Origin of the sequence: Nitratiruptor sp. YY08-26 (assembly GCF_016593215.1) — a bacterium.
GTDB classification, from domain to species: Bacteria; Campylobacterota; Campylobacteria; order Campylobacterales; family Nitratiruptoraceae; genus Nitratiruptor; species Nitratiruptor tergarcus.
Genome location: NZ_AP023063.1, coordinates 1780284 through 1837671 on the forward strand (window position 1 = coordinate 1780284; position 57388 = coordinate 1837671).

63 protein-coding genes (2 of these 63 only partly in view) are annotated in these 57388 nt (G+C 39.0%); 14 read left to right on the top strand and 49 right to left on the bottom strand.

Annotated elements, in window-relative coordinates:
* The 3 genes in view from amrS (JG738_RS09565) to JG738_RS09575 are tightly spaced (each overlapping or abutting the next) and all read left to right on the top strand, a layout consistent with a single transcriptional unit that may run on beyond the window.
* Positions 1–376, top strand: the 3' portion of a protein-coding gene (amrS, locus tag JG738_RS09565; protein WP_201337670.1) for an AmmeMemoRadiSam system radical SAM enzyme. Its footprint begins 647 nt before the window's first position; the window shows 376 of its 1023 coding nt (coding positions 648–1023); the start codon falls outside the window, past its left edge; it ends in the stop codon at positions 374–376.
* On the top strand, positions 373–1395 hold the full coding sequence (gene amrS / locus JG738_RS09570; RefSeq protein ID WP_201337671.1) for an AmmeMemoRadiSam system radical SAM enzyme: 1023 nt from the start codon (positions 373–375) through the stop codon (positions 1393–1395). The genes amrS (JG738_RS09565) and amrS (JG738_RS09570) overlap by 4 nt, the downstream gene beginning before the upstream one ends.
* Positions 1362–3125 (top strand): Na/Pi cotransporter family protein, encoded by a 1764-nt coding sequence (locus JG738_RS09575; RefSeq protein WP_236593247.1) that lies wholly within the window; start codon positions 1362–1364, stop codon positions 3123–3125. The genes amrS (JG738_RS09570) and JG738_RS09575 overlap by 34 nt, the downstream gene beginning before the upstream one ends.
* Here the strand turns inward: JG738_RS09575 and JG738_RS09580 are convergent.
* Positions 3070–3525: a heme-binding domain-containing protein gene (locus tag JG738_RS09580; protein WP_201337672.1), complete on the bottom strand. Its 456-nt coding sequence runs from the start codon at positions 3523–3525 to the stop codon at positions 3070–3072. The two genes, JG738_RS09575 and JG738_RS09580, sit on opposite strands and share 56 nt — an antisense overlap.
* A gap of 67 nt (positions 3526–3592) precedes the next feature.
* Here JG738_RS09580 and JG738_RS09585 point away from each other — a divergent pair, with 67 nt between their 5' ends.
* Positions 3593–4678, top strand: a complete 1086-nt coding sequence (locus tag JG738_RS09585) for a PilZ domain-containing protein (RefSeq protein WP_201337673.1) — start codon at positions 3593–3595, stop codon at positions 4676–4678.
* On the opposite strand, the gene JG738_RS09590 is transcribed toward JG738_RS09585, so the two are convergent.
* The 5 genes from JG738_RS09590 to JG738_RS09610 form a co-directional block, all read right to left on the bottom strand.
* Positions 4679–5365 (bottom strand): SDR family NAD(P)-dependent oxidoreductase, encoded by a 687-nt coding sequence (locus tag JG738_RS09590; protein ID WP_201337674.1) that lies wholly within the window; start codon positions 5363–5365, stop codon positions 4679–4681.
* A gap of 9 nt (positions 5366–5374) precedes the next feature.
* Entirely contained in the window at positions 5375–6283 is a 909-nt protein-coding gene (gene ppk2 / locus JG738_RS09595) for a polyphosphate kinase 2 (RefSeq protein ID WP_201337675.1), read from the bottom strand.
* A gap of 212 nt (positions 6284–6495) precedes the next feature.
* Complete coding sequence (gene rgy / locus JG738_RS09600) at positions 6496–9897, bottom strand: reverse gyrase (RefSeq protein ID WP_201337676.1); 3402 nt, start codon at positions 9895–9897, stop codon at positions 6496–6498.
* Entirely contained in the window at positions 9898–10560 is a 663-nt protein-coding gene (locus JG738_RS09605; RefSeq protein ID WP_201337677.1) for a bacterio-opsin activator, read from the bottom strand.
* A 14-nt stretch (positions 10561–10574) separates the two neighbouring features.
* Positions 10575–11465: a KaiC domain-containing protein gene (locus JG738_RS09610; RefSeq protein ID WP_201337678.1), complete on the bottom strand. Its 891-nt coding sequence runs from the start codon at positions 11463–11465 to the stop codon at positions 10575–10577.
* A 112-nt stretch (positions 11466–11577) separates the two neighbouring features.
* Between JG738_RS09610 and JG738_RS09615 the strand changes: the two genes are divergently transcribed.
* The 3 genes from JG738_RS09615 to upp are packed head-to-tail and all read left to right on the top strand — an operon-like array spanning position 11578 to position 12777.
* A complete protein-coding gene (locus JG738_RS09615; protein WP_201337679.1) occupies positions 11578–11820 on the top strand; it encodes a ribbon-helix-helix domain-containing protein in 243 nt (80 codons plus the stop codon).
* Entirely contained in the window at positions 11813–12166 is a 354-nt protein-coding gene (locus JG738_RS09620; RefSeq protein ID WP_201337680.1) for a type II toxin-antitoxin system PemK/MazF family toxin, read from the top strand. The genes JG738_RS09615 and JG738_RS09620 overlap by 8 nt, the downstream gene beginning before the upstream one ends.
* Positions 12163–12777 (top strand): uracil phosphoribosyltransferase, encoded by a 615-nt coding sequence (upp, locus tag JG738_RS09625; RefSeq protein WP_201337681.1) that lies wholly within the window; start codon positions 12163–12165, stop codon positions 12775–12777. Before JG738_RS09620 ends, upp begins: the two co-directional genes overlap by 4 nt.
* Here the strand turns inward: upp and JG738_RS09630 are convergent.
* The 4 genes from JG738_RS09630 to JG738_RS09645 are packed head-to-tail and all read right to left on the bottom strand — an operon-like array spanning position 12774 to position 19166.
* Positions 12774–13457 (bottom strand): anaerobic ribonucleoside-triphosphate reductase activating protein, encoded by a 684-nt coding sequence (locus JG738_RS09630; protein WP_201337682.1) that lies wholly within the window; start codon positions 13455–13457, stop codon positions 12774–12776. The two genes, upp and JG738_RS09630, sit on opposite strands and share 4 nt — an antisense overlap.
* Positions 13439–13609, bottom strand: coding sequence for an anaerobic ribonucleoside-triphosphate reductase (gene nrdD / locus JG738_RS09635; protein WP_201337683.1), 171 nt, complete (start codon positions 13607–13609; stop codon positions 13439–13441). The genes JG738_RS09630 and nrdD overlap by 19 nt, the downstream gene beginning before the upstream one ends.
* Complete coding sequence (locus tag JG738_RS09640; RefSeq protein WP_201337684.1) at positions 13602–15728, bottom strand: ribonucleoside triphosphate reductase; 2127 nt, start codon at positions 15726–15728, stop codon at positions 13602–13604. Before JG738_RS09640 ends, nrdD begins: the two co-directional genes overlap by 8 nt.
* A 60-nt stretch (positions 15729–15788) precedes the next feature.
* Entirely contained in the window at positions 15789–19166 is a 3378-nt protein-coding gene (locus tag JG738_RS09645) for a hydantoinase B/oxoprolinase family protein (RefSeq protein WP_201337685.1), read from the bottom strand.
* A gap of 53 nt (positions 19167–19219) precedes the next feature.
* Here JG738_RS09645 and pyk point away from each other — a divergent pair, with 53 nt between their 5' ends.
* Positions 19220–20596 (top strand): pyruvate kinase, encoded by a 1377-nt coding sequence (gene pyk, locus JG738_RS09650; RefSeq protein WP_201337686.1) that lies wholly within the window; start codon positions 19220–19222, stop codon positions 20594–20596.
* Between the two features lie 21 nt (positions 20597–20617).
* Positions 20618–21046 carry a hypothetical protein gene (locus JG738_RS09655; protein ID WP_201337687.1) on the top strand — a complete coding sequence of 143 codons (429 nt, stop codon included), beginning with the start codon at positions 20618–20620 and terminating at the stop codon, positions 21044–21046.
* Here JG738_RS09655 and JG738_RS09660 read toward each other — a convergent pair.
* The 5 genes from JG738_RS09660 to JG738_RS09680 form a co-directional block, all read right to left on the bottom strand.
* On the bottom strand, positions 21026–21196 hold the full coding sequence (locus JG738_RS09660) for a hypothetical protein (RefSeq protein WP_201337688.1): 171 nt from the start codon (positions 21194–21196) through the stop codon (positions 21026–21028). The two genes, JG738_RS09655 and JG738_RS09660, sit on opposite strands and share 21 nt — an antisense overlap.
* A 2-nt stretch (positions 21197–21198) precedes the next feature.
* Positions 21199–21555: a hypothetical protein gene (locus tag JG738_RS09665; RefSeq protein WP_084274853.1), complete on the bottom strand. Its 357-nt coding sequence runs from the start codon at positions 21553–21555 to the stop codon at positions 21199–21201.
* Positions 21545–22537, bottom strand: a complete 993-nt coding sequence (locus JG738_RS09670; protein WP_201337689.1) for an Lrp/AsnC family transcriptional regulator — start codon at positions 22535–22537, stop codon at positions 21545–21547. The genes JG738_RS09665 and JG738_RS09670 overlap by 11 nt, the downstream gene beginning before the upstream one ends.
* Positions 22538–22653: 116 nt before the next feature.
* Complete coding sequence (locus JG738_RS09675) at positions 22654–22914, bottom strand: Txe/YoeB family addiction module toxin (protein ID WP_201337690.1); 261 nt, start codon at positions 22912–22914, stop codon at positions 22654–22656.
* Positions 22914–23159 carry a type II toxin-antitoxin system Phd/YefM family antitoxin gene (locus tag JG738_RS09680; RefSeq protein WP_201337691.1) on the bottom strand — a complete coding sequence of 82 codons (246 nt, stop codon included), beginning with the start codon at positions 23157–23159 and terminating at the stop codon, positions 22914–22916. The genes JG738_RS09675 and JG738_RS09680 overlap by 1 nt, the downstream gene beginning before the upstream one ends.
* A 132-nt stretch (positions 23160–23291) precedes the next feature.
* On the opposite strand from JG738_RS09680, the gene JG738_RS09685 reads away from it, so the two are divergent.
* From JG738_RS09685 to JG738_RS09695, 3 genes are read left to right on the top strand one after another with little or no spacing between them, the layout of a single operon-like run.
* The gene (locus tag JG738_RS09685) at positions 23292–23861 is read left to right on the top strand and encodes a bifunctional precorrin-2 dehydrogenase/sirohydrochlorin ferrochelatase (RefSeq protein ID WP_201337692.1); all 570 of its coding nucleotides are present in this window, start codon (positions 23292–23294) and stop codon (positions 23859–23861) included.
* A 2-nt stretch (positions 23862–23863) separates the two neighbouring features.
* Positions 23864–24235 carry a hypothetical protein gene (locus JG738_RS09690; RefSeq protein WP_201337693.1) on the top strand — a complete coding sequence of 124 codons (372 nt, stop codon included), beginning with the start codon at positions 23864–23866 and terminating at the stop codon, positions 24233–24235.
* A complete protein-coding gene (locus tag JG738_RS09695) occupies positions 24235–25005 on the top strand; it encodes an endo alpha-1,4 polygalactosaminidase (protein WP_201337694.1) in 771 nt (256 codons plus the stop codon). The genes JG738_RS09690 and JG738_RS09695 overlap by 1 nt, the downstream gene beginning before the upstream one ends.
* On the opposite strand, the gene JG738_RS09700 is transcribed toward JG738_RS09695, so the two are convergent.
* The 20 genes from JG738_RS09700 to JG738_RS09795 all read right to left on the bottom strand — a co-directional run bounded on the left by JG738_RS09700 (position 24984) and on the right by JG738_RS09795 (position 44449).
* Positions 24984–25472: a nitrous oxide reductase accessory protein NosL gene (locus JG738_RS09700; protein WP_201337695.1), complete on the bottom strand. Its 489-nt coding sequence runs from the start codon at positions 25470–25472 to the stop codon at positions 24984–24986. The genes JG738_RS09695 and JG738_RS09700 overlap by 22 nt on opposite strands.
* An 11-nt stretch (positions 25473–25483) precedes the next feature.
* Positions 25484–26311 carry an ABC transporter permease gene (locus tag JG738_RS09705; protein ID WP_201337696.1) on the bottom strand — a complete coding sequence of 276 codons (828 nt, stop codon included), beginning with the start codon at positions 26309–26311 and terminating at the stop codon, positions 25484–25486.
* The gene (locus tag JG738_RS09710) at positions 26308–26763 is read right to left on the bottom strand and encodes a nitrous oxide reductase accessory protein NosL (protein ID WP_201337697.1); all 456 of its coding nucleotides are present in this window, start codon (positions 26761–26763) and stop codon (positions 26308–26310) included. The genes JG738_RS09705 and JG738_RS09710 overlap by 4 nt, the downstream gene beginning before the upstream one ends.
* Positions 26750–27388: an ABC transporter ATP-binding protein gene (locus JG738_RS09715; protein WP_201337698.1), complete on the bottom strand. Its 639-nt coding sequence runs from the start codon at positions 27386–27388 to the stop codon at positions 26750–26752. Before JG738_RS09715 ends, JG738_RS09710 begins: the two co-directional genes overlap by 14 nt.
* Entirely contained in the window at positions 27385–28296 is a 912-nt protein-coding gene (locus JG738_RS09720; protein WP_201337699.1) for a NapH/MauN family ferredoxin-type protein, read from the bottom strand. Before JG738_RS09720 ends, JG738_RS09715 begins: the two co-directional genes overlap by 4 nt.
* A 12-nt stretch (positions 28297–28308) precedes the next feature.
* Positions 28309–28800, bottom strand: a complete 492-nt coding sequence (locus JG738_RS09725) for a c-type cytochrome (RefSeq protein WP_201337700.1) — start codon at positions 28798–28800, stop codon at positions 28309–28311.
* Entirely contained in the window at positions 28797–29372 is a 576-nt protein-coding gene (locus tag JG738_RS09730) for a hypothetical protein (RefSeq protein ID WP_201337701.1), read from the bottom strand. Before JG738_RS09730 ends, JG738_RS09725 begins: the two co-directional genes overlap by 4 nt.
* Before the next feature lie 3 nt (positions 29373–29375).
* Positions 29376–30158, bottom strand: a complete 783-nt coding sequence (locus tag JG738_RS09735) for a 4Fe-4S dicluster domain-containing protein (RefSeq protein WP_201337702.1) — start codon at positions 30156–30158, stop codon at positions 29376–29378.
* The gene (locus JG738_RS09740) at positions 30155–31372 is read right to left on the bottom strand and encodes a nitrous oxide reductase family maturation protein NosD (RefSeq protein WP_201337703.1); all 1218 of its coding nucleotides are present in this window, start codon (positions 31370–31372) and stop codon (positions 30155–30157) included. The genes JG738_RS09735 and JG738_RS09740 overlap by 4 nt, the downstream gene beginning before the upstream one ends.
* Positions 31372–32157 carry a cytochrome C gene (locus JG738_RS09745; RefSeq protein WP_201337704.1) on the bottom strand — a complete coding sequence of 262 codons (786 nt, stop codon included), beginning with the start codon at positions 32155–32157 and terminating at the stop codon, positions 31372–31374. The genes JG738_RS09740 and JG738_RS09745 overlap by 1 nt, the downstream gene beginning before the upstream one ends.
* Before the next feature lie 202 nt (positions 32158–32359).
* Entirely contained in the window at positions 32360–34963 is a 2604-nt protein-coding gene (gene nosZ, locus JG738_RS09750; RefSeq protein ID WP_201337705.1) for a Sec-dependent nitrous-oxide reductase, read from the bottom strand.
* Between the two features lie 279 nt (positions 34964–35242).
* Positions 35243–36007: a uroporphyrinogen-III C-methyltransferase gene (gene cobA, locus JG738_RS09755; protein WP_084274869.1), complete on the bottom strand. Its 765-nt coding sequence runs from the start codon at positions 36005–36007 to the stop codon at positions 35243–35245.
* 65 nt (positions 36008–36072) lie between these two features.
* Entirely contained in the window at positions 36073–37170 is a 1098-nt protein-coding gene (locus JG738_RS09760; protein ID WP_201337706.1) for a cytochrome D1 domain-containing protein, read from the bottom strand.
* Positions 37171–37191: 21 nt separating this feature from the next.
* On the bottom strand, positions 37192–38295 hold the full coding sequence (locus tag JG738_RS09765) for a radical SAM/SPASM domain-containing protein (protein WP_201337707.1): 1104 nt from the start codon (positions 38293–38295) through the stop codon (positions 37192–37194).
* Positions 38295–39974, bottom strand: a complete 1680-nt coding sequence (locus JG738_RS09770; protein ID WP_201337708.1) for a cytochrome D1 domain-containing protein — start codon at positions 39972–39974, stop codon at positions 38295–38297. Before JG738_RS09770 ends, JG738_RS09765 begins: the two co-directional genes overlap by 1 nt.
* Positions 39975–40079: 105 nt before the next feature.
* Positions 40080–41741, bottom strand: coding sequence for a nitrite reductase (locus JG738_RS09775; RefSeq protein WP_201337709.1), 1662 nt, complete (start codon positions 41739–41741; stop codon positions 40080–40082).
* Positions 41742–41790: 49 nt separating this feature from the next.
* Positions 41791–41955 carry a hypothetical protein gene (locus JG738_RS09780; protein WP_201337710.1) on the bottom strand — a complete coding sequence of 55 codons (165 nt, stop codon included), beginning with the start codon at positions 41953–41955 and terminating at the stop codon, positions 41791–41793.
* Between the two features lie 46 nt (positions 41956–42001).
* Positions 42002–43438 (bottom strand): cbb3-type cytochrome c oxidase subunit I, encoded by a 1437-nt coding sequence (locus JG738_RS09785; protein ID WP_201337711.1) that lies wholly within the window; start codon positions 43436–43438, stop codon positions 42002–42004.
* Positions 43425–44102 (bottom strand): cytochrome c, encoded by a 678-nt coding sequence (locus tag JG738_RS09790; RefSeq protein ID WP_084274875.1) that lies wholly within the window; start codon positions 44100–44102, stop codon positions 43425–43427. Before JG738_RS09790 ends, JG738_RS09785 begins: the two co-directional genes overlap by 14 nt.
* A gap of 11 nt (positions 44103–44113) precedes the next feature.
* Positions 44114–44449 (bottom strand): hypothetical protein, encoded by a 336-nt coding sequence (locus tag JG738_RS09795; RefSeq protein ID WP_084274876.1) that lies wholly within the window; start codon positions 44447–44449, stop codon positions 44114–44116.
* Between the two features lie 168 nt (positions 44450–44617).
* Here JG738_RS09795 and JG738_RS09800 point away from each other — a divergent pair, with 168 nt between their 5' ends.
* Positions 44618–45256, top strand: a complete 639-nt coding sequence (locus JG738_RS09800) for a Crp/Fnr family transcriptional regulator (RefSeq protein ID WP_084274877.1) — start codon at positions 44618–44620, stop codon at positions 45254–45256.
* 71 nt (positions 45257–45327) lie between these two features.
* Here JG738_RS09800 and JG738_RS09805 read toward each other — a convergent pair whose 3' ends face one another.
* The 9 genes from JG738_RS09805 to napA all read right to left on the bottom strand — a co-directional run bounded on the left by JG738_RS09805 (position 45328) and on the right by napA (position 54032).
* The gene (locus JG738_RS09805; RefSeq protein ID WP_201337712.1) at positions 45328–46584 is read right to left on the bottom strand and encodes a hypothetical protein; all 1257 of its coding nucleotides are present in this window, start codon (positions 46582–46584) and stop codon (positions 45328–45330) included.
* A gap of 106 nt (positions 46585–46690) precedes the next feature.
* Entirely contained in the window at positions 46691–47227 is a 537-nt protein-coding gene (locus tag JG738_RS09810) for a PAS domain-containing protein (RefSeq protein ID WP_201337713.1), read from the bottom strand.
* Positions 47228–47236: 9 nt separating this feature from the next.
* On the bottom strand, positions 47237–47584 hold the full coding sequence (locus JG738_RS09815) for a chaperone NapD (RefSeq protein ID WP_201337714.1): 348 nt from the start codon (positions 47582–47584) through the stop codon (positions 47237–47239).
* Positions 47581–48534, bottom strand: a complete 954-nt coding sequence (locus tag JG738_RS09820; protein ID WP_201337715.1) for a WD40 repeat domain-containing protein — start codon at positions 48532–48534, stop codon at positions 47581–47583. The genes JG738_RS09815 and JG738_RS09820 overlap by 4 nt, the downstream gene beginning before the upstream one ends.
* The gene (locus tag JG738_RS09825; RefSeq protein ID WP_201337716.1) at positions 48531–49007 is read right to left on the bottom strand and encodes a 4Fe-4S binding protein; all 477 of its coding nucleotides are present in this window, start codon (positions 49005–49007) and stop codon (positions 48531–48533) included. Before JG738_RS09825 ends, JG738_RS09820 begins: the two co-directional genes overlap by 4 nt.
* Positions 49007–49597 (bottom strand): nitrate reductase cytochrome c-type subunit, encoded by a 591-nt coding sequence (locus tag JG738_RS09830; RefSeq protein ID WP_201337717.1) that lies wholly within the window; start codon positions 49595–49597, stop codon positions 49007–49009. Before JG738_RS09830 ends, JG738_RS09825 begins: the two co-directional genes overlap by 1 nt.
* Positions 49587–50417, bottom strand: a complete 831-nt coding sequence (napH, locus tag JG738_RS09835; RefSeq protein WP_201337718.1) for a quinol dehydrogenase ferredoxin subunit NapH — start codon at positions 50415–50417, stop codon at positions 49587–49589. Before napH ends, JG738_RS09830 begins: the two co-directional genes overlap by 11 nt.
* Positions 50410–51201 carry a ferredoxin-type protein NapG gene (gene napG / locus JG738_RS09840; protein WP_201337719.1) on the bottom strand — a complete coding sequence of 264 codons (792 nt, stop codon included), beginning with the start codon at positions 51199–51201 and terminating at the stop codon, positions 50410–50412. Before napG ends, napH begins: the two co-directional genes overlap by 8 nt.
* Before the next feature lie 20 nt (positions 51202–51221).
* Positions 51222–54032, bottom strand: coding sequence for a nitrate reductase catalytic subunit NapA (gene napA, locus JG738_RS09845; RefSeq protein WP_201337720.1), 2811 nt, complete (start codon positions 54030–54032; stop codon positions 51222–51224).
* A gap of 211 nt (positions 54033–54243) precedes the next feature.
* On the opposite strand from napA, the gene JG738_RS09850 reads away from it, so the two are divergent.
* Positions 54244–54855: an FmdE family protein gene (locus JG738_RS09850; RefSeq protein ID WP_201337721.1), complete on the top strand. Its 612-nt coding sequence runs from the start codon at positions 54244–54246 to the stop codon at positions 54853–54855.
* On the opposite strand, the gene JG738_RS09855 is transcribed toward JG738_RS09850, so the two are convergent.
* The 5 genes in view from JG738_RS09855 to JG738_RS09875 are tightly spaced (at most 59 nt apart) and all read right to left on the bottom strand, a layout consistent with a single transcriptional unit that may run on beyond the window.
* The gene (locus tag JG738_RS09855) at positions 54836–55333 is read right to left on the bottom strand and encodes a DUF1858 domain-containing protein (protein WP_201337722.1); all 498 of its coding nucleotides are present in this window, start codon (positions 55331–55333) and stop codon (positions 54836–54838) included. The genes JG738_RS09850 and JG738_RS09855 overlap by 20 nt on opposite strands.
* Positions 55324–55488 (bottom strand): hypothetical protein, encoded by a 165-nt coding sequence (locus tag JG738_RS09860; RefSeq protein WP_201337723.1) that lies wholly within the window; start codon positions 55486–55488, stop codon positions 55324–55326. Before JG738_RS09860 ends, JG738_RS09855 begins: the two co-directional genes overlap by 10 nt.
* Positions 55489–55547: 59 nt before the next feature.
* Complete coding sequence (locus JG738_RS09865) at positions 55548–55856, bottom strand: metal-sulfur cluster assembly factor (protein WP_201337724.1); 309 nt, start codon at positions 55854–55856, stop codon at positions 55548–55550.
* Positions 55849–57096, bottom strand: coding sequence for a hypothetical protein (locus tag JG738_RS09870; protein WP_201337725.1), 1248 nt, complete (start codon positions 57094–57096; stop codon positions 55849–55851). The genes JG738_RS09865 and JG738_RS09870 overlap by 8 nt, the downstream gene beginning before the upstream one ends.
* Positions 57097–57110: 14 nt before the next feature.
* Positions 57111–57388, bottom strand: the 3' portion of a protein-coding gene (locus JG738_RS09875) for a hypothetical protein (RefSeq protein WP_084274892.1). It continues 70 nt past the right edge of the window; 278 of the gene's 348 nt are visible here — the last part of the coding sequence; its start codon lies beyond the right edge, outside the window — the gene reads right to left on this strand; its stop codon occupies positions 57111–57113.

The window sequence follows — 57388 nt, forward strand, 5'->3', positions numbered from 1 at the left end:
TGAGACAACTACACTTATCATCCCTGGTATCAACGATAGTGACGAGGAGTTGAGAGATATTGCTAGATTCCAAGCAAATTTGAGCAAAGATATGCCATGGCATATAAGTCGTTTTCATCCAGATTACAGAATGCTCGATCGCCCTGTCACTCCTTATGAAACACTCAAAAGAGCATATGAAATCGGGAAAGCTGAAGGTCTAAAATATATCTATATCGGAAATTATCCCGATGCTGATAGAGAATCAACATACTGCCCAAAATGTGGATTCAAAGTAATTGAGCGGGCTGGATATCTTGGTGAACAGGTGAAAAATCATCTCATAGATGGCAAATGTCCAAAATGTGGTGAAGTAATAGCAGGAGTATGGCAATGAGCGCAAAAGCATGGCTAAGTAAAAAGCTGCCCAGTGGCAAAATCTTGTGCGAAGCGTGTGCTCATGCATGCAAGCTCGATGAGGGCGAATATGGAATATGCGGTGTACGAAAGGTTGAAAACGGAGAGTTAAAACTGCTCGTTTATGGAAAAGCAGCAGCGATGAATGTTGATCCTGTAGAAAAGAAGCCAATGTACCACTTCTTACCTGGCTCTCAAGTCTTTAGCTTTGGAACAGTTGGATGTAATCTTAGCTGCAGCTTTTGTCAAAATTTTGAGATCAGCCAGTTTCCGCAAGAACATGAGCATAAAATTTTTGGCAAGGATCTGCCTCCAAAACTGGCAGTAGACCTAGCTTTGCAGTATGGCTGCAAAGCGATCGCTTACACCTACAACGAGCCGATCGTCTGGTTTGAGTACAGCTATGACACGGCAAAACTAGCTAAAGAAGCAGGACTTAAAAATATCTATGTCACCAGTGGATACGAGACCCACAAAGCATTGGATAAACTAGCCGATGTAATCGATGGGATGAATATTGATCTCAAAGCATTTACAGATGAGTTTTATAAAGAGCTGTGCGGTGCAAGACTCAAACCGGTTTTGGAAGCTATCAAATACGCTTACAAAAAAGGATTTTGGATCGAAATTACTACCCTTTTTATCCCCGGCAAAAATGACAGCGAAGAGGAGATGCGCCAAATTGCCAATTTCATCGCTTCTATCGATACAGCCATTCCTTGGCATGTAAGCGGCTTTTATCCAACTTATAAGATGCTTGATACAAATCCAACCCCTCCCGATACCCTACTCAAAGCCTATGAGATAGGAAAAGATGAAGGGCTTAAATTTGTCTATGTGGGCAACTTCAATGCTCCAGAATTCACCTCCACCTACTGTCCAGCATGTGGCTATAAAGTGATTGAACGCGCCGGATATCTTGGTGAAAAAGTGGTAAGTCATCTACAAGATGGTAGATGCCCCAAATGTCATACATTCATTCCTGGAGTCTGGAAATAGAGCAAATCAAGCTTTTCATAGAAGCTTTTTCTGGGCTTGGTCTCTTTCTGTTTGGCATGCTCTATCTTGAGCAGCAGCTACGCAACGCTGCTGGAAGGTTTTTTAAAAAGCTTGTTCGCTGGATGACTAGCACTCCTTTGAAAAGCCTTTTGGCTGGCATCCTCACCACTGCAATTTTCCAAAGCTCTTCAGTCGTCACACTCATGGCACTCTCTCTCATTGGAGCAGGCCTTATTCATTTACAAGGAGCTATCGGCATTATCTTTGGAGCCAATATAGGAACTACCATCACTGCATGGATTGTTGGTATTGTAGGTTTCAAAATGGATATCAAACTACTCTCATACTTTATGGTTGGTATTGGTGGCCTTGGAAGTGTATTAGCACCACAAGAGAGTCGATGGAGAAATATTTTCCATGCAATGGTAGGATTTGGCCTCATTTTTATGGGACTGGAGGGAATGAAAGAGAGCTTTACAGGATTTGGCAAAAAAATCTCTTTGCAAGGACTCGATAGCCTTTGGTGGTATACATTGCTTGGATTTGGTATCACAGCAATCATTCAGTCAAGCTCTGCAACTATAGCTATCATTCAAAGTGCTCTTTTTGCACAAATTGTCACTTTAGAAGAAGCGGTAACCTTTGTCATAGGAGCCAATGTAGGCACTACAGTTACAGCTATTCTTGGGGCTATCGGAGGTTCATCTGATAAAAAAAGGGCGGCTACAGCACACTTTTTATTTAATTTCACCACTGGAATTCTTGCTTATCTTGTACTTCCCTTACTTCTTAAAATCACCCTGCTTCTTATACCCTCTGCCGACCCTGTCATACAAATAGCACTCTTTCATACTCTGTTTAATCTTTTGGGCGTTATATTGTGGTTACCTTTTATCAAGCTTTTGGCTAAATGGTTAAGCACACTTTTTAACGAACCCAAAGACGTAGTAACCAAGTATATCCATAACGTTCCTAGCAATATGGTAGATATGGCACTGGATGCCTCTTTGAAAGAGATAATACATCTTTGCGAGGAAGTAGAGCATTTCGCCCTCTTTGCAACAGGCGTCCCAAATATCAATATTTTAGAAAAAGAGGGCTCTATCAATAAAATTTTAGAAAAATATAATGAGCCTTTAGATGTGCCCTTTATGACTCAATATATCCATATCCGCAAAATTGAAGGAGAGATCTTGCGCTTTACGCATGAACTATCAGCTAATGCCACTACAAAAGAAGTAGAAGAGATTATCCATACTATCGCCAAAGCCACTACATATTTAGCAACAGCTGCAAAAGCAATCAAAGATATGCTCCTAGATCTTGAACAGTGGTATGATGGAGAGAGCCCAGAGGAAAAAGAGTTTTTGCAAAACCTGCGCTACCAAATCATTCGCAGTGTACAGGCATTTCATTATGCACTTCAAGGAAATAAGAATGCAAAAGAGGAGATTGAAGAGATCTATAAAAAGATAGCTGATTCCTATCGCAATACGCTTGCAATCATCAGCGATATCGCCAAAAATCCCCATATTGCTTCAGAGAGGCTTACTATCGCCATCAACGACTACCATTTAAGTAAGAGCTTTACCAAGTCTTTGCGCAACACACTGACACAAATAACTTTCATGCGGATATTTTTACACAAAAATGGCGCAATCAGCAAAAAGCCGGTTAGCGAACATCATAGTCGATATATCCTTTACCATCACTCGCCCAGTTACGTATAGTCTCTTTATCTTTTGATGAGAGTTTTGCTTCAGGATGAAGCCAAAGATATTGTGGAAGCGGCATAGCTAAGATGACACTTCTAAAGATCTGCTTTTTGAGCTCTTGCTTTTTTTCATCACTATAATTATTCCATGTACTAAAATTGAGCGCTTTTCTCCCTTCTATCACATCGCGTCTTACTGCCCAACTCATAGGAGCTACATTGGCATACCATGGCCATTTTGTCTCATTAGAGTGACAATCATAGCAGCTCCGTTTAAAAATTGCCATCACCTCTTTTGGAGCTTGTATCTCTTTTTGAGTATCGGTTGGTGGGTTTGACTTTTCATAGGTTGGAATAAACTGCAAAAGTCCAATAATAACCGCTACTGCACCAAGATACATCCAAAAGCTCTTCATTGTCCCCTCTCTTTTTTTGTGGTAATATTACTATAGTTTGATTAATAATTACAATTTAGGAATAAACATGGGAACAGTGAATTCCTTTTTGAGTAAACACAAAGCATTTTTTTCACAATATAAAGAGCACTTTCTTGAGTTTTTCCGCTCTTCCATTTTAGAAAAACCTCCAAAAAATAGTAAACCCCTCTCATCTGGAGCAATCAATACCATAGCAGAAAAACTCTACCTTATACTTTTCACACCTGATACATCTGATAGAGAGCAAAAAATTATCAATTTTGCATATATGCTGGCACAAAATAGATTTAATATCCTTCCACCTCTTACAAAATCTCTTCTTAAACTTTTACAAGATTTTATTGGCATTATTCTCCAAAAAGATCACCATAATCACCTTGATGTCTCTATAATGATTCAACTCATAGATAATTATATTGTTGCTTTTCAAAGAGGATATACAAAATTTTTTGAAGAGCAACAGCAAAAGTTACGCTCATTAAAACATGAAAGTGATAAAAAAGAGCAAGAGATAATCTTGTCGATTTTAGAAAAAATAAAAAGACAAAACAGCCAAATAATTCTACTCGATTTTTACAAACAGGTACCTATATCTTGCAAAGCCAAAATCAGACTATTAAAAGAAGAGTCAATTGTTGTCGATATAGCAGAATGCAATTTTAAAATTTTTCATCATGACAAAGAGCTTTTTATAAAAACAGATCTTATAGACAAGCCAATAAAAACTAAAATAAAAGAGATCAAAGATTTTGACTATGTTATCTTAGACTCTTTTTGCTTTGAAGAGCTCCCACAGGAAAAAAGAAAATTTGTACGTGTTCAGCCAAAAGAGTCTATTCCTATAACTATTACATCTTCTCTATGTCAATGCAGTGGGGTCATTCAAGATATCTCCATAGGAGGAGTAGGTATTATCTGTAGTGATATCTCTTCATGTAACAAACAGGACAGAGTTACTCTCCAGTTTGCATTAGAGAATAAAAAAATTGTAATAGAAGGGGAGATTCGCTACCTCGACGAGGAAGCGAAGAGATTGGGTATACAATACAGTTTAGATGTAGAATTTGAAAACTTCCTTGCTGAATATATCCTGCATAGGCAGTTTGAAATCATCAAAGAGATACGTATATGATCAAAGATTTCTAATATCAATAAATTCTCCGCTTGGAAACTCCAAAAGTTTTCCAAAACTATCACTCAGCAATAAAGCAGCATCTGCTGGCGCAAGTCTTTGAGACTCTGCTAGGCGTTTTACTACAGGGAATTTCTCCCTATCAGCATGCTGTAAAATATGCTCCATCATAGGAGTTTCTATAAGACCAGGAGCAAGTGCTGTAAGGTGTGTATTTGGCATCTCAGCAGCGTAGAGGCGAATAAGCATATTGAGAGCTGCTTTGCTCAGTGCATAGGCATTCCATCCCCTTGCTCCACTTACACTTGCACCACTACTGATAGCCACAACCTGCTTCACAGTACGCTTTTTAAAAGAGTCAAGCAGTACTTTATTTGCCCATACATTGAGATTCATAATCTCTTCAATCTCATGGATACTTGTGTCACTCATATCTTTTAGCTCCCCTAAAATTCCGGCATTTAAAATTGCTAAATCAAGCTCTGTTTGTGCTAGCAATTCTTCAACTGCTCCCTCGATCTTTTCCAAAGCATGTAAGTTCAGCTGTACAAAATGAAGATTTTCATACCCTTGCAAACTGCGGGGCAAAAAGCGGCTCAGGGCATACACCTCTTCCCCACCTTCAACGTAAAGTTTTGCCAATGCTTCACCTAAACCACTGCCAATACCTGTTATAAAGACTTTCATTATCACTCCTTAATCTATCTGAATATTTTTTCTATGGTAGCGCTGCACTATATCAGGATCGGGATGGAGAGAGACTTTTGCTTTTTCTTTTCCTTTATAAGGAATTTGAGAGAGCACATAGCGAATTGACTCAAGACGTGCGAGTTTTTTGTTATTGGAGTTGACTATAATCCAAGGACTATATGATGTGTGCGTACGGCTAAACATCTCCTCTTTATAGTGCGTTATCTCATCCCATAACTCTTGCGCTTTCATATCAACAGGACTGAGTTTCCACTGTTTTAAAGGATTGTGCATACGCTCTTCAAATCGTCTTTTTTGCGTCTCTTTGGAGATAGAAAACCAAAATTTTATAAGCATTATCCCATCATCAATCAGCGCATGCTCAATCTCCGGCACTTCCATCATAAACTTCTCATACTGCTCCTTTGTACAAAACCCATATACTGGCTCCACAATAGCACGGTTATACCAGCTACGATCAAAAAATGCAATTTCACCAGGATTTGGCAAATGCTGAAAATATCTTTGAAAATAGAACTGCCCTTTTTCTACTTCAGTTGGAGCAGGCAGTGCAACAACACGATATTTTCTAGGATTGAGATGCATAGTAAAGCGTTTGATTGAACCACCTTTTCCCGCTGCGTCACGCCCTTCAAATATAATCATAAGCCGCTTTTTATTTTCATATATCCAGTTTTGCATCTTAATAAGCTCAATCTGCAGTCTTGTAAGTTCATCTTCATACTTGATATACTCTATCGCTTTTTTGAGCTTTTTTTTCTTCACAAGTTGCTTGAGACCATTTTTGGTGCGCAATAGATGAAACTGCTGCTCTAAATTTTCGAGCTTTTCTTTGAGGTCTGGTTCTTGAATCCGCTCTTTGAGATAGTAGATATCTTCAAAAATACTTTTCATATTACTCCTTTTTTTTGATTATAAATCTTTAAAACTAAATTTTTCATAATATATAAGTTTTTCACAATGGCTAGTTGAGAAGGTAATTACTAACAGGCATAGGAGTAAAAAAAAGAACACATTATCTTAAACATTGTTTTAAGTATTTATAAGAGCCTATATTCTATAACCCTCTCTTTATACCATACCGAGGTTGTTTGACTCTATTTTAGCTACTTATTCCTCTTATCTGTCTCCTCTTTTTTGTCTATACGCTCTTGCAAGGTTTTGTAAAGCTCTTGTAAAACTTCTACGAACTCTATTTTTCCTTCTTCTACCGCATCCATCAAAGATTCTAGCTCTTTGGTATAGTTTTCGTTTACAAAGTAATAAAGCTCTGGATGGTTTTTAATCTCTTCATAGACTGCTATCCCTTTTTTGGTAGCAAAAAGCACTCCGCCTCTTTGAAAGATATAGCCTCTTTGCTGCAGTTTTTCGATGGTGATGGCATAGGTTGAAGGTCTGCCAACTCCTCGCTCCTTCATCATCCTAATAATTTGCGCATAAGAGTAGCGAGGCACTTTACTTCTTTTGCTTAGACTCTTTTGGACTTCATACTCGCTTTCCTCTATATCATTAATTTCCACAGGCCATATGAGATTGATTCCATCTTCTATGATTTTTTTGTAAAAGCTAAGCTCTGCCACCACTCCCAGTGCCGTAGCCATAGCTTCGATCTCTAATACTTTTGCTGCTCTCATCTGCGAGGCTATAAAGTTGCGAAAGATGAGATCGTAGAGCCTCAGGTGTGCTTGCATGATGTTTTGGTTTTGTACTCTCACAAACTCTTCAAGATCTTGCACATCCATTGCTCTTGTAGGGCGGATAGCCTCATGGGCTCCCTCTTGGCTGCTGTGAGGATTTGGTCTATAAAACTCCTCTCCAAAATGGTTTGTGATATACTCTTTTGCAATGGCTAGACCAGCTGGACTGACGCGAATAGAGTCGGTGCGGTGGTAAGTGATAAATCCTGCTTCAAAGAGATCTTGCGCTAGCTGCATGGTGCGCTGTGGCGAAAAGTGAATTCTGGAAGCAGCATCAAAAAGCATCGCATCGGTAGAGTAAGGCAAGCGAAAAAGCTCTTTTTCATTTTGCTTTATAAACTTCAGTTTTATCTTTTGGAGATTTTCATAAAAGCTCTTTGCATCTTCTTCTTTTTCAAAGACAAATTCTGCTTCAAGCCCTCCAAAAGAGGTTGTAACCGCATAGACCTTCTCTTTTGCCTCATACTCTCTTAAAACGATCCACTCCAGTACAGCTGTTTGCACTCGGCCGGCACTAAGGCTTCTTTTGCCAAATTTTTTTTGCAAGAATTGTGAGATCTCAAAACCTATCCATCTATCGGCAACACGTCTGACTAGCTGAGCTCTTACTCTATCCTCATTGACCTCCCTCGCCTCTTGTAAAGCTTCGTTAAAAGCCCACTTAGTGACCTCATGAAACTCCGTACGCTTGATAGTACTATTGAAAGGGCGGCTATTTAAAAAAAGATCGTATGCTATCTTTTCCCCTTCAGTATCGGGGTCAGTCGCAATAAAGACCTCCGCTACTTCTATGTCAAGCTCCCTTATAGCCTGCATAATGTTCTCTTTTGTGGTGTCGATTGGCTCAAAAATCTCTACAAATTCAGGCTTGGTAAGAACGCCATGAAAACCCTCCTCTTTATTGAGATCAAAAACGTGCCCTTTCGAGGCGGTGATGTTTAAGATCTTGTCCTCTTTGGCGATTTCATAAATCTTGATCCCTTTAAATTCTCTCACTAGTGGTTTACCGTAGAAGTTTGCGATAGTTCTTGCTTTGTTGGGAGATTCGACAATAACAAGGGCTGTTTTGAAAAAATCTTTTTGCTCTTTGAGATCCCCTCGCAAAGCAGCTCTCACCCGCTTACGATCTTCGTCTATGTGGCGCAAAATCTGCTGGATATCAACCTCATCTGCCTTTTTAAACACAATCTCTTCACTAAACCAGCGCACCTTCTTTTGCAAACTCGCAAACGCTTTTTTGCTATCAACGAGCAAGAAACTAAGCCCCTTGGTAAGCCCTCCTACAAAAAGGCGACTTGTACGCCCACTCGCTTGGATATATCCCGTTACATCGGCGGTGATGACTTTGAATGTCTCATCTTTTACCAATGATACATCGGGACTTTTATTGATTTTTTGTATAAACTCCTCACTTAAAAGCTCTTGGAGCCAGTTGTAGATATGGGCAACTTTTTCTTTGGCTTTTGAAGTGAGATTTTGCGCAGGGATAAAGGCGATGCGCTTGAGATAATTGCTATACTCCAAAACTTGAGAGAAAAAAGGCTCAGATTTAAGAGCCGGTACAAGCGCAAGCAAGAAAAAATAGAGCGAGCTTGTCTTTTGTAAATCGAGCTTAAATTCTAATTTTGGAACACCTACAAAGAGGGCGTATCGTACCACATCTGGCAAATCCAGCCCACGAGCTAGGGGATTGCGATAGCTAGCAAACCCCACCACCACATCTACCTCTCCCTCTCTAAAAGCCTCCTTGCTAAACTCTTCATAACTTTGCGCTCTAACTCCCTCTTGTTCCAAAAAACTTAGATACTCTTGCAGCTCCTCTTTTGTGGCATTGGAAGGCAAAAAAACAAGTCCCCCTTTGCCAAACTCCCTTATCCTCTCGACACTTTGCTTCCAAAGATCCTCTGGCTCTTCATAGAGATCTTCGATATTTCTAAGAGTAATACTTGGACGACTCACCTCAAATCCTAAAAGCTCTCGAAAAAGAAGAACTCTTCTGCTCCTTGGATTTGCCGTAGCACTTGAGACGATGAGCGTGGCTTGGCGCTTCTTGGCAATAGTTTCTATCTCTTTTCTTTTACTCTCAAACTCTTCCCAATCGATACTTTTCTTTTTAGCAAGTTCTCTTTTATACGCAATAAATGCAAGCGTTTTTTGAATATCATCCTCGCTAAATCCCAAAAGATACAAAACCTTGTCAATATTTTTGGCTGATTTCAAGATCGAATCCACATCATCCACAAAAACAAAATTAAAAACTTTGGGAATAATGGAGTAGTTTTTATACAAAAAGGAGGTAGTAGTAATAAGGATACTAAAATCCCCCTGCTTAATTTTCTCTTTTACAGCTTCTTTTTGCTTTTTTGAAGCATGAGAGTCATACAAAAGGGCATCTTCTCCCATTTGACCCAGGCGCTCATGAGCCTGTTTTGCTAAAAGGGCGGTGGGAAAAATTAAATAGCTCTTTTTACCCTGCGATTTTAAAAAGGCAGCACTCACCAGCCCAAAAGTAGTTTTACCAACTCCGGTTGGAGCCAAAAGGGCAAAGGAGATATCCAAAAAGAGCCGCTTTGCCCACATAAGCTGCAGCTCTCTTGGCAAAAATCCACTTTTTTGCTCAAAAAAGTGCTCAAACTCACTTACCTCTTTATTAAGCTGGCATATTTGTAAAAAGTCCCCCTCTTCTAACGCCTCACAAGGATTTGCCTCTTGTGGCAAGCACTTTTTACAAACAAGCCCTTTGAAAAGTCTCTCACTGCAGATGTCACCCCCGCAATTGGGGCACATCTTTTTATAAATAAGCGAAATCACCTATTTGCCTTGGGCTTGGAGATACTCTTTGATCTCTTTAAGAAGCTGGGCTGGAGTTTTGATAGGATAAGCAAGCCCTTTTGCTACCATAGATCCATCTACGCCTTTTATAGAAATTCCCCCAAGACGCTCACTCAATACCTCATCACTTACAATAGGATACTCAACACCTTTTGTGTGTTTGAGCACAAGATATGCCCATGGTGACTCACAAGATGCTGCTTGGAGCGCTTCTCCCGCCATCGCATGGCAAAAATCAAGAATAGTTTGCGAATCTTGCCCCTCTTTAACGAGTCTGTAAGCAAGTTTTGCCACACCTCCAGCAGTATGGACTTTAAGCTCCTTTTTCTCTTGGGCACTCAGTTCATCAAGGTGTTGGATCTTATACATTGCTTGATCAGGATCTGCGCGCAAAATGTTTCTTACAGTATTTCTTGTTAGCCCTACATATTCAGCTATCTCATCTTCTGGCTTGAGGTATTCTTCACGCAGCACTATTGCAAATGCAGCGCGCGCAAGGCTTGGAAGCCAAGTAAGTGTGCGAAACTCGGCTAATTTTTTCAATCCTCCTAAGAGATCGATACTTTTGAAAAAGACTCTCTCAACAAGTCTCTCTACACCTTTTTCATCAATATTGAGCGTATCGCCTGTTAAAATAATCATTTTTGCCTCCTTTTTTATTGCTCACCAATAGGAGCTAAAATCTTTACTAGCCCCGTCTCGCTAATCTCCATGTAGTGCGTCTTCGTATCGTGACCACTCATACGACATCCGTCAATCCGAAAGAGTCGCACTACATCTCCCAGCTTTGCTTTATACATTCTTGCTTGATACCGGCTAGAAATTAGCTCTTTTGCCAACACCATCGTACCGTCAACAATATGTCCCACTGCGTATCCACCCGCAGCCTCAGCACTCAGTTCTTCATGGCCGCTTCGCTTTTGACTGACAAAAAGAGCCGTCTGATACCACTTTTTCATAAAATTAAAGACCCTTCGTACAATGGCTCTCGCCATCATCTCCTTGTTTTCAAAAAGCCCTGTTACAGAGTCAATAACGGTAAAGTTTATCTTATACTCTTTGATGGCATACGCAAGCGTTGCCAAGAGATCTGGCACATACTCACGAAGTTTGTAGTTAGAAGCTGCATCGATGAGAATGATATTGTCTTGGAATTCATCAAAATTGTATCCCATAGCTAAAGCTCGATATTTCAAAGAGGAGGCTACAAAATTTGCAGGAGTCTCGACAGTGATGAAGGCAACTTTCTCCCCCTTTCTCGCCTGCTCAATAGCAAACTGCTCCACCATGAGACTTTTACCTGTATCGCTCACTCCTGTAATGTTAAAAACACTATATTTAGGAACACCTCCAAGAGAGACCTTTTGCAGCTTTCCTTTTACTTCTTTGACAGTAAAGAAAAGATCATTTAGCCCCTCAATTCCTGTTGGTACACCAATAAGTTCGGGGGCCTTTTCTAAAGCTTTTGAGCCAACATAGATAGCCTCTTTAATTACTTCTGGCTCTTGATAGCTATAATCTTGCTGGTTTTGGGACTCTTGGGCCATAGAGACTCCTTCGGTTTTTAAAAATTATAACACAGCTTTTTTCAAAGCAGTGCAACATAACTTGCAAAAAAATATTGTATTACTTATAATAGTAATACCAAAAGGAGTAATCATGAAAACAATTACACTCAAAACAGATGAAAAGCTTTTTGAAGAGGTCACGAATCTCTCACAAAAACTCAAACTGAGCAAAAGCGAACTTATCCGAAGAGCCATAAAAGAGTATGAAAAAAAGATTGCTTTACAAAACATAAAGAGACAGATACAGCAAGCCTCACTCAATATAAGAAAAGAGAGTGCGAATATAATAGAAGATTTAGAAAATACTATCGATGATGGTTTAGAAAATGTATAAACGAGGAGAGATCTATCTTGCCAATCTCCATCCAAAAAGAGGCAATGAAGTAGGCAAATTAAGACCTGTACTCATTTTTCAAACAGATTTTCTCAATGAGATTGAGCACCCCACAATCATTATACTGCCACTGAGTACAAAACTTATCAATAATGCCTATCCATTACGATTTCGCATACAAAAAAGAGATAGATTGGAACAAGATTCTGACATATTATGCGATCAAATCCGCGCCATTGATAAAAAAAGAATCATATCACAACCTCTTACTCATCTGACCCAAAAAGAGCTTTTTGCTCTAGAATATCAAATTACACTTATTTTAGGATTAAAGGATTATGCATGATCTCCCAATCAAACAACCCTCTCATTAAAGATCTTGTCAATAGACTCCGCGATATTCGCATCACTCCAAAAGAGTTTCGGCACAATCTTAAACTCTTAGCACAACTTCTCTGTATGGAGGCATGTAGTTTTCCTCTCACAAAACAGATCATCCCTACCTGGATTGGGCAAAAAGAGTTTAGTTTTATAGAACAAGAAAATATTGTTGTTGTAGCAATTTTGCGCGCAGCTCTTCCTATGCAAGAGGGGTTACTGGAGCTTTTTCCCTATGCAAGGGGTGGATTTTTGGCTATGAAACGTGATGAGAGCACATTTGAAGCAAAACTCTACTATACCCGCTTACCTGATATTGAGGGCAAAAATCTTATCGTGGTTGATCCTATGGTAGCCACGGGAGGATCACTCAAAAGCGCCCTTGATATCCTCGCAGCAAAAAAACCAGCCTCCATCACAACATTGCATGTAGTTGGTGTCAAAGATGGCCTAGAGTATGTCAATGCTAGCCATCCCAATGCCCACATCCATATCGCACAAATAGATGCATATCTCAATGAGCAAAAATATATTATTCCCGGCCTTGGTGATGCAGGTGATAGAGCTTTTCATACCTAAAAATTGCGATAAGCAATAGGAAAGCTTGCTTTAAAGTTTTGCGAGAGCTTTCTCTTTTGCTCTGGTAGTGGTAACAAAGTTTTTCCCAAATTTATAAAATTTTGTATATAGTAGGTTTTAGTGTATCCAATCTTTTCAAGAAGCGCTATAATCTCTTCAATATCTCTCTCATCTAAAAGATCTGTATGCACGGTAGTGCGCACCTGATAAGGAATACGATAGCGATTGAGAATATGGAGACTCTCAATGAGATTTTCATAAGATTTTGATTTGGTAATTGCAAGAAATTTACTCTTGGGAGCTTTAAAATCGATAGCTATAAAATCTAGCAGATCTTTTGCTAAAAGCTGCTCTAACACCTGTGGAAGGCTTCCGTTGGTATCAAGTTTGATCTTGTATCCAAGATCTTTAATCGTAGCGCAAATAGTTTCAATATCTTTATGAATTGTTGGTTCTCCTCCACTAATAACCACTCCTTCAAGCAAACCTCTTCTTTTTTTTAAAAACTGGACTATTGCACTAAAATCTTTTTCATTCTTTCCATATACAATGTCGGGATTATGACAGTAGGGACAACGCATATTACATCCAGCAAGCCAAAGAATGGCCGCTGGAGTATCTGGAAAATCTAGCAGTGTAAAAGAGGTAAGGTCATAAATTTTTATACCATTGCCTTGCATTGCTCCTCTTTAAAATAGGTACGCTCTTTATGCTCTCCCTTTTTGCCTATGTTAAAACTCTCTACTGGTCTATGATATCCCATGACTCTTGTATAGACCATACATTTTGTGCGTTTATGTGCTAATTTTTTAAGAATTTCTTCTCTATGCATCTTCTGCCTCCTTTAAATATTCTTGGATAAGTTCTTCATCGCAGAGCGGACAAAACTCATGTTCTCCCTGTAAATATCCATGTTTCGGGCATACACTAAAAAGTGGTGTTACTGTTATATAAGGTAACCGAAAATTTTTTATGACAGACTTGACAAGTTTTCTTGCAGCTTCAGCACTACTGATCTTTTCACTCATATACAGATGCAACACCGTTCCGCCTGTATATTTACACTGCAGATCATCTTGCAGTTCCAGAGCTTCAAAGGGATCATCGGTAAAACCCACTGGCAGTTGCGAAGAGTTTGTATAGTAGATATTTTCTCCAAAGCCAGCTTGCAAAATATCTGGATAACGTTTCTTATCCTCTTTGGCAAATCTGTAAGTTGTCCCTTCTGCTGGTGTTGCTTCGAGATTGTAAAGATTACCGGTCTCTTCTTGATAGCCCCTCAATCTTTGGCGCATGAAATCGAGCACATCTTTGGCAAACTCTATGCCATAAGCAGTAGTAATATCCTCTTTATCATCTGTAAAATTGCGAATCATCTCATTTATACCATTCACACCAATTGTAGAGAAATGGTTATTAAAATCTTTGAGATACCGCTTGGTGTAGGGATAAAGCCCCCTTGCAAACATCTCATTAATAAAAGCTCTCTTCTTTTCTAGTGTACTTTTGGCTATATCCATAAGTCGCTTCAGCTCTTTAAAAAGCCCTGCTCTGTCCCCTTTAAAGCGATAGCCAAGACGCGCCATATTGATAGTTACTACCCCGATACTTCCTGTCATCTCAGCGCTGCCAAAAAGCCCGTTTCCACGTCGAAGGAGCTCTCGAAGATCAAGCTGCAGCCTGCAACACATACTTCTTACGGCATTTGGTTTATAGCTATCGGGGTTTTCTCTCTTTTCTCCAGTTTCTGGATCGATGATATATTGGCTACCAATAAAGTTTTGAAAGTAACTGCTCCCAATTTTTGCGGTATTTTCAAACAAAATATCTGTATTTTCTCCATACCAGTCAAAGTCTTCTGTGATATTCACCGTAGGGATTGGAAAAGTAAAAGGCTGGCCTGTTTTATCCCCTTCGGTCATCACCTCATAAAAGGCTCTATTAATGAGATGCATCTCTTTTTGAAAATGCTTATAAGTAAGCTGCAAAGGTGAATCTACTCCTCGCTTTTTAGCTTTTTGTATAATTTTTGGATCATTTGCTACCTCTTCAAAGAGATGCCTATCGTTTTTGGTTGGAATCTGATCAGCTAAGTCTTGTGGCACAGTCCAGTCTATTGTGATATTGGTAAATGGGCTCTGTCCCCAGCGTGCTGGAACATTGAGGTTGTAAACAAAGCTTCTAATTGCCTCCTTTACCTCTTCATAACTCAAATCATCTTTGAACACATAGGGAGCTAAGTAAGTATCAAAGGAGCTAAAGGCTTGCGCACCAGCCCACTCACTCTGTAAAATCCCTAAAAAGTTTGCCATCTGCCCAAGGGCTGTGCGAAAGTGGTTAGGTGGTTTACTCTCAACCCTTCCTCTTACACCATTGAAGCCCTCATTGAGTAAAACTCTGAGACTCCATCCAGCACAATATCCTGTGAGACAATCGAGATCGTGTATATGAATATCACCATTTCTATGCGCAGCCCCCTCCTCTGGGCTATAGACTTTATCGAGCCAAAAATTTGCTATAACTTTTCCAGCCAAATTATTCACAAGTCCAGCATTGGAGTAGCCTGTATTGGCATTGGCATTGATACGCCAATCACTTTTATTGATATACTCCTCTACGGCACTAGAAGTATTTATATAGGTAGTATCAGGAGTGAGTCCCAAGATCTGCTCTCGCTGCATTTTGTGCAAGAAGCGGTAGGTGATGAAAGATTTCATCACATCAAAATAGCCAGCACGAAAGAGCTCATACTCAATGATATCTTGTATCTCTTCGACAGCTTTGACCTCATCAAAGCTAATGCGAATCAAAACACTCTCAAATACTTTGCGATCATAGGGAGTAAGCACACTATCAAAAGCAGCTTTTATCGCATCTTCAATCTTATAGGCACGAAACTCCTCGACACTCCCATCCCGTTTGATAATTGCTTTTGGAAACTGTAGATCCATTGCCACTCCTTTTGAAAAATTCTAACAAAGGAAAGTGGCAATTTTTAGGCGATTTTGTGGCTATTGTGTGGTACCCCAGCCGCCTCCTCCAGGTGTTTTTACTATGAGCTTGTCTCCTTTTTTTGCAAAGAAGTGGACTTTACCGCCAAGATTATAGGTTTTTCCATCGCGCACAAGATAGTTCTCTCCCCTTTTTCCCTCTTTGCCCCCATACAAACCATAGGGCGCAAAGGATCTTCGCTCTGTAAGCAGACTCACTTCTACTGGCTCCAAAAAGCGATATACACGCTCTACACCATCTCCTCCCCTATATTTTCCCTCTCCCCCACTACCATTTCTTAAAGCAAACTTTTCTATCATCACAGGAAAGCGGCTCTCCATCACTTCCACATCTGTAATTTTTGTATTTGTCATATGTGTATGTACACCACTTGCCCCATAAGCCTGCGGTGTAGCTCCAGCCCCGCCTGCAATGGTCTCGTAGTAGCCAAAACGCTCATTCCCAAAGATAACATTATTCATGCACCCTTGGCTTGCTGCAGCTACTTTGAAAGCTTTAAATATCACATCCACTATGCGCTGACTCGTTGTAACATTGCCACCAACAACTGCCAACTCCTTATCTGGATTGAGGAGAGTCCCTTTTGGCGTAATAATCTTGATATTTTGCAATATTCCATCATTGAGAGGAATATCTCTTTGTAGCATCACGCGCAAGGCATAGAGTACTGCACTTCTCAGTACTGCAAAGGGAGCGTTTTGATTAGAAAGCAGCTGTGGGCTTGAATCGCTAAAATCAAAAACTACTTTGCCATCTCTTTTATAGACTTGCAAAGCAACTTTTGCCCCATTATCGAGATAATCTTGGGCACTTGCTGCTTGCAATGAAGCAAAAAAGCTTCTCACGCTCCTTGCGCTCACCTCTTTTATTGCACGAAAAAACCAAGGAAGCTCCTCTTTTAAAGGAAGTAGCGATCGTATCCCTTCCATATTGGCTGCAATCTGCGCTTTTATATCGCTTATATTATCTTCAATATTTCTAGCACCAGCACTCTCAAAAATAGATCGCAAAATCTCTTCTAAAAACACTCCCTCCTCTACTACTGCAAAGCTCTCTATAATTGCCCCCTCATCGTGTAAAAACTTTGAAAATGGAGGCATACTTCCAGGCACACTTCCTCCAATATCTGCATGGTGGCCGCGGCTTGCCACCCAAAGAAGAGTCTTGCCATCTTCAATATAGGGCGTAGCTACTGTAATATCTGGCAGATGCGAGCCTCCCTCATAGGGAGCATTGGTAATATATGTGGCATTTTTGTACCCTTTGGCAATAATCGCTTTTACCACACTGCTCATAGATCCAAGATGTACTGGAATATGGGGAGCGTTGACAATCAAATTGCCATCTGGATCAAAAATAGCACAGCTAAAGTCGGCGCGCTCTTTGATATTCACGCTCCTTGCGCTTTTTTGCAAAATATCACCCATCTTTTTGGCGATAAACTCAAGTCTATTTGCTAAAAGAGAGAGTTTTGCCTCTTGGATAACTCTTTGCTCTGCATGCTCTACTTCTATGAGAATATCTCCATACTCATTAATTGAAGCGCGACTTTTTGGATCGAGCACTACCATAGAGTGCTCCAGTGCGATAAGGGCTGGCCCTTGGATTACAGATCCAGCTTTGAGTACATTAAAAATTGGCACCTCTTGCCACCCCTCATCAAAGTACACCCTCCCCATTTTTACTGGCTCTACTGTACCTGCTACAATTTTAGGGCGTTTTGGTTTGGCAGTTGGTTTGATGAGAGTTACTTTGATGCTCTCTATCTCTATTTCGCCTGCAGGAACAAAGCCGAAAATCTGCTTGTAGCGCCTTAAAAAGTGCTCTTTATAGTTTTCATATGATACCTCTAAAGATGTATTGGTGCCTTTAAAACGCACAAAGAGACTTCTATACTTTTGATACCCCTCACTTCCAGCTTCTAATTTTGCAAAATCCTCTTCGAGATTACCGCTTGCCATTGCAATGCGCTCTGCTTTGATATCAGCATACGCAATCCCCACAGCTGAGAGGATACCACTGTGGCAATGGATGAGGATCTTTTTGATACCAAGTTTTCTCGCTACCCCCACAGCATGCTGCCCACCGGCTCCTCCAAAAACGCAGAGCGTATGCTCTTTTGGATCGTAACCCTTTTTGATAGTAATCTCTTTGATAGCGTTTGCCATATGCTCATTGGCTACATCGATAAAGCCCAATGCTATCTCTTCTACCCTTTTTCCAAGCTTTTTTGCTAGCGGGATAAAAGCACTGAAGGCTGCTGCAATAGCAAGAGGCTCTTTGCCGCTTTTTCCAAAGACTTTTGGCAAAAAGTCGGGATCGAGTCTGCCAGTTACTGCATTAGCATCGCTAATGCTCAACTCTCCTCCTCTGCCATAACACACTGGCCCTGGATTACTCCCACTACTTTGTGGCCCAACTACTAGCATCCCCTCCTTTTCAAAAAGCCTGCTGCCTCCTCCTGCTGCTACTGTGTGAATATCTACCATAGGATAGTGGATATAGCAACCTGCTACCTCATCACTCATTTTAAGCTCTACTTTTCCATCATAGCGGCTCACATCGGTACTCGTACCTCCCATATCAAAACCTATAAGGGGTGTACCATCATAAATACTCGATAGAGCCACAACACCACCTGCTGGCCCACTGAGTAGTGCATTGATGCCACGAAACTCTTCGGGCTTGCAAAGCCCTCCATCGCTTTTTATAAAAAATGCGTTTTTGCGTAATCCAAGATTTTTGAGAATCTTTTGCACATACTCTTGCACAACTGGTGTTAAATAGGCATCCACTACTGTGGTATCTGCTCGATCGATTGCTTTTTGCAAAGGGATAATTTCACTTGAAACTGTTACCTCATAGTCTGCAAGTATCTCTTTAACTCTTTTTTCATGTTCATCAAATCTAAAGCTGTGCAAAAACATCACTGCAACATGCTTATGCTTTGGCTTTGGCACTTCTTGCAAAGGTTGTAGCACCTCAAAGTCTCTTCCTTTAGGAATAACTCGCTCATCAACCTCAATCACCTCTTTATAAAGAGGCTTTGGCTTTTTGATATCAAGCGCAAAGAGATCGGCTCTATTTTGGTAGCGAATCTCTAAAATATCTTTAAATCCTTTCGTTACAACAAATGTAAGATCAACCCCTTTGCGCTCAAGTAGTGCATTGGTAGCTACCGTGGTACCAAACCGGATCCACTCAATATCATCGAGCGTGGCTCCCGCTTCATCCAGTATCAACTGCACACCATAGCTATTTGGATCTTCATAAAGAGGACTTTCACTCAAAATCTTTTTTGTTATCACCTGTTTATCATCAATAACTGCATAGACATCTGTAAATGTTCCGCCTCTATCGATTGCGATTTTGAGCATGTGTAACCTTCTTGTTAAAATCTTAGGATATTATAATGTAAGAAGGAGCCAAAATGACAAAAATAGTTGCAACACTCGGACCCAGTTCCATTGATAACATAGAACAGCTTATTGAGTCTGGAGTCAATATCTTTCGCCTCAATTTTAGCCATGCTGATCATAAAACTCATCATGCTTCAATCAAAAAGATTCGAGAAACTGCAAAAAAGCTAGGAAGCAAAACTGCAATTTTACAAGATATAAGTGGTCCAAAGATTAGAATAGGTGAGATAGATGGGATACTAGAGCTTAATAAAGGAGACAAAATTCGTCTTGTCAAAGATACGCCACACTCCAAGTATGATCTCACCATCAGTTATCCAGAAATTATCGATGATTTACAAGTTGGTGAGTATGTCTTCTTTGCTGATGGCACCATTAGGGCAAAAGTAATAGCAAAGGAGTATAATAGTGTGACACTTCTTGTCAAAAACTCTGGAGTACTCTCCAGCCGTAAAGGTATCAACTTCCCCCACTCAAATCTTAGCCTCAGCGCCATCACACCAAAAGATGAAAAGGACTTACGCTTTGGAGCAAAAGAGGGAGTTGATATCGTAGCAATAAGCTTTGTAAATACAGAACAAGATATCGAAAAAGCACGCAAAATCTTGCATCAAGAGGGGGCAAATCCTTGGCTAGTAGCAAAAATCGAGACAAAAAAAGCGGTAGAAAACCTCGCATCAATCTTACAGGCCAGCGACGGGGTTATGGTAGCACGAGGAGACCTTGGAATTGAAGTAGGCATTGAAAAGGTTCCAGTAATACAAAAACGTATCATTAAAGAGGCCAATCGCTTAGGAAAACCTGTTATAACTGCTACACAGATGCTGCTCTCCATGGTCAACTCCCCTTTTCCTACACGAGCCGAAGTAAGTGATGTAGCAAATGCGGTAATGGATGGGAGCGATGCAGTTATGCTCAGCGATGAAACGACTGTCGGGAAATATCCAGTTGAAGCAGTTGAGACACTACGCAAAGTAATTCAAGAGACAATGAGTATCTATCCCTTTTATAAATACTATGAAGGAAAAGATATCGATGCGATTGCTGGAAGTGTAGCGGACCTTTGCAAATCTATCAGCCCAAAAGCCATTGTCTCCTTTACAAGTAGCGGCACAACAGTTAAAAGCATAGCCAAATATCGCCCCCAAGCACCAATTATAGCTGTGACACATGATAAGAATATTTCCCACAAACTCTCTTTAGTTTGGGGAGTAGCGCAGATTTTTGAGATGCCAAAAATCAAAAATCCAGAGCACCTCATTCAAAAATTTTTAGACGTAGCACAAAGAGAAAATATTGTGACTCCAGGAGATAGAATCATTCTTACAATGGGAAGTATTGTCGGAAAAGAGGGTACTACAAATATGATACGAGTAGTTGAGGTATAATTAAAGAAAAAGGAGTGCAAGATGAAGTTTTTACTCCCTCTAGCTCTTAGCATGACTCTCATGGCTGATTTTCTCCCTACAAATCAAAGTTATACACCTTATGAAGATTTTGATGCGATATGCAAAAGCACCTTTGACCCTCAAGCTACAGTAGCACAGTGGCAAGATATTAAAAAAGCGTATAAAAAAGCAGAAGATAAGAAGAAGTTTCTCGAAGATTTAGATCTAAAAAGGTACGATCAAAGCTATATAATAGAGAATAACGCCACTGCCTTTTTTGAAGCAGGAGATAGACACTATATTCTCACCTACCATAACCATAATCTTCCTACAAACTATACCTACCTTGTCCATGACACTATTGATGATCATATGCTCGATCTTGGTTCATGGAGAGATTTTAGCTACCCCGTACTTTGCAATGTCCCCTCAAAAAGGAAGGGCAATTAATGCTCCAAAGAAAAAGGAAAGAAGCCAAAAAACTCCATATAAAATTACAAAAGCGGGAATTGAAGCAAGAGTAAACTTTACCATAAACCACACAAGATCCCAAAAGGGGATCTTAAGCCCCGTAATAATTACCTCTTTTTTCTCTTCCATAATTACTCCACTACACACTGTCTGATATTGTACGCCCGAGGAAACTCAGGGTGCACAAATTCATCATTAACGATCTTCCACTCTCCACGATTAATAAGAACATAGCCAATTTTATTGGTCTTATCGATACATAAAATATTCTTCCCTGCAGCAAAAGCTTTTTTCACACTTTCCATATGATGGAGCCGCCAAGTGTAGTGCGCAATCAATCCCACAAGCAAAAAGATCCCAATAATACTCAATACTTTTTTTGCATTCACCTCCACAAAGGGACGCGTAACCACAAAAACAGCAATTGCAAAAACAAATAGTGCTATAAGAATAAAAACCAGCTCTTCACGAAAAAAATCAGTCAACATTTTCTCTCTCCCATGCTGCAAACGCATCACTAAAATATTTGATGCGCTGCTTTTTAAACTCCCTCGTAGAGTAGAGATAGCGATAATCGCGCGGCTCAATCTCTTTTGCTATCTCCTCTACCACCTCCTCTACTTCCTCTTTGCTCTTTCCATGCACCATACTAAAGAGGCTATATGGCCAGTTGGGATAGGTTGGACGCAAATAGCAGTGACTCACAGCCTGATACGCAGCCACTTTCTCTCCTATCTCTGCAGCTCTCTTTTCATCCACATCCCACACCACCATTGCATTAGCACTAAATCCTGCTTTACGATGGCGCAAAATGGTAGCAAAACGGCGCATATATCCACCCTCTTGTAATCTTTTAGCCTCTTGCATCAATGTATCATAATCAATACCAAGCTCCTCTACTACCTTTGCAAAAGGCTCATATACTGCATCAATATCTTCTTGAAGTAGCTTTATAAGTTGATAATGCAGGGGAGTGAGTTCAAAAGATATCTTCTTCTTTTTCTCTACTTTCTCTTTCTTTTTCCCCATACCCCTAGGATCTAGCTGCACTTTAATTTTAAACATCTTTTTTGTAGGCAAAATTATATACTCTTGTGCATTACTCTTTTGCGCTAGAAGCTCCACCGTCTTTTCAAGCCCCAATTTACTTCGTGGTTCAACGGCAATAGTAAACCAGAGATTAAAATCGTGATCTCTTTCATAATTATGTGAAACTCCAGGATGGGTATTGATAATAGCTGCTGCTTCTTCTATATCTTTCGTTTTAAAAGCTACAAGGCTTGATTTATATCCCAACGATTTTGTATCAAATATCCCTGAAGTTTGGCGAATAATATCTTGTGCCTTCAACTCTTTATAAAGCTCTAGAACACTCTCCTCATCACTTCCTAGCTCTTTTGCTAATGCAGCAAAGGGACGCTGTGTTATGGGAAACTCTTTTTGAATAAGCGTCACAAACTCCTCATGCATCCAGTTCCTTCTCTTTTTTTCATAATTGTAGTGAGTTTACCCTTTTGTATCCTTGATACCTATCAAAGATTAAGGTTTAAAGTCCTGTGTCAAGTAATAATAACACTATATCTATTCTATTCATAATGCGTCCACATTCTAAGAATTTTGACAGTTTTTTCTTCTTCCAAAACTTGATACACTAATCTATGTTGTATGTTTATTCTTCTGCTATAGGCACCTTTTAAATCTCCTACCAACTTTTCATATTTTGGAGGATTAGCAAAAGGATCGTTTTCTAAAATACTCAGCAACTTTAAAACTTTATCTTTTAAACCAGCTTCTTTAATCTTTTTTGCATCTTTCACAGCCTGTTTTGTATAAACAATTTTATACATTACCAGTCCAATTTATCTTCACACTCTTGTATAGGGGTATTTAATCCTTCTTTTATTGATTCTCTCATTCCAGGAATTGAAGTAAGATAAAGTGTCTCTGCAATTGCTCTAAAATCCTCTTCACTTATTAATACAGCACTGTTTCTTTTACCTTTTATCAAAATAGGCTCATGACTTTCAGCAGTCTCATCTATAAGCTTATAGAGATTGTCTCTTGCCTTAGAGACATTTATTATTTTTGTCATCACTACCCCTTTTTTACAAAATCGTACCATTTTTCGTACGATTTGTCAAAATATTATCATCTGATATATTAACCTTGATACCTATCAAAATCTTCCAAGGTAAAATTGGTTAATATTACGCAAAGGAGTTGTATGAGTTTTTTTCCAGCATATCTCAAGCTTGATAACAAAAAGATCCTCGTAGTGGGTGGTGGTAAAATTGCAGGAGACAAGATTTCTCATCTTCTTGATTTTACACACAACATCACCATCATTGCTCCAGAAATTGATGAAAGAGTGCAAGAGTTCATTACTACACATAACCTCCCCTATCATAAAAGATCATATCAAAGAGGAGATGTAGATGGCTTTTTCATTGTCATTGTAGCGGTAGATGATCTTGAAGTTCAAAAAACAGTCTACCAAGAGTGCCACAAATATGGAGCTCTTTGCAATGCAGTTGATAGCGTAGCGTATTGTGATTTTATCTTTCCATCCTATATCAAAAAAGGTGAACTCATTATTGCCTTTTCTACAAGTGGCGCTTCACCTGCTCTATCAAAATACTTGCGCCGCGCTATCGAAAAGCTCCTCCCAGCAAATATCGCCTCCTTTTTGCAAGAGCTTAAAACTTTGCGTGCAACTCTTCCCAAAGGCAAAGAACGAATGGAGCTGCTTGATAAAAGGGCAAAAGAGTATATACAAAAACACTTCAAAGGATAACAATGTTTAGTAAAAAAATAATTTGGGCATTTCTATTTATTTTCATCTTCTTAAGCATCACTGCGCTATTAGAAAATATGCCAGCACCAAAAAACAAAAGAGTTTATGAAGCTATTTTGCCCTATTTTCCCTATAAAATTACAAAAGAGTTAGGAGGCGTGGATATTGTAGATAAACGTACAGGCAAAGATCTCGATATTGCAAATGCACAAGTCTATTTAGCATATGATGCGATGCTTAAAAAGTGGGGAGAGAAACATCTTAAAGTTGAAGGCGATAAACTCCATATTCTAGACGATAATGGTACAGTTATAAAAACACTCTCACTCAATCAAAAAGAGCTTGCCTGGGTGAAGGAATTTTTCAAAAAATAATGCATAGTGCTATTCAGATTTTTCGCGAACTTTTCTTAGCACTTTTGCTCCTTCAAGCTCAACCAATAAAACCTTCCATGAGTTTTTACTGGCAACTTGATGGGAATGTTACAAATTTCAATAATGCTCAAATCTATGATATCGATCTTTTTGACTCCTCTCCTACTCTTATAAAAAAGCTTCATGAACATAACAAAACAGTGATTTGCTACTTTAGTGCAGGAACATATGAGAATTGGCGTCCTGATATCTCTCTCTTTCCTCAAACCGCCATAGGAGAGCCTCTCGATGATTGGCCAGGTGAAAGATGGCTCGATATTCGCGATAACAGAATAAAAAAGATTATGCGCAAACGCATCGACCTTGCTCTTAAAAAGGGGTGTGATGGAGTAGAGCCTGATAATATTGATGGATTTACCAATGATACAGGATTCTCCTTCAGTTATAGCGATCAGCTAAGATTTAATAGATTTTTAGCATACGAAGCACATAAAAGAGGTTTGCTCATCGCTTTAAAAAATGATCCACTCCAAGCAAAAATGCTTGCAAAACTATTTGATTTTGCCATAGTGGAAGAGTGTGTGGAAAATGGTGAATGCGATAAGTATCTTCCCTTTATAGAGGAAAATAAAGCCGTTTTTGCAGTTGAGTATGAGTATGCACCCTTCCAAGAGGGGTGCCAAAAGTATAATCGCTTTAAATTCTATTTTACTTCATCTTCTCTTGATGGCTCACTTTGGCAAGAGTGTTACGGAGCATCAAGGAAGTAAATTAATCCAACGCCTTTATGAACCACTTCAGGAAAGGTTAGCACTTTACTGCCACCATATTTGAGACGAAAGATATTAAGAGTATCTTTATTGCGCACAGGAATGAGATCATCTCCCTTTGGCCCTTGCAAGCGACTTCCAAAAACATAGAGCGCACCTTCAGCCTTTATCCACTCTCCGCTGATGTAGTCTCTTACAAGGAGTTTTTTAAAATCGGTCTCCTTTTTTATCTTATATTCAGAAAATTCGTAGGGACGCAAATAGAAATAAAACATCGATTTAGGACAGCAAAAGAGGATAGCCTTACCGTTTGCAAGCTCTATTTTTGCCTGAAACTTAGGATTTTTATTTACATCAAGATGGTAGAGAGGGTCAAGAGTTGCTTTTTGAGAGCTATTACTATCCTTTGATGTATTTTGTCCAAAAAGTAACGTAATAAAGAGAAATATCGCAAAAACTTTTTTCATAATACACTCCTTTAGAGTAGATCCCGTTTTTTGAAAAAGTAGTAGCCTAACATCGCAAAGAGTATACCTAATGCTAAAGGATACAGTACTGCATAAAGCAGTATCATCGTATGCCCAAAGGTATCAAGCAAAAAGTATGCAACAGGCCCCATCACTGTAAGCTCTGGATCAAAAAGACTAATAGCCCCTACGCGAAACACCTCTAAAGGGTTGAGAAGCGAAAGAGCAATAATGAGATCATCATTCCATCTATTTGCAAGCATCAGTCCTATAAGAGCAATATCGATAAAGGCAAGAAGCGTTATCCAAACCACAAAGCTAGCCCCAAGTGCAACATCATGAGATTTCACAATAGTGGAGATAAAAAATGCTATTCCTAAAAATGCAGCACACAAGCTAAACAAAAATCCACTATAGACAAAAAGCATCTTCCACGGAAGCTCCCCACCTTTAAATACTCCCCAAACAATTCCTAAAACAAGTGCTAAAAATACAGGGAAAAAGACGATAAAAAAGCGTCCCAACATTTTTCCCCAGTAGTACTCTTTAAGGGATACCGGAAATGAGAGCATATACTCTAAAATAGCACTCTCACGATCGCCGGAGATAGATTTGACAGTAGTAATCAAAATAAAAATAGGTAAAATAACGATTGTCACTTGCATATAAACTAGCAGCAAGCGACTAAGGCCGGTAAATCCCATGACAACACTATCTGTAATTCCTGTAACAAAAAAGAGCGCCATCAACCCGCCAAATACAAGGAGATAAACAAAAAACCATTTGCTGCGCGTTGACTCTTTAATATCGAGTTTTGCTATCAAAAAGAGATTTTTCATCGTCCAATCTTCTCTACCGCTTTTCTTACCTCATCAAAACTCAAAGCATCTTTTGGCGCTTCTTGTGGGGTAAGCGCTCCAAATCCATACCCCATTGGTGTAATATAGTTTTGCACGTATTTTGCCTTTTTTGCATCGATCCATTTACCCGTCTTGGCATCAGTAATCCAGATCTTTTTGATTTTTATTTCAGGATGCTCGAGCTTATGCCATAAGAAGTAGCATCCAATATCATCAAACTTATATACTCTTCCTTGCTCATCCACCGCTTGCACTGCAAATTTTCGCTCACTGATTGCCATTTTACACCGCTCGCACATGTCTCGATCCCAGTGCATCTTTGCTGGCTCTTTGGTATAGTCTTTTTTCGAGCATCCCCAAAAAGCTAAAGAAATAAAAATTAGAATTATCCAATATCTCATGTCTACTGTCCAATGTCTAAACTCTCTCATCTTCAACCACTTTGCCTAAATCCATATATATTTTTCTATTAACAAGACTCTCCACTTCTTCGAGACGGTGAGTTATATATATTGTCGAAGTTTTAGCATCTAACTCCTCTAAAAGACTATAAAACTTCTCTCTCGCTTTTGGATCGAGATTGGCTGTTGGCTCATCAAAAATAAGCATTTTGCTCTTTTTTGCCAATGCAATGGCTATGAGCATCTTTTGCTTCATACCACCACTGAGCTTAAAAAATGGCTTACTCAAATTTTGCTCAAGTGCAAGATCCATTCTCTTCGCCTCTTCAAAGATAGCTTGAGGCACAACTTGCGAACTTTTTGCCACATACTCAATAAGCTCAGTGAGGCTCAGTTTAATAGGTGGCGGTGTTTGAGGAATGAAGCTGATATTTGTGAGCACTCTTTGGCGCATCTTTATTGGAGAGAGGCCATCTACCTCAATGGAGCCACTATCGAGATGGTAAAAGCCCAAAATGGAACGCACAAGAGTGGTTTTGCCAGCTCCATTGGGCCCCATGAGAGCAATTTTATCACCATCTTCTATAGTTAAATTTACATGATCTAAGACATTGACATCTAAAAAGCGCTTCACAGCCTCTTTAATTACTATCATACCAGATTCTTCAACCTAAACTCAAAATTGTATGCATCTTCGTGACACACATCAAAACATCTCGCACACATTATACAATCACCATCTTTAACAAACTCTTTTGTAATCCCTTTTTCTTTGCGCTCTTCATCATATTTAGCTTTAAAACGCTCTAAAACATGTTCCTCTGGACAAGCAATAAAACAAGCAGCACAGTGATCACACTTATCCATATCCCACTGCACCTTCATAGGACTTACCCAGCCAATAAAAGCATAGGTTGTACCAATAGGACAGACATACTTACACCACGCACGGCGTGAATAAAAGATTTCTATCAACAGTATTACTAAAACCCAAACAATAGCTAAACTCCAACCATACACAATGAAACGGCTCAAAATCCCTACTGGATTTATCACTTCAAAAACCATATAACCATCAATCGCAGCTGCTGCTAGGAAAATCGCCCAAAAGATATAGCGTACTTTTGGATTGAATTTATGCTCTTTAATAATATGTTTACTCACAAGCTTTTGATGAAAATACTCCCCTATCTCGCTCAAGAGCCCATAGGGGCATACCCATCCGCAAAAAGCCTTTCCTCCTACCAAAAAGTAAAATCCCACAATAGTAGAGACACCAATAATAATATTAGTGTGTATTTCATGCTCAGCTGCTAAAATCTCTAATGCAGCAAATGGATCAATGAGGTGAAATCCAAGGAGCCTTGATCCCGTTAACGTCCCTTCCAGAAACTGGATATCTATATGGTAGGATAAAAAGAAGGCAACATTGATGATAATGACACTAAGCCATCGCCAAAACCGCCAGGTAGGGCGGATTTTTCCCTCTTTTGTTCGGTAGTAGAGAGTTGACCATAAAGGAGCACTAATAAGCTCCCTCACACTCCAGCTATATTTATCCACTTCCTCCCCCTCTTATTGTGCCTCTTTGAGTTTTTGAGCAAATGATCCAATCTCCGTTGCCAAATCATCAAGTTCTTTATCATCAAGCTGTTGCAAAAGTCCATACATTACATAGTTTTTACGTTTACCAGATTTAAAATCTTTGAGTGCTTGCAAAATATACTCTTTGTTTTTGCCAATAAGTTTTGGTCCCACTGCTCCCTCTCCATTGATACCGTGACACGATGCACAGTTTCTTCTATAAGTGGTACTTACTTCAAAAGCACTCATACGTCCTGCTTTTTCTTTGAGGACCTTAAGCTTTTTCTCCTCTTCACTCTCTTCAGCTTTTTGCGGCTGTTGTGTTGGTGTGGTTTTCTTTGCCATAGGTACCTCAAGCTTGCTCTTTTGGATAATTTCATGAATCATCTGCAATCTATTTACCTCTTGATCAAGCTTTGCCATATACAAAATTGCCCATACAGTTAATGCTGCTGCTATTGCTGCTATGATGTGTCGTATCATTTTTGATCCTTTTGTCCATTTTGCTCAAGAAGTTTTTGCACTTTTTTATTAAATGCTGCTATCTCATCTGCTAAGTGTTTGAGTTGCTCATCACTTAAACGCCTTACGAGTTGTACCATGAGCACATTTTTTCTCTTACCTGATTTGAAATCTTGTAACTGCTTATAAATATAAGCCCCATCTTTACCTAAAAGCGATGGCCCAATGACTCCATTTGCATAGTCATCGTGACAAGCAGAGCAGTAGATGAGAAAATCTTTACTCAGCTTATTTGCCCATAAGGAAATCTGCACCTTTTGATAGTTATTGACAACATGGCGATATGCACCTAACCTTGTATATTTTCCTTCATCCTCAACTTCCTCTTTTTTCTTGTTCCCTTCATTGTAGGAGTAGTAAAACTCTCCTTTATCAAGAGATTTTTTCTGTGCCTTTTTCTCTTTAACAACACCCTCAGTTACCTTTATCTGCCCCTGAGCTTCCGCCTGCTTTTTCTGCTGCTCTTTCTTTTCACCACATCCACTCAGTGCAAAAAGCAAAGCTATTATGATTAAACTATTACCTATTTTCATTTATTAAGCCTTTTTTCCATAAACCTCATCATAGGTTTTTCTTGGAATTATTTTGAGTACATCAGTAGGACAGAGCTCTACACAGGCACCACAGCCTACACATTTGCTTCTAATTTCTGGAATATACCCTTTACCTTTTTGCACCATTCCGATAGCTAAAGATTGCTCAGGGTAGGGGCAAAGATCAGCACAAATTGTACACTGCTTTCCTACATACTTTTCTACTTTTTTCAAAAGCTCAACTTGCAGTGTTCTCTTTTCACTTGGATTTGGAAGATCATAAACTTTTTTCTCTCTTCTCTCAGCCGGTGTTAACACTTTTGTATGATCATAAATGAGATCTCTCTCACTTTCTGGAACCGGTTTGTTATAAAGGGCAAGACATGCATTTTCATTAGCAATGACAGCCACACCCATATGGGTTTTGCGCACATCATCAGCATCTTCATGCTTGAGTGCGCCACTTGGACAAGCTAAAATACATGGCAATGCCTTGCAAAGATAACAGCCTCTTTTATCTGGATCAATATAAGCAGTCCCAACTCCAGCTTTACCATTGACATCTTCTAACATAATCGCATCATAAGGACACACCTGCAAACATTGCCCACATTTAATACACAGAGCTAAAAACTGATGCTCTGGCATCGCCCCTGGAGGACGCAGTGGGGACTCCTCACGCTTTAAAAGCTCTCTGCCACCCCATACGGTTCCGGCTGCCGCAACTCCAAGCACGCCAAGCCCTACCATCTGCTTAACAAAATCTCTTCTTTTTTTATCTTTCATGACACCCCCTCTTCATACATCAAAGGCTTTGGATCGCTCAAGAGCTTGATAGGCTCTGAAATTGGAGCAAGTTTGTATAAGAAGTTGAGAATACTGATAACTGGCGAAGCGTAAAAGAAACGCACATTGGGATTGAGCAGCCAGAGTTTATCTGCATAGTAGTAGAGCGTGTAGGGGATATCTCCAATTCCATCCCCATCTTTATCAATCCCTTGGTAATCATCCCAGTAGTTTTCATACCATTTATTCATAACTGCATGAATTCTCCCCTGCCCCGAATCATCATAGACATTCTCCATATTGCCTTTGAAGATATTTTTTGTAATCACATTATCAGTACTTAGTGAATGAAAATGCATCCCTATTGAGTTATAGAGAATCTTGTTTCCCACAATTTTATTACTTTGACCTGGTTCAAATGGGGATCTATCGATATACATCCCCTTCGCACAGTAGAGAATTGTATTATTTTTTATAACAAAATTTGAAGCATCTTTAAGCCCTATTCCTATGCCTGTTGTGCCTAAAGAGCTCATAACAGTATTATTTTCTGCAATAGTATCTCGCGAATACATAAAAAATATTCCAACACTATTGTGCTTATAGATATTTTTGCGCACTATATTTTTACCTGCGTACATAAAATGCAGACTATAGCGGCCATACTCCCCTATATTGCCTTCTATGAGATTACCATGACTATACCACACTACAAAATCTCTCGATTTATAGAGATGGTTGTTTTTTAGAATATTATCATTGCTATACCATAACCTTACCCCATCACCACGAATACCAAGAGGAAAAGGCTTTGAAGTGATATAGTTTCCTATAATTTTTGAGTTTTTAACATTTTGCAAATCTATACCAAAGAGCGAATTAAGAATTTTACAGTTGTGTATTTGTACAAAGGCAGCATCTTTTACTGAAATCCCAGCATCTACCTTTTCATGCTCTTTTCCACTATTACGGATAGTAAGATCTTGCAAAATAACATTAGAACTACGAACCTTTATAACAGTACCTTTACCTTCTCCATCAATAATCGTATCGTGCCCTACTAGCATGAGAGGTTTATCTATCGTAATAGAGCCTTTGAGCACGCCTTTTGGCAGATCTAGCCTTGCACCTGGCTTTGCTTTATCGATCGCCTCTTGCAAAATATTGGCATGCAAAACAGCTCCAATGCATACTAGCAAGGCTACTCTACGCATTAAGCCTCTTTTTGCTTGAGATAGTTATTTTTTGAAATAATTGCTAAAAGCGTAAAGAAGCTAATTGCCAATAGTAGCCAAAAACCGATTGTCGGATAGGAGTGGGTGGTAAATTGCGCCACTTTTCCATCCCCAAAGACTGTTGGCATAAAAGGTTTAATCTTAAAGGCCCCCCAATCATGCATATGGTGACCAAACCAGTAGAGCCAGTAAGCGTAAAATCCCAAGAAGATAAGAGGCAATGCTACTGCTATCCACATTATTAAATTAAGCCATTTCCAATCATAGAGAATAAAGAGCACATACGCAAAAGCCAAAAGTACAAGTACATATGGTGCAATCATACGTAAATATGGAGCACCTCTTTCCATTGGATCCATTCCAATAAAGTGGTTAATCGTATTCATCTCATGCACATCACCGCTAAAACCATCGAAATGGTAATAAACAGGGATCCCTTCAGGAAATGCATCTTTTGGATAGTTGGGAGCTTCAAGTGAAACATACCAGATTGGTGCACTTGCAACACCAATTTCAGCGTTGTACTCTATCATCTTTTTGAGAATTGGATTTTTGTTTTTATCCAATGCTTCAGGCGGAGTATTAGGGCTTACATAGCGTCCCTTCATATAGTAATCCCACACCTTATAGGCTATCGGAGGAATTTTATCTGCTTTACCCTGTTTAGCCAAATAGTTTACATCGTGTGTCAAAACTGCTGGCACGACGAACCAATACAGCAATATTGCCAACGCAATGAGAGCGTAGACTTGATACTTCTTCATCTTCTCTTCCTTCATTGAGTATTAGTAGTATCTTACCACTTTTTTTTATCAAAGTATAATGATATACATCAAAAATTACCAAATGTTATTTTTATTATTTGATTATATTATAAAAGTATGGCGATATTGTGGCTTTACAAAACAAATAATAAAAATAACATTGATGTGTATAATAAAAAGGGGCAAAAAGGCCCCTTGAGAATTAGAAGAGATGGGCGTTTTCGTCAACCCATTTGAGGTATTCGATGATATCTTTGATCTCTTGATCGCTCATATGCTGATTTGGCATACGGAGATTGAAGTAGTCAATCATCGCTTTAACATACGGATCGTCATATTTGCTAGCAGGATTTTTAATAAATTCTGCTACCCATTTTTCGCCGTTTTCATGGCGTTTGAGAACACCTACAAGGTCTGGTCCAGAGCTCACCTTACCGATAACGTGACATCCGTTACATCCACCTTCTGCAAATGCAGCTTCACCACGTTTTGCAGCTTCGCTCATAGGAGTAGCAAGTTTTCTTACTAGCAAGTCTTTTGCTCTAATACCAACATCGGCAGTTTTTACAAGGTATTGCCATGCTTGATATTGGAAGTTGATAGCTGTTTCTATATCGCCTTTTTTGAGCGCTTCTTCAGCTTTTTTCTCTTCAGCTGGCACTTTGTTAAACTGATCCATAGCATCTTCAACAAGCTGTTTTACAACTGGGTATTTTTCATAGTGATTTTCTTTAAGGAATTTCACTACGCTTTGAATAACTTTTTTAGTCGCTTCGTTGAGAGCAACTGTTTTTTTGTACTCTTTCATGAGCTGTTCTTTGCTCATTTTTTTGAGTTTGATTTTTTTGACAGATTTATATTTTTTGTTTGGATCTTTTACAAGCAAATAACCCATCATTTCAAGGTGCAATGCAGAACAGAATTCTGTACAGTAGTATGGGAATACACCTTCACGGTCTGCCTTGAATGTTACAGCAACTGTCTTACCAGGCTCAAGTGATGCGTGGACATTGTACCAGTCAACTGTAAATCCATGTGTCTCATCTTCTGCACGTTCAAGGTTAGTGAGGTAGAATGTGACAATATCACCTTTATTCACAGTTACGTGCTCTGGGTTGATATGGCTTCTAACAAGTGTGCCATATACATAGACATGGTTTCCTTTGCGGACAATTTTTTCTTGTCCAGCAAGTGTTTTTCCTTCATGAACCTTTCCAGTAAATGGATTAGTTCCCATTGGGTAGCGTACTTCTGGATGGAGCTTGCTTGCGCGAATTGCAACTGCTTGGTGAGGCTCACCTAGTGGCACTGGCATATCATAGAGCAACTTCATCTTCTTACCACTGATATCAATGAGCTGGTGGTTTTGTGGATGAAGTGGTCCAATTGGATTGAATCTATCGATTGCAAGTTTATTTAATGCAATAATATATTCGCCTTGTGGATCTTCAGTTTTTCCTTCCATACCACAAAGGTGTCCGATGTTGTAATTCACATTTACTCTATCTTTTACTTCACAGGTGAGATAATCCCATTTTACAACTTGAGAGTCAACATAGAGTGAAGTATAAATTTCCCCTTCTGTTTTCCATTTTGGTCCATACTGGTTATGTAGTGGTCCAAGACCAAGCTCAGCTTGACAATGCATAGCTTTTTTCATATCAATAATAGGAATACCGTAAGGATCTTTTCCAGCAAAATCGTGATTTTTCACTGCTTCCATAATCTTTTTAAAATCATACACAGTTGCATGGGTATCGAGCTTACCACACACAACAATATAGCGTCCATCTGGGCTTACATCAACACCATGTGGTGATTTTGGTTCTGGAATGAGGAAGAGACAATCATTTTTTACTGCCACTTCAATAGGAATTACTTTAATTCCATTAATAACTTTCACATTTTTTGGATCTTTTGCAAGTTCTGCAAGCTTTCTCCAGTTATATACATGCAGATAGTCAGTATCATTACGACTCATCCCCGCTTCAAATGGAGGAAGACCTTTTTCAATACCACCTGTATACAACTCTGAGTTGAATGAGTTAGTAAATCCCCATCCATAACTCATCTCTTTACCTGCATCACTCAAATCTTGCATATATGGTGGCATCTCTATAACAAAGGATTCATCTTTTATAATACGACCATTTTCATGATCAAATTTCCAACATGTCACACCACCACGATAAACATCTGCATACTCTTCCATCGGATGATACTCATTATCAAATGGTGCACCATATTGGCACGCTTCAAGGATATATTCACTATTTGGTGTAAAAAATGCACCACCATGATCTGATTTAAAAACAGGGTTAACCACTATCTGTTTTGTTACGAAGTCTTTGAGATCAATAATAGCAATTCTTGGGTTTGCTTTATCGTTGATTGCAAGCCATTTTCCATCATATACACCATTAGTTTCACTAATAGCTGGGTGGTGTGTATCACCCCATGTTATAGGCTTACCTCGATACCATCCCTCTTTGAGGACTTTTTTTGTATCATCATCATAACCCCAGCCTTGCCATGGCTCTGGCGTAAAAACACCTATAAACTTCAATATACGCATTGATGGAACGCCATAAACCATTATCTGACCAGACTGTCCACCAGAACTGAATACTATATACTTATCTCTTCCTCCTGATGGAGTATAGGTTTTGGCAGCAGCCAAAATGTCATCTTGGGTAAGACCCCGCTCTTTCATGATCTTTTCAAGTTCACTCTGCGCAACAGCAGCACTCGAGACCAGCCCTACCGCAGCGGCAAGACTTAAGAGCCGTTTAAATGTTCGCCTCATAGATACCTCCTTTATGTTAAATGGGCGTTAAAAAAATTATAGGCCAACGTCCCTTACTCAAAGCTTAAAAATTACCGAGTTTTATAAAAATTTTTACTTTTTTTTATCAAAAAAATGAAAAGGGTTTAAGAATTGTGACATTTTGGTGACAGACATAGATTTGTCATAAAATTGCCACTTTTTGGAGTATTTGTAGTGTAAAAATTTTCATAAATTTTATAAAGCGGAATATTTCTTTAAAGAAATTGATTTATATCAATGATTTTATAAAAATGCTTGCTAAGCGTAGGCAAGTGCGTTTTGCCGAGCAGACTTTTCAAACCAGTTAAGACTCTCTCTTAAATTAACAACTTTACCTACTACAATAAGTGCAGGAGTAGGAAGATCTCTTGCTTTTTCATAGATATTTTCTAAAGTACCTACGACCGTTTTTTGTTCAGGAGTAGTGCCTTTTGATATTACTGCGACAGGAAAGTCTTTAGGTTTACCAATTTCTATAAGTTTTTGTGCAATTTGTTGGAGGTTATGGAGTCCCATCAAAAAAACGATAGTATCATCTGTTTTAAAATTTTCCCAGGGTATTTGGCTCGCCTCTTTGTTAGGAGCTTCATGGCCAGTTACTACGCGAAAGCTCACACTTACACCTCTATGTGTCACAGGTATTCCTGCATAGGCTGGCACACTTATTGAAGATGTGATTCCGGGAATTATTTCAAAATCAACTCCTCTTTCAAAAAGATATTTTCCCTCTTCTCCTCCTCTTCCAAAAACAAAAGGATCTCCGCCCTTCAAACGTACTACTACATCATAACGCAGAGCGCTTTTGTAAATAACTTCATTGATTTGCTCTTGAGGAAGAATATGTTTACCATCCTCTTTACCAACATAGATAAATTCACAGCCATTTTTAGCCATTTGTAAAATTTCGGGATTGGCAAGTCTATCATAGATAATAACATCGGCCTCTTTAATAACCCTTGCAGCTTTGAGTGTCAAAAGCTCAATATCTCCAGGGCCAGCACCAGTAAGATAGACCTTTCCCATTGCTTATCCTTTTAAATTAACTATCACATTGTATATTTTCATCATATCAAAAACAATGACCTACATCAATATTTGAATATAAAAATCCCTGAAGGTTTTGGCACAGCTACGCTAAAAAGCTTTTGCCAGTTTCGGGTGTCCATCCCTATAACTTCACTTTTTCCATTATTAGAAATATAGAGCAAAGGCTCCTCTGCACTCCATCTTACATGCAGCACCATTCCTCCAAAATCAAATCGTTTAATAACTTGCAGACTTTTAGTATCAACTATTTGCACAATAGGAAATTTTTTGCCACTAAATGTCACTGCTAAAAATTTTCTATCAGGGCTAAGAGAAGTAAAGACTGGATTTCCTTCTACTTCAATAGCTTTAATAAAATGAAAATTTTTATCAAACACAAAGACTTTGTTATCTCCTACTGCTGGGATGAAAAATTTATCTTTCATAATAGACCAAAAGCCAAAATGGGGAACTTTTAATACTACTGTCCTTTTTTCTAGTTGCAGTGGGACTTGCTTATATTCAAAAGTATCAAGATTCAATACGCCAACAAAGGGGGAGTTGAAAAATCCCACAACATAGAGATTTTTATTGATCATTGCATCAAAAGGAACCTCTCCAGCATTTTCAATAACTTTTACTTTTTTAAAAAAAATCTTTTTGTGTGGTACACCAAATCTATCAAATGTGGTTTTAGAAATCTTTTTCATAACCCATATTGCATCACTATCCATTGCTGCAAAAATGAGGTAGTCTTTGTATGTTTTAATACCTACATTGCGTGAGCCTGTTTTGATAGTTTGGAGTTTATGAAGATCTCTATCAAAAATCTCTACTGTTTTATTGGCATAATTAGCTACTGCCACAAAATCTTTTGCCAATGTAAAACCAATAGCACTTTGGCTCGCTTTGACCTCTTTGAGTTTCTTCTCTTTCAGTGGATCAAATTTAATCAAATATCCATCACGTGTAATGGCATACCCATCATTTTCTATAAATTTCACAACTGCATGATTGAAGTTATGCATGTTTGGTATTTCATTTCTCAATTTATGATTTTCTATCACAGCTAATGCACTGTTTTCTCGCTCCACCACAAATACCTTCTCGCGAGCTAAAAGTGTACTCAAAAGTAAAAAAATCAAAAGAGTTATTCGCATTTTCTTCCTTTTTCAGTAAATCTACACAATATAGCAACTAGGATCTTCATCCCACAGATCTCCACTTATTGCCCATGCTCTTGGGCGGCTACCCCCATTGCATATCTCAATCCATTTACACTCAGCACATTTACCACCAATTTTTCGTGGGAACTGGCGCAACCTTTGCAAATAGGGATTTTCATTATCCAGCCAAATTTCATCAAATGGTTTATCAAAAATATTACCAAGAGTTACTGGAAAAAAGGGATCTGGCTTTACATCACCTTCGCTATTAATGTTTACTAAGTTTCTTCCTGCACTATTTCCACCCCAACGGCGAAGTTTCTCTTCTAAAATGTGGCTTTTGTGCGGATATTTTTGCCTCAATTTTTCTAAAAAAGCTACTGCATCCATCTCCATATTGCCTGTAACTATATCGATATCACGTCCCTCATCATAGTAAGTAAAAGCCTTCTCAATAATAAAATCAACTGCCTCTTTGCGCTCCTCTTTTGTAAGATCCATAGCAAGATTATCCAGACCTCGACCACTATAGACAAGATGAGAGATGTAGATTTTATCAATACCTTTTGTCTCAGCTAGCTCAAAAATATGTATTAGGCTCTCTTTTGTCTCTTTAGTTATAGTAAATCTTATGCCAACTTTTCCACCTGCTTGATGGATCAAATCAATTGCTTGCAAACTTTTAGCATACGATCCTACGAGCCCTCTAAATCTATCATGCGTCTTCTCATCTCCATCTATACTGATGCCAATATAACCAAATGTATCAATAATTTTTTCTACATTTCCAGGATTAATATAGAGCCCATTTGTAGAAAGATAGGTCATTATCCCCTCATCTTTCATGACTTTGGCAATCAAAAAGATATCTTTTCTCGTAAGCGGCTCTCCCCCACTAAAAATAACAAACTTGATTCCAGCATTTTTAAGCTGGGGAATAGTAGAGAGGATCTTTTCTGTAGTTAAGGTATCTGTTGCATCAAGACCACTTTTGGAGTAGCAGTGCAAACAACTAAGATTGCAGCGATTTGTAAAATTCCATATCGCTATTGCACCATTTAAAGCTCTTGAAGGCTTCTCTTCCAGAGTAGATTTGAGTAGATTACTTAGTCTAAACACTACTTATCCTTAAAACTCATAATATAATCAGTTATACTTTGCAACTCTTTTGGAGAGAGCTTAAACGCTGGCATAGAGTTTCTCTTGTATCCCAAATGCTTATACATATTTTTTGGATCAAGAATTTGCGCGATCATCTCATCGCGTGTCCGCTTTTTTGCAATTGTTGCAAAAGGAGGGCCAAAAGCCATAGCCGTTTGATGATGGCATCCCCAGCATTTCTCTTTAAAAAGAGATAGACCAAAAAGTCTCGGGTAAAATTTCCTGTTTTTATTAATAAAGTTATACTTTCCTACAGGTACATTTGCAGGGTAGTCTTTGAGCTCTTTAAATGTATCTGTCTGCCATACTAAAAGATCCCCATCGCTCTCATAAATACTCAAATATGCATATTTGCCATCTCCGCTAAACTCTGTATGGATATAGCGTTTACCTTTGCGCGGAGTGATTTTTTTGAGTGCAAACGAGCTTTTATCCACTAGCACAAGCTCATCACTACCATTATCTACCCATAAAAAATCGCTCATAGGATGGGTCTTGACAAAAAATCCATCTCCTCCTACATCAATTTTTTTCACAAGTTTCCAATCATACATCTGCCATACAGTGATAAAAGGCCTTCGCAAATGTGGTGTCGCAAAATAGAATTTGCCATCTTTATACCAGTAAGTTGCACTAAAAAGATGTGGCATCCCTTCAATTGGAGCGTGAAACACCTCTTTGAGAGAGTCTATTTCATAGACGCGCAGATCTTTTCCATGGCGTGTAGTACCAATTATATACTCTTCAAAAGGATCAATAAAGAAATCTTCAATCGGTTTATCAAGTGGAAATTTTCTAAACTCTAATGTTTTCGTATCTACTCTATAGAGCTCAGGTTTGTTACGCAATGTAAAAACTGCTTCATCTTTGCTATAAAGCTCATAGAGCGCACTTATTTTGCCTTGAACTTTTTGGATCTTCACAGGAACTAAGTTTGCTCTATCGAACACTACTACCATTTGTGGGAGCAGGCAAGTAGCAAAGAGGTATTTTCCATCACGACTCAAAGAGATATTGCGTAGATTAACACAGGCTCTGATTTTATGCTCTACTCTTCCATGCTCAAGACTATAGTGACCTATCCATCCATCTCTCGTGGGCACATAGAAGTTTTTTCCATCAAGCGTATATTTTAATCCTCCATGCACATTCACAAAGGAGAATCTATCTAAAACCTTCTCATCCTCCATTACCCACACACGGTTTGCTCCACGCTCCACCACTAATGTTACATTCTCAATATTTTTAATGCCGAGGTTTTTTTTAGGATTGTTAAATGCTACTTTACTTTTTTTAATATCTTCTTTTGTCCAGTGAATATTATTTGCTGGGGATCGAAGATATGCGATAATTTTTGTGACCTCTTCATCACTTAAAAAATCAAATTTTGGCATGAGTGTTTGCGGGAGAGAGTTTTTGATAATATCTTGCAATCTCTCATCACTCATACGCTTTATAAAAGATGGTAAAAGGGGAGGAGCTGAGATACCCTCTCTCTGCTTTCCATGACACATTGAGCAATATTTATAATAGACATCATAACCACTTTTTTGCGAGGATTTTGCTTCTAACTCATGAATGAGTACATCAGCATGTAGTAATCCAATAAAAAAAAGGAAAAAAAAGACTCTTTTCATATGCTACTCCTCTTTGAGGAGCAAGAACTAATAAGTCGCCTTATCACTTCTTGCTCATCACTATTTTACACAAAAAAAATTGAGAGGGGGCTGAGCCCCATTCTCTCAATAGATATCGTATTTAGTATTAAATACGTTGAATTTACCGGTTGGAGTACGTACCCAATCGCCAGTGATTGCTTTTTTGAGTTTAAGTGATTCTGAATCATATACCAAAATTGCACTTGGGAGAAGTTTATTACCCCATACACTTACCCAAAATTCATCACCATCTTTGTTAAACTCGATATGCACTGGACCGCGAGGTTTAACTTTAACTTTTTTGCCGTTAACTTTTACAGTGCGCTCTTTCACATATTTTTTAGGAATTTTGATAGTTTTTACAACCTCAAGTTTGTTCTTATCTATAACATAGAGTTGTGTTTGTAGTTTTCTATCTGGGTTAACTGGTCTATCAGCAATGATATATTTACAAGCTGGGTGTGTTTTGATAAAGAGGTTACCACCACCATCACCTGGCAAGCTTATTTTTTTCACAACTCTCCAAGCATATTGTGGGTGATATGTTGGATCTGTACCTATAAAGCTGATATCATTTGAGCCGATATGACCTGTTGCCCATAGTGGACCATATTTTGGATGGTTGATATTAGCACCACGTCCTGGGTGTGGTTTTGTACCGCCACTTGGAATAATTGCAGCAACTTCTCCCTCTTGTGTATCGACTGCAACTACTTTGTTTCTTGCGTTTGCAGCTACAAGGAAGTAGCGTTTAGTCAAATCCCAACCACCATCATGGAGATATCTCTCAGCCATAAGCATATGGATATCTGGGTTTCTTGGATCTGCATAATTATAGAGCCATACTTGTCCTGTCTCTTTTACGTTAATAACCCATTCTGGTTTGTGGTGGTTTGCAACAATGGAAGCAACGCGAGCCTCTCTTGTAAATTCACCTGTATCATAGGTATAGCTTGCAGTTGATACGATTTGAATTGGCTCTAACGTATCACCTTTGAGTGTTACGATTGAAGGAGGCCAGTAACATCCAACAACTGCATACTCATCCTCATAACCTTTTGCTTTTGAAGTATCGATACTTCTTGCATCGTTACATGTTCTAATTTCCGCAACATTTTGTGGTTTTTTCATCCAAAGATCAATAACGCTTGCTTTACCATCACGTCCAATCGCATACATATAGCGACCAGATTTAGAGGTTCTAAGAATATGTGTTGCAAATCCTGAAGGTACAATGCTTACAAGCTCTTTTGTATCACCATCAACAATTGCTACTTTACCTACATCTCTAAGTACTATACCAAAATAGTTCTCCCAGTTTCTCGTAGTTTCTGGCTTTGTAGGACGCTTTTCTGGTGGTACCAAAAGCTTCCAGCTCTTTTTCATATCAGCCATACTCTTTTCTGGAGGAGAAACAGGAGGAAGCTGGATAAATTTTGCCATCAACTTCGTTTCAGCTTTTGTAAGCTCACCTGATGCACCCCAGTCAGGCATACCACCAGGAGTACCATTATAAATAATATACTCTAGCGTCTCAGTCCCCATCGCTTTGGTTTTTTTAGGAAGCAAGTTTGGGCCAAGAGCTCCTTTTCTTAACATCCCGTGGCAGCCCGCACATCTATCGAAATAGATTTGCGTTGCCTTTTTCATCTCATCAGAGCCGAGATATATATCTCCTCCTGCTAAAGCCACACTTGCAAAGGCACTTACTGCTAGTACAGCACTCATTCCAATTTTGAGTTTCATTGTTACTCCTTTCATAGGGTTAAATTTCCCCCTTCCCCAATCTTACCTTCTACTCTTGAGGAATATCTCCTCTTTCCATCTTTTTCTTCTCATCGAAATAGATCCAAACCATTGGCAATACAATCAATGTATGCAATATTATGGTCAATGTCATAGGTCCTTGATTGAGTATTGACCAAAAACTACATACTATATCGGTACATGGTTCTATCATAATAACTCCTTCTCAATATTTTTATTAGCTAATTAGCAGTGCAGCATCACGCTGCTGCAGCTGCTCCACTTGCTTCATACACTTCAGATGGTTGTTTTTTAGCACAAGTTAAGAGATCATATACCAAAAGTACATAACCAGCTATAACCATAAGACCTGTAGCAAGTCTCCATCCCAAGCCTTGTACAAACCATTGATTTGCTTGCGCTACAAAGTATCCTTCCCAAGTACCTCCATACATACCTCTTTCAACCATTGTTTGCACGTATGCTGAAAGAGTAAGAGCTACTGTCATCAAAAGTACACCAACAGTAATAAGAGCAATTGCCCACCAGCCAGCTTTTGTCATTTTAAGTTCTTTCAAACCTGCTTTTCCTTGAATAGCAAGATAGATTGCAGCAATCATGATTGCAACATATGCTCCAAAGAATGCTAGGTGTCCATGTGCTGCTGGCCACTGTGTTCCGTGAGTATAGAGGTTGATTTGAGGAAGAGTATGCATAAATCCCCAAACACCTGCACCAAGGAAGTTACCAAAAGTCTCAACAGTGAGCCATGCAAAGGCTGGTACATTTTTAATTGTGTTTCCTTTACCTCGCTCTTTACCCCAGTCATAGAGAACATGCACAAAGAGACCTACTAATGGAACTGGCTCGAGTGCACTAAAGAGTGCTCCAATTTCCCACCAATACTCAGGCGTACCAATCCAGAAATAGTGGTGGCCTAGACCTAAGATACCAGAGCCAAACATCATGGCTACCTCGATCCATAGCCACATCTCAACCACTTTTCTGTTAGCATTGAGAGTTTTGATAAGAATATAACCACCAACTGCTGCTACATAGACTTCCCAAGTAGCTTCAACCCAGAGGTGTACAACCCACCACCACCAATATTGATCTACTGCAATATTATCAGTATAGAACATACCAGCTAAGTAAAGACCAGCTAGTGCGATAAGGTCTGCCATCAATACGACCAAAATACCAGTATGGCGTCCCTTCATTACAGTAGCATATACATTAAACAAGAATACTAATACCACTGCAACGATACCAATATCTGCCCATCGTGGCGCTTCAATATATTCGCGACCTTCAGTAATAAACCAAATTGTAGACTCTGTACCTGGTCCAATTTGTACAAGTAAATAGACAAGTACGACAACTACAACTGCTGCAGTGAGTATGTAAAAAGCCAAATTTCCTAGCTTAACACCAACTACTTCAACACCGGCTTCATCAGGCAGCAGCCAATAAACTGCACCTATCATCGCATAGAGAAGCCAAACTACTAGTGCATTAATATGCAAAATTCTATTGATAGAAAAATCTATTACACCAAACAAGAAATCTGGATACAAAAATTGAATTGCAGCTAAAAGCCCAAAAAGCAGCTGTGCACCAAAAAGCGCAATCGCAACCGTAAAGTACTTGAGTGCTAACTTCTGTCCTTCGTAGAGTTGTACATTATTTCCTTGCATCTACCGCTCCTTTTATTTTTCCAAAGTTTCTTGGAAATCCGTTTGTATCAATTGCCGCCATAAATTTAAGATATGCAACCACAGCTTTTGCTTCTTCTGGAGTAATACCTAAATTTGGCATTTTGCGCTCATGCATAGCCATAGCAGGTGGATTTTCTAAAAATTTTGCTATTGCATACTCTTTGCCTCCATATGCAGCTGCTAATGTATTCCATGTTGGATCGAGCCATGCTTTAGTGAGATCTGGAGCGTAGTATGCACCATTTCCTAAAAGTGTATGGCAATCCATACAGTTTTTCGCTTGGATTGTTAGTTTTCCTTTGTGAATAAGAGCTTGTGCTTCTTTTTCACTGTAATCGTCTCTCCCAAAAAACTTCTCTTTCTCTTCATATTTACTATTTCCGTTTGCATCCATGCCACCAATAATTGGCACTTCATGTCCGCGCTTTCTATTGAGCTGATAGTCGATCTTATAGTTGATCACTACCGGTGATGGAATGCGCTTGGTGACTTTATTTTGGATATCTTTGGCTGTTCCCATTGTCATCTGGGACATTGAATCCATCGTTAAAAATATCAGCAACACTGCCGATACACCCGTTACCCATGTAGCAGACCTTCGCCAGAAGCGATTAGAGCTCCACACTGATGGCCTATTTTCCATACTGCCTCCTTCTATGAATTGATAGCCTCATTATGCTCAAATCTCGCATGTACTTTCTCTAAAAGAAAATAGACAACATGCGGAAAGACAAGATAGCCAACCATGGCACCAATGAGAACTTTTTGCGTATAAGGCTCTACACGCAAAAGTTCACCTAGGTAGTACATACACCCAACCAGTGCAAACCAGGAGAGATATGCAAATACCATAAAGAACTTTTTTACCAATCTAAGTTTTACCAAAGTAAAAAATCCGGCATACATCATCCCAAACATGATAACAGCGGCCGAGATAACAAAGATTGGTAAAAAGTCCTGATATGGAATATCTTGCATGTAATATTCCATTCTCTCTCCTTCTCTTAATATTCATATTACAGATTTATTTTATAGATATTTTCAATTCAAATGTTTGATGTTAGTCAAATGTCACAATTTTGACACACCGTTTAATCTCTCTTTAATTAGTTTACAACTATAATTTTTTTCCATATAAATTAGTAGTAAGATAGGTACATGGAAACAATTAAAAACTTTTACCTCTTCGATAATTTACCACCGAAGCAGCTCCAGAGGCTTCAAGAGATTTCTAAGACAAAAGAGTTCAAAAAAGGCTCTATTGCTTTTTATGAGGGAGAGATTACTAATCATTTAATGATACTAACAAAAGGCATATTGCAGATCTACAAAACGGATCATAAAGGAAATAAGATTGTTTTGCATGTCTTTTACCCGCCAAACCTTATAGCAGAGGTGGTCAATTTCGAAAAAATGCCCTATCCTGCAACTGGTGAATTTCTCACAGATGGGAAAGTTATTCTCATTGATTACAATATTTTTGAAAATGAATTTTTAAAAGATCCCGAAGTAGCTTTTACTATTATCAAATCACTCACAAATAAAATCCGCTATTTGGAGCATGTTATTACTAACGATTTAGTACTCAGTTCTACCGCGAGAGTAGCAAAATTTATCTATGAGCATGAATATGAGTTCATGAACTTAAAGAAAAATGAAATAGCAACACTACTTAATATCACGCCTGAAACTCTTTCACGTATCATCTCAAAATTTAAAAAAGCAAAGATTTTACAAAAAGAGAGGAATCAATACATAGTAGCAAATAAAGAGGGACTTCGTTCTTTTTTTGAATAGAGAGCAGCACAAGGGAGGGGATGAAACTGGCAAAATGTGCTGCTCTCTATTCTCCCCGAAGGGAGAAAATATTAAAGCTCTGCGCTAAATTTATAGTCGAGTTGTACCCAATATTTAGTTACATCTTTTTTACCGAAAGAGGCATCACCCGCATTGTAATCTGCATACTTGAGTAACAATCCAAGATTTTTATTGATTTTATATTTATATGCAATATCGAGTTCATCTCCAAGATCATCATCTCCAGCTGCATTGTTACTATCTGATGAGAAGCTATGATAAATAGCTACAATATTTCCATACTCTCCAAAATTGTAACCGAGTTTCACACTCAAATCTTCAAGACCTTCAGCAGGAGTTCCGAGAAATACATCAGCCCAACCGTTCATTGCATGGAGTGTTGCAAGAGGAGTAGTAAACGCCATATCACCTGAACCTTTATCTCCCAAATGCTCAAAACCGATTCCCGCTACAAAAGCATTATATTTTGCATTCAAAGCAAGGTTATAGTATTCAGTATCTTGCTCTCTATTTGGAGAGTAGAGAGGATCATCACTATCATCCAAGCTTGGATCATCTTGCAATGCATATTCAGCTACATAGCTAAGTTTTACATCATTGAGATCAAATTTTCCTGTAAGTCTTAGACCAATGTGATCCATAAGGTTTTCTATCATATAATCATAAGCTGTTATATTAAGTGCTGGCGAGACTTTATAGCTTGCATGCAACAACACTGAACCAGTTGAGAGGTGTTTTTTCTTTGGACCATCTCCATCAGCATTAAAAATTCTATTTACATTCCATACATACGCGCCTAAAAGGCTGAGATTTTCTACTCCATTATAGATTACAGCTGCCAAATCATAAGTTTGCGGCATCTGTCTCCAACCAACGTTACCGATAAATCTAGCATTATCGAGTACGACCATTTTTCGACCAACAATACCTACAAATCCATTTGCAGCATAGCTTACATTCGCCTGTGTTACTCTTGTTTGTTCAGGATCTGCTACTACTGGATAATGTCCTGAATCATTTTCAGGCGCATAATCATCATTTAATGCAGTAACATTCATAACCTGCAATTGTGCACCAAGTCCCTCTACACCAAAGAGTGCAGTATTAAGTCCAAGTGCCGTTCGTACAGTCACCGCATTTGCTTCATCACTAATTCCATCTTGATCTACATATTCAAAGCGTGGACGAATTTCCAGGCTTACTTTCGGATTGGAAATAATATCTTCCAATACCCCTGCACTTGCTCCACTTGTAATTGCTCCAGCAAGTACCACTGCTGATACTAGACTTAAATGAATTTTTCTCATTCTTACTCCTTTGAATTGGTTAAATTAACATTGTTCTATTACATCTCGTTAACTAAATGTTATTAACATCATATAAAAAACTTAATTTCTATTTCCTTGATTTAAATCAATTTTCTACTTCATTGATTAAATTAGCAATAAGTTTTTCTGGTGTCACTCCTGCCTTTTGACTCTTGTCAAGAAGATTTTGGTACGTTTTACCATCTAGATAGCTCACTGCTCGAATATTAATCCCCTCTTCTAGACGCATTTTGTCATAGAGATTTTGCATTTCAATTCTTTTATCTTTAGGTATCCAGCTGCGCATCGATTTATACTCTACAAGCTTTCCATCTTTATAAACTCCGCTAATTTCGGCATATATCCAATAATAGCCTCTGTCTTTGCGCAGATTCTTCACATAGCCTTTCCAAATTTTCTCTGCTTTGATTGTCTCCCATAGATCTTTAAAGACAGATTTTGGCATATCGGGGTGTCTTAAGATATTATGAGGTTTTCCAATTAACTCCTCTGATCTATATCCGCTAATGCGCGCAAAGGTCTCATTGGCGTATGTAATAATACCTTTGAGATCGGTGCGCGAGATGATGAGCTCATCTTGTGGTACTTCTGTTTCTATAAACATATCCCAACGAGTATCCATCTTTTTTTCCTAAATATATTTCTTTTTCAAATCACCATGATACACAATCTGCTCTGCAGGTACTTCTTTTTCTAAAATCTCAGGAACTGGCTCTTGCACCTCAAGATCTTCACGCAAAGCCTCTAATTCTTCTTCACTATATGAGTAAATAAGATCAGCTGAGAGTACACCATCTAAAAACTGCAAAGTTTTGAGCTTATCTATCTCTTGGGCAGTATTTTCACCCTCAATTGTAACAACAATATATCCACTCTCATCAACTATATGAATATCGCACACATTTGCTTCTTCAACTCTTTTTTTTACATCCTCTAAATCACGTGGATTGCAACGAATCACACAACTACTGAGTGTCATTTTAACCTCCATTTAATTAGTTCTCCAGTTTCACTTCCTGTAAGCAAACTATTTGCATCTAAAAACCTCACAACATTAACAAGGTTTTTATGCCCTATAAGTTTATAGCGAATATCTAAACTATTTGTATCAGCAACTTTGAGAATATACTTCTCATTATCACCAAAAACAACATAATGATTATCTGGACTTAGTCCTACTACATAGATAAAAAAATCCGGATTTTTATAGACTTTTGGTCTACTTCCATCTAATGAGTAGAGTGCTAGTGTCTTATCGGCTCTACTTCCGGCAGCGATGAGATTTCTATTTATATAAATAGAGAGAATCTTATCTTTATTCACATCTTTAAAAAGTTTTACTCGCTGCAGTGTCTGTGTGTCAACAACGATTACCTCTCCACCCTCATCTCCTATGGCTACATATTTTCTTCCCTTTTCTATAGCCATACAAGAGTAAAAGTACTCTCCTGCTTTTACACGTTTGAGAATCTTTTTGCCCGCTATATCATAAAGAATCACCTCATCACTCATGAGGGCAATAATTGCTCTTTTGCTATCTACGAACTTTGCTGCCTTTGCATAGAGCATCAAAGATTTATCAAGTACTTTTGTACTCTTTCCATTTTCATAAACGAAAAGCTCTGCGTATCCACCTTCTGCTTGCGCTAAATAGAGCACCTTTTTGCCTAATACATCAACACTGTAAATATCTGCATTATTAAGCGTACCCATAAAATCCTTGATTTTTCGCACTTTAATGCGATTTAAAATGGTAAGATTCGTATCTGCAATAACAACTTCACTTGCATCTGTAGCTAAATATACTTTACCATCAGCAATAGCCATATCAAGAATTGCAGCATCAACTTTTGCTCTTTTTACAGGCTCTATAGCAGTAGCTGCAAAAACAAAGGATATTAAACAGATAAGTAATGCTATTTTTTTCACCCTTCTCCCCCCTTTATTGCTTGCGTAGGGCAAACTCCCACACAAAACCCACATCCAGTACATCTATCATTTATTTGTGGATTAAACAGTCCAGTAAATTCTATCGCATTTTCTAAACAGACATCCTTGCACATACTGCATATTGTCCTTTGCCATGCAAGACATCCTAACATATCGATCATTAATTTTGGTAGAGTCTGTTTATTCTCTACAGCAAGAACACCATCTTCACAAGCAATGGCACATGCATCACAAAAGGTGCAGCCAGATTTTGAAAAATCTAAAGAGGGTTTTGCATCAACAATAACAATAATCTGCTCTTCACATGCTGCTACGCATGCTTTATTTTCACACTCTCTACATTTCTCAAAATCTTTCATATCATTAAAATAGGGAGGGAAAAGAGGAATCTCTTCCTCTTTTCTTTGCTCTAAAGGTTTGAAAAGTGAAGTGAAAAACTCACGTCTTTTCACTATTTTACACCCTCCATCAAGTTTTTATAGAGTTTTGATCTATGTTTTGCATTAGGATCGCGAAAATCTGGCTTGAATGTGTTTGCAACAAGCGGTTTCGCATTTGCCTGTGGCGCATGGCACTGACTACAGTTATATCGTTGTGGTGCTATATCCTCTTTTTTTGCCATAAGGGCAAGTCTCTTCTCATATGCTTGCTTATCTTCATAAAGTTTTTGTTTGATAAGCTTTTTCTTCGTTGCAAAGAAAAAGTCTTTAAAGTGTGTAGGTGGTATTGGCGTTGCCCCCATACTTTTTGCAACACTAGGCATATGACATCCAAGGCACGCATTATTTTTTATAGTAATAGGTAAAAGTCCATCTACACTATGAGGAATCATAGGAGGAGCATTCTCATAGCTTCTTTGGAATTTTTTCGCAGTTCCAGGAGCTGCATTAGAATATTCTACTTTTGGTGGAGTTCCTTTACTTTGATAGCTGAGCTGATCTTCACTCACAACTTTAGTTTTTTGTGCAGTTGCTGCACCGCACCCTGCTGCAAAAAGCATTGCTAGCACTGCAGAAACTCCCAAGAATTTTTTAAGTTTCATCTTGATCTCCTTTTTTTACAAAATTACGTATACTAAACCCGAGTGCGTCATCATCACATACTTCTACACATCTGCCACAGAGTGTACATTCGCCCATATCTACGATCTGACTCTTTTTGCCTATCATATAGAGTACCTCTTTCTCAGGACACACCTCTTTACACTTCATGCAGAGTGTGCAGTTTGGCTGGTTGTGACGCACACGAAAGAGGCTAAATCGACCAATAAGTGAGTAAAAGCCCCCTAATGGACAGATATGCCCACACCATCCATTTTTGAGAATGAACAGATCAAACAAAAATATTGTCACAATCGCAGCCCAACCAAACCCCATACCAAATATCAAGCCTCGATGTGTCATAGAAACAGGGCTTACTAATTCAAAAGCTGCTGTACCAAGCACAAACGAGAGGATAAAGCTTATTCCTATTACCCAATAGCGAATATTCCTGCTTGCCCACCATTTTTTCTCGAATTTATCCAAATTCCATTTGCGTCTGAGGAAATTCGCCAAATCTGTTACCATATTGACTGGACAGACATAGCTACAAAATGCTCTTCCTCCAACTGTCGCATAAAAAAGCGTAATAATAATTGCACCAATGAGTGCATCTGCTGCTACAAGACTTCCTGTAGCAAAAATCTGGAGTACCGCGTAAGGATCTGCAAGAGGAACTACATCAAAAAGCTTAGATGAGCTAAGATTCCCTTGCAAAATTTTCCATCCCCATACATTCGCACCTATATAGAGAACGAGGATAGCAATCTGTGTGAAGCGTCTCAAAATAAGGAAGCGATATTTTTTCCATAATTTACTCAAAATCTATCCCTTCATTGAGTGTATCTACAGCACTCTTTTTACTTTTTGGCGTAATCGTAGTTTGGATTCCTTTGCTTCCTTTGAGACGTGCTTCATCACTCTTTTCCCATCCTTTGACATAGTGGCTTCCAACTTTTCCTAATGCCACCTCTCTTGGCAATACTCTGATTGCTGCTTTTTCTGTCACACAGGCATGCTCACATAAGCCACATCCAGTACAGTGGTCAGGATCTACTACAGGCAAAAGCTTTGCGTGCTTTCCTGTGCGCTCATTTTTGCGATACTCCATATAAATTGCTTTATCAAGGAGTGGACATGCTCGGTAGCATGCATCACACTGGATACCCCAGTATGCGATACAGCTTTTCATATCCACTATCGCTACACCCATATCCATCTTTGTGATGTCAAAGACCCTCTGCCCATTTTTTACCTCACTGACGCTCTCAATATCGAGAGCACCAGTAGGACAGGGAGGCACACAAGGGATATCATCACACATATAGCACGGGATATCCCTTGGTATAAAATATGGCGTTCCAAGAGGCTTATTATCTCCTGGTTTTGCCAGCATCAATGTATCATAGGGACAAGCTTCTACACAGAGTCCACATTTGATACAAAGACTTATAAACTCATCCTCTTTTCTTGCTCCAGGTGGACGCAAAATAAGTGGATTTGCCTTTGCTTCATCCACATAGGCAGCCCACAAAAATCCACCTGTAGCAGCGATGGCTACATTTTGCGCCATCGATACGAGAAAAGCCCTTCTATTTTTATCCATTATCCCCTCCCCTCAAAACTTTACGCCTTTGTAATCCTTACAGCACATTTTTTGTAATCTGTCTGTTTAGAGATTGGACATGTTGCATCAAGAGTAACTTTATTGATATATACCCTTTCATCAAACCAAGGCACAAATACGAGTCCACGTGGTGGTCGGTTACGACCTCTCGTCTCAACTCTTGCTTTGATTTTACCGCGGCGGCTCTCAATCCATACGAGATCACCTCGTTTTACACCACGTTTCTTAGCATCTTCTGGATGCATATAGCATAGAGCCTCTGGGACTGCTCTATAGAGCTCAGGAACTCTCATAGTCATAGTACCACTATGCCAATGCTCTAGCACACGTCCTGTACAGAGCCATGTATCATAGTAACTATCTGGTTTTTCAGGTGGCTCCATGTAAGGCCTTGCAAAGATTTTTGCTTTGTTTGGCAAATGAATTTTTGGTTTAGATTTATCTGGACCAGTGAGTGAACCTTGTGGAATAGCTTTGAGTGCATGTCCATAGAATGCAAACTCACCTTTCACATGACCAAGCTCTTTTTCACGTTTCGCATAAGGATCGTAGTTGACATTAAATCTCCATGGTGTATCTTTACCATTTACAACTGGCCAACGTAGACCTCTAACTTTATGGTAAACATCAAATGGCGCATAGTCGTGACCACGTCCTTCACCAAATTTTCTATACTCTTCCCAAAGAGCTTTTTGGATAAAGAATCCATACCCTTTCCACGGCTTGCCATCAGCACCAATGACATTACGCTTGTCACCTTCAGCTTCAGTGTTTTGGAATCCTTCACCAATAGGGTCTGGCCATTTAAAGCTTCTATAGTAGTCATTTGCAAAGAGTACATCAAAGAGTGTATCATCTGGGCTATATCCCATCTTTTTCGCTTCATCAAGTACATTTGGAAGTACTGTGCCATCAGGAAGTTTCCACTCTTTCCATACCTCTTTGAGTTTAAATCGTTTCGCAAACTCAGTATACTGCCAAATATCTGGCATTGCATCGCCCACTGGTGTTACTTGCTGTCTCCAGTGCTGTGTACGGCGCTCAGCATTTCCGTATGCTCCCCATTTTTCATATATCATCGCACTTGGCAAGATTAAGTCTGCAACTTTTGCACTAATTCCTGGATAACCATCACTCACAACAATAAAGTTATCCATTGTACGTGCTGCTTTGATCCAGTGGTTCGCATTTGCTGTATCTTGCCATGGGTTACATACATGTACCCAAGCAAATTTGATTTTGCCATCTTCAAGATCGCGCATAATTTTTACAATATGGCTTCCCACTTTTGGATTGAGCGTACCTTTAGGAAGTTTCCAGATTTTTTCAGAAATTGCTCTATGTTTAGGATTGAAAACAACCATATCTGCTGGAAGTCTATGAGCAAATGTACCAACCTCGCGTGCAGTACCACAAGCACTTGGCTGACCAGTGAGTGAGAATGCTCCATCACCTGGTTTAGCTTGTTTACCAAGCAAGAAGTGTACAACGTAGCTAAGTTCATTATCCCAAGTACCTCTAGTGTGCTGGTTCATACCCATTGTCCAGAAGCTTACAACTTTTCGCCCTTTTTCTACATAGAGATCTTTGAGTCTTTTGAGTTTTGCTTTAAAGCTTTCAAGGCTCTCATCAGGATCACCCTTAGCTACTTTTGCTACATAATCAAGTGTATAAGGCTCTAACGATTTTTTAAACTCTTCAAAGCTAATTGCCCAGTGCTTACCTGCAGCTTTGGCATGCTTCATTTTCATAACGTCAGTTTTACCATATCCAAATGGAGCTAGGGCTTTTTTCTCATCTTCTGAGAGTTTTTTATGATCTTGATGCCATACTGTCTCCATCTCTTTCTTGCTATATCCAAGCTCTTCGGCATGCTTCGGATTTCTCATACCGTAGCCGATGTCAGGATATCCGGTAGCAAAGACAGTATACTCTTTTACAAATTTCCAATCGATTGCATCTGGATGATCATAGACAATACTGCGTGCAATATAGTTCCAAATAGCAAGGTCTGTGTTTGGCTTGAAGATAATTACATCATCTGCTAAGTCACAGCTTCTGTGCGTATAAGTTGAGAGTACTACTACTTTTACTTTATCTGGGTTTGAAAGTTTTCTATCGGTACAGCGCGCCCATAAAATTGGGTGCATCTCTGCCATGTTAGATCCCCAAAGCACGATAGTATCAGTAAGCTCAATATCGTCATAACATCCTGCTGGCTCATCGATACCAAACGTCTGGATAAATCCAGCAACGGCACTTGCCATACAGTGGCGTGCATTTGGGTCGATATTGTTGCTTCTAAATCCAGCTTTCATGAGCTTTGCAGCAGCATACCCTTCCATGACAGTATACTGACCAGATCCAAAAAAGGCTACTCCAGTTGGTCCAAGTTCATTGTAAGCTTTTTTAAACTGCTTTTCCATCTCATCAAAAGCTCGCTTCCAACTAACTGGACGGAATTTTCCTTTTTTATCAAACTCTCCTTTGTCATTCATACGAAGGAGTGGAGTTTTGAGTCTGTCTGCCCCATACATAATTTTTGCTGTAAAGTATCCTTTGATACAGTTAAGACCACGGTTTACCGGAGCCAATGGGTCACCTTTAACAGCAACGATACGGTCATTTTTAGTAGCAATCATAATACCGCATCCAGTACCACAGAAACGGCACACCGCTTTATCCCAGCGCCATCCAGCCTCTGCCTTGTTCGCGGCAGCTTCCATCTCTTTTGGGACACTCAGTCCCACTGCACTCGCCGCAGCTGCTGCAGCTGTGCTTTTGAGAAAATCACGTCTACTTAAAGCCATTGAAGCCTCCTCTTTTACTGCTTAAATGATAAGCGTATTTTTTCACACTATCCATTTTACAAGTATAAGGTTATTTAATCCTTGACATAAATCAAATTTAATTAAAACCTCCAAGAATAAATTAAGATAAAATTACTCCTATTTTGATTTTGGTCAACTTTTTTTGAACTATTTTTTGTTATTATTAAAAAATTTTAAACAAAGGATCCTTATGACATATCCAGAATTTTTTGACCGTGTGGAATCGATAATGCTCTATGATCCTCTCGCAGATTTTCTTGGTGCAATAGAGTCTGGCGTTATAGAGATCACCTATTTAGATGTGGTGAAATTTGCCGGCCACTCCTGCCCTACTGTCGCAGGCGCATATCTCATGGCAAAACTTGGACTTGAAAAACTCTTTGCTGATGCAATGCCCCACAGAGGTGAAATAAAAGTTTTAGTCAAAGGGAAAAAGGATGCAGAAGTTAATGGCGTCATCGGTAATACCATTGCCTACATTTGCGGTGTAAGCGATGAAGCAGGCTTTAAGGGTATAGGAGGCAGATTTAATAGAAGCAATAAACTTTTTTATGATGCTCCGATATCAGGGCAAGTAAGACTTGAGCGAGTAGATAACGGGGAGTATGTAGATCTAGCTTACGATCCATCAAACGTCCCACCAAATCCAAAAATGAAAGAGCTTATGCAACTACTTATGATGGGAAAAGCAGGTATAGAGGAGAAAAAGATGTTCCAGTCCCTTTGGCAAGAGCGTGTTGAGAAGATCTTGCTTGACAAAGCAAACTGGAACAAATTAGTAACTATCTCTTCAAGTAAGTAAAAAACTCACTCTCTCCCACTTGCTGGGAGAAGACTGCAATACCTTTTTTGCGCATCTCCTCAATCAAGGGCTCTGGTTTAAAATCGGATTTAAGTAAAATCACATCACCTTCTTGCAACGTTTTTAAAAGTTTACTCATCTCAGCCAAAGGGTTTTTGCCACTATCTAAAAGCTCATTTGCATCCAAAATAGTTTTTGGCTCTTGCGCAATCCAAGTAGGAGCACTCTCTTGCTCTTTTGTAACTTCCACTTCTACTGGCTCTTGCCCCACTCGCTTACGCAGTGCATTGAGAAGCTCTACTGCATCCATACCACCTACAGCTGCTGCTTGTTTGATTGAAGCTACTCTTGCAACAGTTCTACGCAAAATGGGATTTTTGAGCTTTTTAAATTTTGGATTGATTTTTATGAGCTCCTCTTCTAAAAATGGATACTCTTGAAGTAAATCATAAATTTTTGTATCGAGTGTTATCTCCATATCTTCTCTCCTCTCTTCCAGCGTAAAACAACCACAGCAATATCTTTGATTATAAGTCCAAGGCAGTAGAGCCACAAGAGATCGAGTAACCAGTATCTTGGATAACCAAGATAAAAGTAGAGTACTGGCAGACCTAATACTATAGGCCACTTCATATAGTAAAAAAACAGAATCCCTGCACCATAGAAGTGGCGCAGAAAGCTTCGTAGCTCTCTCACTTCGCCCCCAGCGCTTTTTTCACAACATCACTCGCCATAGAGATATTCCAAGGTGGATCCCAAACAATCTCTACCTCTACACTTTTTACATTGGGTATGCGCTCTACCGCTTCTTTTACCCACTGCTGCATCATCTGATGCAGTGGACATCCTCTAGTAGAGAGAGTCATTTTTACATGCACATTATTCTCTTCATCGATATCTACATCATAGATAAGTCCAAGATCCACAAGATTAAATCCCACTTCTGGATCTATAACAGTGCGTATTGCATCATAGACTTGCTCTTTTGTCACCTTAGCCATGTGTACTCCTAAACTGTAACATCCATTGAAGGCTTGTAACTAAAAAGAGAGCTCCAGCTACCATGAAGCTCCCACCTGCATGGAATAACTGCACATTATTTGCTATCAATCCAATACCAACAAACAAAGTTCCAAGAGCAGTAAAAAAGAACTGATAATCAGCCTGCTTTTTTGGATACATCTCATGAAGCATTGGCACCTTTTGCTTGCCTACGAGATCGCTAAATCTATGAAACCAGACCAAAAACGGCACTATTTTATACAAATGTCCATTTATGAGAAAAATGAAAAAAACAAACAAAAACCAAAACATTCCATATAAGAGATTGCTACTTTGCAGTCCACTCAAAAGATAGAGCACTCCTAAAATTGTAGCAAGCATAAAACTTGCATACCCAAAGAGCATAGAGCGATACCATATATCAAGCTCTTTGCGTACACGTGTTTTGTAGATGAGAAAAATCTGATAAAAATAGAGCACAACTGAAAGAAGCGCAAAGATATAGCTCATATATGCAAAAATTTGCCAATCAAATAAAACTGCTATAAAAATAGATCCAACTGCAGCCACCATAAGCCAGAGTGCTTTGTGTACAGGCTTTTCATCAAAACCGTGGGCTAAACCAAACATAGGAAGTAATACGAGACTTATGCCATAAATTGTAAGGAGTACGTATCCTCCAACAACAGCAAAAACATGGAGTTTAAGTACCTGCGCAATATCGACTCCCATAAATCCACTGAGCGTCAAAGCCATCAAGAACCCGCTCAAAATTCCTAGGAGTAAAAAGATATTGGAATATTTTACAGCTTTGAGCACAAAGGTATCAATACTACTCTTTTTTACCGTCAAAAATACATCAATTGCAAAAATAATCATTGCAATGAGTACAAATATGCCACCAAAACTGAGCCATAAAGGATCAAGCCAAAAACCTATTACTAATCCAACAACACCTACTAATAGCAGTGGAAAGATCAGATAGTACCAATCTACACTAAAGTGTCCTGTCTCTAAAACTACTGGAATAAGCTGCGCCATTGCCCCAAAAATTATCATCATTACATAGCCAAGCAAAAAGAGATGTACCCATCCAGCAATTTGAGGCTGCATGTAGGAAAAATCTACCCCATAAAACAGCAACGCCACAGTTGCTAGTAGATAGAAGACAACACCAGCAATGAAAAATGGTGATATTAATGAAAATGGTGGCGCAAAATCTTTGGAAATATTAAACACCCTCCCCCTCCTTTTTAGCCGTGACAGGCGCTATCTGCAAGATCTGCTTTTTCGCTCGCTCCTGGCTTATAACTAAAAACCAGTTTCACTCTTCCATCATCGAGATTCTCTTTTTCTATATTGAAGTTTTCTTCAATCTTATTCAAAAGCCCCATAGGCATTTTGTGATTAATCATTATAAGTTTCACATCTGGTGAAGTAATGAGTTTGAGTCCTGCCATCGCATTGACCATAGGCTCAGGAGGACCGCAACGTGAAGTATCAAAAGCGTAATAAGTAACACCATCCTTTT

Bases quoted from the DNA above. Each gene is read 5' to 3' on its own strand.
- amrS (WP_201337671.1), top strand. From the start codon at position 373: ATGAGCGCAAAAGCATGGCTAAGTAAAAAGCTGCCCAGTGGCAAAATC.
- JG738_RS09575 (WP_236593247.1), top strand. From the start codon at position 1,362: ATGTCATACATTCATTCCTGGAGTCTGGAAATAGAGCAAATCAAGCTT.
- JG738_RS09580 (WP_201337672.1), bottom strand. From the start codon at position 3,525: ATGAAGAGCTTTTGGATGTATCTTGGTGCAGTAGCGGTTATTATTGGA.
- JG738_RS09585 (WP_201337673.1), top strand. From the start codon at position 3,593: ATGGGAACAGTGAATTCCTTTTTGAGTAAACACAAAGCATTTTTTTCA.
- JG738_RS09590 (WP_201337674.1), bottom strand. From the start codon at position 5,365: ATGAAAGTCTTTATAACAGGTATTGGCAGTGGTTTAGGTGAAGCATTG.
- ppk2 (WP_201337675.1), bottom strand. From the start codon at position 6,283: ATGAAAAGTATTTTTGAAGATATCTACTATCTCAAAGAGCGGATTCAA.
- JG738_RS09605 (WP_201337677.1), bottom strand. From the start codon at position 10,560: ATGATTATTTTAACAGGCGATACGCTCAATATTGATGAAAAAGGTGTA.
- JG738_RS09610 (WP_201337678.1), bottom strand. From the start codon at position 11,465: ATGGCCCAAGAGTCCCAAAACCAGCAAGATTATAGCTATCAAGAGCCA.
- JG738_RS09615 (WP_201337679.1), top strand. From the start codon at position 11,578: ATGAAAACAATTACACTCAAAACAGATGAAAAGCTTTTTGAAGAGGTC.
- JG738_RS09620 (WP_201337680.1), top strand. From the start codon at position 11,813: ATGTATAAACGAGGAGAGATCTATCTTGCCAATCTCCATCCAAAAAGA.
- upp (WP_201337681.1), top strand. From the start codon at position 12,163: ATGATCTCCCAATCAAACAACCCTCTCATTAAAGATCTTGTCAATAGA.
- JG738_RS09630 (WP_201337682.1), bottom strand. From the start codon at position 13,457: ATGCAAGGCAATGGTATAAAAATTTATGACCTTACCTCTTTTACACTG.
- nrdD (WP_201337683.1), bottom strand. From the start codon at position 13,609: ATGCATAGAGAAGAAATTCTTAAAAAATTAGCACATAAACGCACAAAA.
- JG738_RS09640 (WP_201337684.1), bottom strand. From the start codon at position 15,728: ATGGATCTACAGTTTCCAAAAGCAATTATCAAACGGGATGGGAGTGTC.
- JG738_RS09645 (WP_201337685.1), bottom strand. From the start codon at position 19,166: ATGCTCAAAATCGCAATCGATAGAGGCGGAACATTTACAGATGTCTAT.
- pyk (WP_201337686.1), top strand. From the start codon at position 19,220: ATGACAAAAATAGTTGCAACACTCGGACCCAGTTCCATTGATAACATA.
- JG738_RS09655 (WP_201337687.1), top strand. From the start codon at position 20,618: ATGAAGTTTTTACTCCCTCTAGCTCTTAGCATGACTCTCATGGCTGAT.
- JG738_RS09660 (WP_201337688.1), bottom strand. From the start codon at position 21,196: ATGGAAGAGAAAAAAGAGGTAATTATTACGGGGCTTAAGATCCCCTTT.
- JG738_RS09665 (WP_084274853.1), bottom strand. From the start codon at position 21,555: ATGTTGACTGATTTTTTTCGTGAAGAGCTGGTTTTTATTCTTATAGCA.
- JG738_RS09670 (WP_201337689.1), bottom strand. From the start codon at position 22,537: ATGCATGAGGAGTTTGTGACGCTTATTCAAAAAGAGTTTCCCATAACA.
- JG738_RS09675 (WP_201337690.1), bottom strand. From the start codon at position 22,914: ATGTATAAAATTGTTTATACAAAACAGGCTGTGAAAGATGCAAAAAAG.
- JG738_RS09680 (WP_201337691.1), bottom strand. From the start codon at position 23,159: ATGACAAAAATAATAAATGTCTCTAAGGCAAGAGACAATCTCTATAAG.
- JG738_RS09685 (WP_201337692.1), top strand. From the start codon at position 23,292: ATGAGTTTTTTTCCAGCATATCTCAAGCTTGATAACAAAAAGATCCTC.
- JG738_RS09690 (WP_201337693.1), top strand. From the start codon at position 23,864: ATGTTTAGTAAAAAAATAATTTGGGCATTTCTATTTATTTTCATCTTC.
- JG738_RS09695 (WP_201337694.1), top strand. From the start codon at position 24,235: ATGCATAGTGCTATTCAGATTTTTCGCGAACTTTTCTTAGCACTTTTG.
- JG738_RS09700 (WP_201337695.1), bottom strand. From the start codon at position 25,472: ATGAAAAAAGTTTTTGCGATATTTCTCTTTATTACGTTACTTTTTGGA.
- JG738_RS09705 (WP_201337696.1), bottom strand. From the start codon at position 26,311: ATGAAAAATCTCTTTTTGATAGCAAAACTCGATATTAAAGAGTCAACG.
- JG738_RS09710 (WP_201337697.1), bottom strand. From the start codon at position 26,763: ATGAGAGAGTTTAGACATTGGACAGTAGACATGAGATATTGGATAATT.
- JG738_RS09715 (WP_201337698.1), bottom strand. From the start codon at position 27,388: ATGATAGTAATTAAAGAGGCTGTGAAGCGCTTTTTAGATGTCAATGTC.
- JG738_RS09725 (WP_201337700.1), bottom strand. From the start codon at position 28,800: ATGATACGACACATCATAGCAGCAATAGCAGCAGCATTAACTGTATGG.
- JG738_RS09730 (WP_201337701.1), bottom strand. From the start codon at position 29,372: ATGAAAATAGGTAATAGTTTAATCATAATAGCTTTGCTTTTTGCACTG.
- JG738_RS09735 (WP_201337702.1), bottom strand. From the start codon at position 30,158: ATGAAAGATAAAAAAAGAAGAGATTTTGTTAAGCAGATGGTAGGGCTT.
- JG738_RS09740 (WP_201337703.1), bottom strand. From the start codon at position 31,372: ATGCGTAGAGTAGCCTTGCTAGTATGCATTGGAGCTGTTTTGCATGCC.
- JG738_RS09745 (WP_201337704.1), bottom strand. From the start codon at position 32,157: ATGAAGAAGTATCAAGTCTACGCTCTCATTGCGTTGGCAATATTGCTG.
- nosZ (WP_201337705.1), bottom strand. From the start codon at position 34,963: ATGAGGCGAACATTTAAACGGCTCTTAAGTCTTGCCGCTGCGGTAGGG.
- cobA (WP_084274869.1), bottom strand. From the start codon at position 36,007: ATGGGAAAGGTCTATCTTACTGGTGCTGGCCCTGGAGATATTGAGCTT.
- JG738_RS09760 (WP_201337706.1), bottom strand. From the start codon at position 37,170: ATGCGAATAACTCTTTTGATTTTTTTACTTTTGAGTACACTTTTAGCT.
- JG738_RS09770 (WP_201337708.1), bottom strand. From the start codon at position 39,974: ATGAAAAGAGTCTTTTTTTTCCTTTTTTTTATTGGATTACTACATGCT.
- JG738_RS09775 (WP_201337709.1), bottom strand. From the start codon at position 41,741: ATGAAACTCAAAATTGGAATGAGTGCTGTACTAGCAGTAAGTGCCTTT.
- JG738_RS09780 (WP_201337710.1), bottom strand. From the start codon at position 41,955: ATGATAGAACCATGTACCGATATAGTATGTAGTTTTTGGTCAATACTC.
- JG738_RS09785 (WP_201337711.1), bottom strand. From the start codon at position 43,438: ATGCAAGGAAATAATGTACAACTCTACGAAGGACAGAAGTTAGCACTC.
- JG738_RS09790 (WP_084274875.1), bottom strand. From the start codon at position 44,102: ATGGAAAATAGGCCATCAGTGTGGAGCTCTAATCGCTTCTGGCGAAGG.
- JG738_RS09795 (WP_084274876.1), bottom strand. From the start codon at position 44,449: ATGGAATATTACATGCAAGATATTCCATATCAGGACTTTTTACCAATC.
- JG738_RS09800 (WP_084274877.1), top strand. From the start codon at position 44,618: ATGGAAACAATTAAAAACTTTTACCTCTTCGATAATTTACCACCGAAG.
- JG738_RS09805 (WP_201337712.1), bottom strand. From the start codon at position 46,584: ATGAGAAAAATTCATTTAAGTCTAGTATCAGCAGTGGTACTTGCTGGA.
- JG738_RS09810 (WP_201337713.1), bottom strand. From the start codon at position 47,227: ATGGATACTCGTTGGGATATGTTTATAGAAACAGAAGTACCACAAGAT.
- JG738_RS09815 (WP_201337714.1), bottom strand. From the start codon at position 47,584: ATGACACTCAGTAGTTGTGTGATTCGTTGCAATCCACGTGATTTAGAG.
- JG738_RS09830 (WP_201337717.1), bottom strand. From the start codon at position 49,597: ATGAAACTTAAAAAATTCTTGGGAGTTTCTGCAGTGCTAGCAATGCTT.
- napG (WP_201337719.1), bottom strand. From the start codon at position 51,201: ATGGATAAAAATAGAAGGGCTTTTCTCGTATCGATGGCGCAAAATGTA.
- napA (WP_201337720.1), bottom strand. From the start codon at position 54,032: ATGGCTTTAAGTAGACGTGATTTTCTCAAAAGCACAGCTGCAGCAGCT.
- JG738_RS09850 (WP_201337721.1), top strand. From the start codon at position 54,244: ATGACATATCCAGAATTTTTTGACCGTGTGGAATCGATAATGCTCTAT.
- JG738_RS09855 (WP_201337722.1), bottom strand. From the start codon at position 55,333: ATGGAGATAACACTCGATACAAAAATTTATGATTTACTTCAAGAGTAT.
- JG738_RS09860 (WP_201337723.1), bottom strand. From the start codon at position 55,488: ATGAAGTGGCCTATAGTATTAGGTCTGCCAGTACTCTACTTTTATCTT.
- JG738_RS09865 (WP_201337724.1), bottom strand. From the start codon at position 55,856: ATGGCTAAGGTGACAAAAGAGCAAGTCTATGATGCAATACGCACTGTT.